Below are 57,671 nucleotides of genomic sequence, written 5' to 3'. Positions count from 1 at the left end.
AATTAATTAAAGCTATTAAAGGAAGTGATTTTAATGTATATGATGAGTATGAAAAATTTAATATGAATGAATTAATAGGTGCTGAAGTTGTAATAGAATTAAAAATTGAAATTAAAAATGGTGGAGAATATATGAATGTTACTAATGTTTATAATATCGAAGATGGTGAAATTATTATAGAACATGACAGAAAGTTAAAAGAAGAGAGATATTCAGAAATGGAGAAAAACAACATGATGAGCATGGAGTACATAAATAACAAGGTAGATTTGCTTTAATCAGAATAGAGCTTTAAAAATTAATAAAGATTTAGAAGTTATCCTATAGTGGGTAACTTCTAAATAATCTAATTCTTAAATGATATAAAAATAAAAGTTAAGTATATATTATAAATTTGATTAGAGATTAGGAGGAGTTCTATGGGATTTAAGAAATTGGTTAATGATATAAAAGTTGAGAAAAGAAGGAAATTAATTGCCATATATTGCCGGGTGAGTACTGAAGAACAATCTGAGAACGGTTACAGTATAGATGAACAAGAAAGATTACTAGAAGAATGGTGTAAGAAGATGGGATATGTAATCTATAAATGCTATTCTGATAGAGGAATAAGTGGAAAAAACATAAAAGATAGACCAGCATTAAAAGAACTTTTAAGTGATGCTAAAGCAGGAAAGTTCGATATGGTTATATCTTGGAAGATAAACCGTGTAAGTAGAAAGTTAGAAGATGTTTTAAAGATTGTAAATCTATTAGAGAAAAACAATATAACATTCAAATCTTATTCAGAACCTTTTGAAACAGATACACCAGCAGGAAGAATGCAATTTCAAATGATGGCTTTAATAGGAGAGTTTGAAAGGGGGACTATTGCACAGAATGTTAAGATGGGGATGATTGCAAAGGCAAAATCTGGAAATTGGTGCGGTGGACGAGTCTTAGGATATGACTTAGTACCTAATAATTCACCAGAAGAAGAAAAAAAGGGAAAAAATAAACTAAAAATAAATGAAAAAGAAGCTGAAATAGTAAGGTTTATTTTTAATGAATATAGCAAAGGAAAAGGATATAAAGCTATAACTAATCAAATAAATAAGTTAGGATATAAAACTAAGAAAGGAAATGATTTTTCAGTAGGAAGTATAAGAGATATACTAACTAATCCAGTATACATAGGAGAAATAAGATATAATGTAAGACAAAATTGGAGTGAAAAAAGAAGAAGAAATATAAATCCTAATCCAATAAGAGTTAAAGGAAAGCATGAAGCTATTATAGATAGAGAGCTATGGGATAAAGTTCAATTAATTTTAGAAAGCAAGAAAGGAAAGCCTTCAAGAATATATGATGGAGAATATCCATTAACAGGGATATTAAGATGTCCTAAGTGTGGAGCTGGCATGGTGATTTCTAGGACAACCAATACATTAGCAGATGGTAGTAAAAAGAGAATAGCTTATTACTGTTGTGGTAATTGGAAGAATAAAGGAACTTCAGTATGTAATAGTAATACAATAAGAGTAGATAAAGCTAATGAATATGTGTTTAAAAAGATTGAAGAATTAGTATCTAATGAAGCAATGATTAAAGCAGTTGTTAAAAATATTAATAAGGAAAGAAAAGATAAAGTTAAACCAGCTAAAAGATTGTTAGGTGACATAGATAAAGAGCTAGAAAAACTGGACAAAAGAAAACGAAAAATCTTTGAAGCATATGAGGATGACATTTTAACTAAAGAGGAGTTTCAAACTAGAAAGAATGAACTAAATGAGAAAATCAGAATTTTAGAAGAAGAAAAGAAGCCGTTACTAAACACAATTTCTGAGGAGGTAAGTGAAGAGATACCATATGAGTTCATTAAAGATATACTTATGAATTTCAGTAAGATATTAAATAGTAGTGTAAGTAGAGAGCAACAGAAAAAGTTACTACATATGATAATATCTGAAATAACGATGAATGAATCAAGAGAAATAGAATCAATAAAACTTAATATAAATGATAAGCTAGTTGAATATCTAGTAAAAGAAGGAGGAGTACCTATTAAAGGTATTCCTTCTTCTTTTATGTTAATAAATGTTGGATTGAAGGTATTGAATTTAGATGTTGTTATATAGATTATTATTCAATTAGCATTAATATAGTATAATTATATTAATACTAATTATTTTGAGGAGTGTATTGTAGAATGAAAGATGAGATGATTGAATTTTTGATAGAATCAGGTTCAGAGATAACTGGAGCAACTACTGGTGCAGTCATTGGCGGAGTTGTTGCTGGACCAGCAGGAGCTATGCTTGGGATAGCAGGAGGAAAAGCTGTAGAAAAAGTATTTTCAAAGCTAGGTTCAGAAATAAAGAATAGGGTATTATCAAAAAGAGAGAATAATAAAATAGGAGCAACAGCTACATATGCGTTAGAGAAAATAGATGAAAATATAAAAAGTGGTAAGAAGTTAAGAGATGATGGATTTTTTGAGAATGATGATACTAATAGGTCAACAGCTGATGAAATTGTAGAGGGTATAATGTTTTCAGCTCAAAGAGAACATGAAGAAAAAAAGCTAAAGTATTATGGTAATTTAGTAGCTAATATTGCATTTGATAAAACTATAAGTAGGGAACAAGCTAATCAATTAATTAATATATCAAAGAGGTTAACTTATAGACAAATAAAATTAATAAATTTATTTGCTATAAATCAGCAGTTACCAATTCAGATATTAAGAAAAGAAGACTATACGAATGGTGGAGTAAGTGGATGTACTTTGATATCTGTATTACAGGATACACTTGAATTGTATAATATTGGGCTAGTTGGTGGAAATGGTAGTGTTATTTTAGAAATGCCATATATAGCGCCAGCTGATATTAGAGTTCAAGGTATGGGAGCTATGTTATATAATTTAATGGAGTTATCAAAGATGCCGTATACAGAATTAGAAGATTTAATAGAGGTACTAAAATAGAAAAAAAACCTCACTTAATACTGATACGGAGAACCTTACCATAAATAAATGCGGTTTATAGCCTTAGGTGTTGAAATAACATACCTAAGGCTATTTTTATAAGTGAAAATACTGTATCATAAGTAATATATAAACCATCTATCTTATAGTTAATACCATTTATCATAATAATGTATTCAAGGGATAAATAACTATATATACTAATGATAGTAAGGAGGTGCAAAGTGAAAGTAAAAGTAAATATAGATAAAAAACTAGATGAGATTTTTATAGACATATATACACCAAGTGAAGATGAAAAATTAAAGTCTATATTAGATAATTTACGAATGAAAAAAACTGTACTAAATGGTTATATAGAAGAAAAAACATATTTATTAAATATTAATGATATATATTCAATTTATGCAGAAAATAAAAAAGTATATGCACACACAAAAGATAGAATATATAGAGTTAAGCATAGATTATATGAATTGGAAGAAATTCTTGATAAAAATAGATTTGTACGCATTTCTAATTCAGCTATCATAAATATTTATAAAATAGAAAATTTAGAAGCTACTATTAATGGCATGATAACGATTAATTTTAAAAATGGGAAAAAAGAATATATATCAAGAAGATATTTGAAAAAGGTAAAAAAGATATTAGATATATGAGGTGAGTTAGATGATAAAAATAATATTTAAAAAGGGATTAGTAGGTGCAATACTAAGTTTAGTTGCTATTATTAGTATGATGTTAGGAGTATTAGTTATGGCAGGAATAAACCAAATAACAATACAAATAAGTGAAATTATAAAATATACATTTATAATTATGGGAGCGGGATTTATTATTTCATCTAGTACAATAATTTTTAGTGTGAAAAATATGTCTTTATTAGCAAAAGGAGTTATACATTTAATAATTACTTTATTAATTTTAAAGGGTAGTATTATGTATTTAGGGATATTAAATGAAGATTATTTGCTACAAGCAATATTTATTTCATTATATATTATAGTTTCAGCTATTTGTTTAACTTTTATTATTAGTGAAAATAAAACAGATGTTAAAATGATAAATGAAAGGCTTAAAGTTATTCAGAAGATAAAAGATTAGAACAATATAAAAAATAGTACTTTCCAATTGCGATATGGGGTTACTATTTTTTTTAGATTTTTTCTATAAGTAACACTATAAACGTTAGTAATGCTATTAAGAATATACCTGATGTAAATAGTAACATTAAATCATCGTCATCTCCTTCATAAGAAAGGTGAGTGATACCAGTAGCACACATTCAAGTGTTAAATATCTAAGAATAATTAATGACTCAAGAAGTTTAACAAGTATATAAAATACTGGAACTACAAATGACCAATATACTAAAATATAGTTTCTGTTAGAATATCGAAGATTCTAATAGACTTATTAATAAAGTTTTATAAGAGTAGAGTTAAATCTACTCTTTTTATTTACCAAAAAAATTTGTTTATTTCAGTATAAAAAATTATTCTACAACAAATGCATTTATATTATTAAATATACTAGTATACATATTTAAATATTATTATTTATATTTTTTTATTTCATTATAATATTCTTTTGGTGTAACCCCAAATTCTTTTTTAAAAGTACGGAATAAATTATTATAGCTTCCTATTCCACAAATATGAGAAATATCTTTTATAGGCATTCCCTCTTCTATAAGTTTTTTGCATAAATCTAATTTAGTTTTTACTATGTAACGATGTAATGTTAAACCTGTAGTTTTTTTAAATTCTCTTGATATATGAAATTTGCTAACATAAAATTCTTTTTCAAGATGATCAAGAGAAATTTCTTCTGTAATGTGAGTGTTAATATATGAAAAAATATCATCAATTAAAAATGGCTTACTTTTTTTTATTTTTTGTTTTGGTTCTGCATATATACATGACCTTAGTATTAGAACTAAAACTATTGATAACATATTTTTAATATATAGGTTATTAGCAAATTCATGAACTTCTTCTTTTAAGTGCACAAGTTTTTTTAATATATTTTTTATTAGCATAGTAGTTTCTGTATTTGCATCTATTACTGTACATTTAAAAGGAACAGTATTAAAACTTCTAACTAGATCTACTTCTTCATCTGATAATTTATTTAGTAATTCTATTGTTATTGCTAGCTCATATATTATAAGTGATTGCTTTGACTTAGACTCTATATCAATATCATTATTAGGACTTATTAAAATAATATTATCAGTACTACATCTTTGATATTTGTTATCTAATTTTACATAACAATCACCTGAAAATATAAATAATATTTTATAATATTTATTTGATTTAATTTTTTTGCTTGTTATATTATTAAATTTAATTTCACTTACGAAGTAATCTTTTTTATTAATCATTAATCTCCCCTTTCATAACTTACTAGAAAATATATCAATTTTTGTTAATATTATATCAATTTATGAGTATAATTTAATTTTACAATATGAGATAATAAAAATACAAATAAATATTAAAGCTTTTATTAGAGGAATTATTATTTATTTTTATCAATATCAAGGGGTGGAATTTATGCGAAATTTTTCAATGAAAGATAAGATTGGTTATACTTTGGGGGACCTAGGGTGTTGCTGTACCGAACAATTTAGAGCTATGTTTTTAACAGTATTTTACACATTAGTTCTAAAGGTTAATCCTATTCATGTAGGAACAATAATGTTAATAACAAAATTTTGGGATGCTATTAATGACCCTATAATTGGAGCTATTATAGATTCTCGTAAAGCAAAAGCTGGTAAAAAGTTTATACCTTGGATTCGCGCATTCTCAATACCATGTGCAATATTAATGTGTATTGGCTTTTTAAACGTTTCTAATTTAGATTATGGTTTAAAGTTAGCTTATATTTTAATTACTTATGTTCTATATGAAGCTATGTATACTTGTGTAAACGTTCCATTTGGATCATTATCAAGTGTTATGACTGATGACACTAATCATCGTACAGATTTATCAAGATATAGAAGTTTAGGCGGAACTATTTTTATGACTATTATAGTTATTGTTGGTCCACTATTTTTATATAAAGATAATGTACCTGTGCCTTCAAACTTTTTATTATTAGCTATTATTTGCGCCTGTGTAAGCGTTTTCTGTCTACAGATTACATCTGTTTGGTGTAAAGAGCGTGTTGAGCTACCTCATGTAGAAAAGGAAAAATTTAATTACTTTGAAGTATTAAAAAATATCTCAAAAAATAAAGCTTTATTAGGAGTTATAATTGCTAGTTTAGTTGGTATGATATCAGCTAGTGTTGTTAATGGATTAAATACTTATTTATTTAAAGATTATTTTGGTAATGTAAAAATCATGGCTGTGTCAGGAATGCTAAGTACAGTCTATTCAATAATTACATTTGTTGGTACTAAATTTGTTGCTAATAAATTCGGAAAAAAAGAATGGTGTATGTATGGAGCTGGTTTTGCTGTAATAGTATATGGAGTTTTATTCTTCTTCCCAATAAGTAACCCTATAATGTTTATAGTGATCAATGGAGTTTGCTATATAGGGGCTTCTGGCTTCCAAATATTAATTTGGGCTATGGTAAATGACTCAATAGATTATCAAGAGTTACAAACTGGAACTCGTAATGAAAGTATAATTTATTCCACATATTCATTCTTTAGAAAGCTTGCTGCTGCTTTAAGCTCAAGTTTAAGTAGTTTTATGCTTGCATTTATAGGATATAATGTACATGCTTCTACACAAACTGCAGAAGTTGTTTCAAAGCTTTGGAAATCTTATACAGGAATTTATTCTGTAGGATATTTAATAGCAATATTAGCATTATTCTTTATATATCCTTTAGGTAAGAAAAAAACTCAAGAGATGTTAGAAGAGTTATCAATTAAAAGAAAGAATATAGAGAAGAGTTATAAAGTAAAACAAAAAATATAAAGAATACTTAATTTAGGAGAATAATAATGATTAAATTAATAGAAATAAAAAATCGTAAAAATAATACATTAAGAGGTGTAATTACCCTTCCTGATAATATAGAAAATCCTATTATAGTATTAAATCTTCATGGATTTGGAGGAAGTATGTCAGGATATAAATATGCTCATACTCATTTATCAAGAGTTCTTGATTCTAATGGATTTGGGTGTGCTAGATTTGATTTTTATGGTTGTGGTGAAAGTGATGGAGAATTTGAAGAAATGACTTTTACTGGTCTTATAGAAGATACTATTGATATATATAACTGGCTAATTGATTCTAAAATAACAACTTCTGATCGAATCATATTATCTGGTCATAGTATGGGTGGTTATGTAGCTTCATGTGTTGCTCCAAAGATACAACCAATTGCTCTAATTTTGATGAGTCCTGGTGCTGGAATGTGGTATGGCTGTAAAGAGCGTGCAGATGAGCTGAAAAATAAATCAATACAATATGCTAATATGGAAGGTTTAAAATTTAATATTGATTTTAATTATGATTTATATAACTATGAGCCATTTTCTAGTTCTATGGGTTATGACAAAGATGTTCTAATTATAAGAGGGACTGAAGATAAATTAGTTGATAATCGTACTTGTGAGGCTTATTTAAATTGTTATAACAATAATAAGACAACATATATACAAATTGAAGGTGGAGATCATAATTTTGCAAATATAAAAGCTAAAAGTGAATGTGAGGATGCAATTATTAATTTTTGCAAATCAATTAAAAACAAATAAAATTAGGGGGAATTTATATGAAACTTTTAGAATCAATCAATATAGGAAATATTACATTAAAAAATAGAGTTATGTTTCCTCCATTAACTACTGGTTATGAAGGTAGAGATGGGAGTATAACTCCGAAAAGTATTGAATTTTATGAGAGATTAGCAAAAGGTGGGGTTTCATATATAGTAATAGGTGATGTCTCTCCAATTAATGGTTTCTCTCCTACACCAAAATTATATGATGATAGCCAAATAGATGGTTTCAAAAAATTATGTGATTCAATTCATAAATATGGAGCTAAGGTTTCTGTTCAGATATTTCATCCAGAGTATGACTGTGATGAGATAAATAAGATGGTTGCAAGTGGTGATATGCAAGCTGTAAGAGCAAAACTACATCATGATATGCAGCATTTCGTTAATGAGGTTAGCGAAGAAAGTCTAAAAGATATTATAGATAAAATGTGTAATTGTGCAATTCGTGCTCAAAAAGCTGGAGTTGATATTATTCAAATACATGGTGATAGATTAGTAGGTTCATTATGCAGTACTATATTAAATAAAAGAAATGATAAATTTGGTGGTACTTTAGAAAACAGAACAAGATTTGCTCTACAACTTGTAAAAACATTAAAAGAAGCTGTTCCTGATATGCCTATTGATTATAAATTCTCAGTTGTTACACCTAAAAGAGGTAAAGGTGGAATAAGCTTAGATGAAGCACCTATATTTGCTAAATGGTTAGAAGAAGCTGGAGTTGATATGCTTCATGTAGCTCAAGCAAACCATACTGGTAATATGGCAGATACTATTCCTCCAATGGGTGTTCAGCCTTATGGATTCTTTGTTGATATTGCATCTACAATAAAAAAATCAGTAAATATTCCAGTTAGTACAGTTGGAAGAATATTTAATCCTAAAATGGCTGAAAGTATTCTAGAAGCTGATAAAGTAGATATGATTGGACTTGGTAGAATTCTACTTGCAGATCCAGATTGGGTTAATAAAGTAAAAGAGAATAAATTAGAGGATATACGTGAATGTATATGTTGTAATAAGGGATGTACAGATAATATTCAAAATCGTAAATTTTTAAGTTGTGTATTAAATGCTGAAAATGGATATGAAGGAGCTCGAAAAATCACTGAGGCTATAACCAAGAAAAAAGTTATAGTAGTAGGAGGAGGACCAGCAGGACTTGAGGCTGCACGTGTAGCGAGTTTAAAAGGTCATAATGTTACTTTATTTGATGAAAATACATCTTTAGGAGGTCAATTAAATTTAGCTTGTATTCCTCCTAGAAAAAATGAGATTCGTAGAGCTATTAGATTTTTAACTCATTCTGTAATTTCTCAAAATGTAGAATTACGACTTGGAAAAAAAGTAACTCAAGAAGATATATTAACTTTAAATCCAGATGTGGTATTAGTTGCAGTAGGAGCAAGTAATGTTATACCAAATATAGATGGTTATAATAGAAAAATGGTATGTGATTCATGGAAAATCCTGAGTGGTGAACAACAAGTATTTGGTAAGATTGCTGTTATTGGTGGAGGAATGGTAGGATGTGAAGTAGCTGAACTTTTATGTCTTCAAGAAGGAAATAAAGTTTCTATAATTGAAATGGATAATAGTATAGCTAAAGGTGAAAGCAATACAATACTTCCAACTCTAATGGAAAATTTCAAAACAAATAATGTTGAAATTTATACAAATCATAAAGTTAATAAAATAGATAAAGAATATATAATTTGCGAAAATAATAATAATAAAATTAAAATACCTTGTGATTATGTAGTAATGGCAGTTGGTGCTAGACCTAATAGTTTTGATGTTGATAAATTATTAGAAAATAATATTAAAGTTGTTAAAATCGGTGATTGTAAAGATAAAGCAGCAGATATTGAAAATGCAATTAAAACTGCTTATGATGCTGCTAATGAAATATAACCTAAATATATAATATAATCCGCTTTTTCATTAAGTTTTGACTTGCTAAATACTTTTAGCAAGGATAAGTCTGATGGGAAAGTGGATTTTGTTTTTTTAAATTCTCTATTAGTACTTTCTAGTATGTTTATTTTATTAATTTATAAATAGATGTAGTGAGTAGGAGGAATAAGTATATAAAATATTGAGATTTTATATGAAAACTATTCAAATATTGGTTAATTACAACATTTAATGCATATACTACGATTATTAAAATAAGAAATTAGGTGATTTTAATGGTATACATATATAATTGTTACGGAGGAACTCATTCATCTATTCTGGCAATTGCTTATCATTTAGAAAGGCTAGATAAAAATAGAGAGCCGACTAAGGATGAAATATTGAATTTACCTAACTTTAATAAATTAGTATATGGAAATCGTGGAGAGCTTTTTTATTATGGTAGAGATAAAGAAGGAAATGATGTCTACTCTATAGGTAGAGGTAGATCAAAGGTTTTAATTCCAGGATTATATAATTTGGTTTCCATGCTTCATAAACAAAAATTATTAAATGAGAAAATTATATTTTCTAATACATCACCAACAGTTTCATTACCAATGACTTTTGGGGGATTATTTTCTAGATGGCTAAAATTAGATTTTATAGGAGTACCATTGCTTGTAAAAGGAGCTAAAAAATCATATAAGGATATTATAAAACTTGTGGATAATACAAAAAAGGAAGCAAAAAAAGATAAGTCAAAGATTATTATTTTAGATAATAAGGAATTTAAGAAAAAATGATATAATTAAATGGAATAAATTTCAAAAATATACTAATATTAATTCAAGAAGATTTATTTTTAAGTAGTATTAATAGAATAAAAATAAGAAAATTTATATTAAATATTTTATGGGGGATATGTATTATGTCAGGGGATAATTTTAATGTTAACTTAGACTTAAGAGAAGTAGTTGAGTTATTAGATAAAGGAATAGTGAGTGGAAGTTTTACAGGAGAAAGAATAGATTATCATGCTGTAAAAGTTGATGAAGTTCATGCTATGGTTGTAATTGTTTATGAAAAACATTTCTATAGAGCAGGAAACAGACTTACTTTAACAGTATGTATAAACAATATTAATGATATTACACATGTTCATTGTATAGGTGCTGGTGGTGGTCAAGGATTATTTAGATTTGATTGGGGAGCAAGCGATACATTTACTAGTGCTCCAAGAGAGATATTAAAAAAATATATAATAAAATAAATTTAAATTATTTATAATAATTTGCTATGATTTTTATTATGAAATTTAAAGCATAAATAAAAAGATAATAGCTCATATTATCTGATATTTATCACTAATAAATATCCTAATGTATAGAATGTAGTAAAAAATTTTTTAGGAGTAATTATGATAAACAATCAGAGATATGTTATTTTATCACTTGAATTACATTTGTTTTTTTCAAGAATAATGAAGGAACACTCTTTCTTTTTAGAGGCAGGGTTTACGCCTAAAAACTCTAATTTAGCTAAAGAGGCAGAGCATTATAAAAATCAGTTTGAGAAATTACTAGCAAGAGCAGTAGATGTTAGTTATGGGACAATAAGGCCAAAAGTTTTAGATTCTGGAGAAATTATAACTGATTTTACATTAGGAACTGAGATGAAGACTCAAGACTTTACAGGTATAAAGCTAGATACAAATATAACTAAGAAAGAGTCAGAATTACGTAGTGGGGTAGATCCTAAAGTTAGTGAGGATTTGGTTGGATATGTAGGTTGGCTTAATGCAGGTGCACAAAAACTTCTTAAAGGACTTATTGACTTTAAGCAGAGAGTATTAGAAGATGTTTTATCATGCAAGATATTCACACTTAACTATCCATTGCTTATTGAGCATATATTGCGTGAAGCAAAATTATATCTTTCATTAGTAAATGATCTTGAAAATAGAGTTGACATTGATTCTAAAGATGCTAAAAAAACAGAGTTATTTTGGGATCAGATTATGATGGAACATTCACAATTTATAAGAGGATTACTTGATCCTACTGAAGAGAAATTGATTGATACTGCAGATGAATTTGCTCATGAATTTAAATTATTAATTAAAGAAGCTCAAGCTAAGACAGATGCCACAATGGATAGTGTTACTGATAAGACTTTAAATCAAACTATTAAACTTAAAAACTTTAAGCAAGCAGGTACAGTAGGAATTTATAATTGTAAAATAAGATCTATAATACTTCCACTTCTTGCAGATCATGTATTAAGAGAATCAAATCATTATATTAGATTATTAGAAACTTATGAAAAGGAATAATATAATTCAATAATATTAATAAAGATAGACTTTAAAAAGTCTATCTTTTTTTGTGAAAAATATATGGAAGGTTAAATATTATTAATTTAAAACAAAATAAATATATGGAATAAAAGTTATTTGAGAAATGGAATACTAAGCTTGAGGTGATTTTATGAAATCTGTATGGAGTGAAAATTGTAATTTCAGAAAAAGAGAAGTTTTAAATAAAGATATAGAAACAGATATTTTAGTTATTGGGGCTGGAATAGCAGGAATATTAACAGCTTATATGTTAAAGCAAAAAGGAAAAAGTGTAGTTTTAATTGATGCAGTTGGAACAGCAAGTGGAAATACAAAAAATACTACTGCAAAGATAACATCCCAGCATAACTTAATTTATCATAAATTAATATCAGAATTTGGAGAAGAGAAGGCTAGACAATATGCAAAGGCAAATGAACTTGCTATAAAAAAGTACAAAGAAATTATTGAAGAAAGAGAAATAGATTGTGACTTTGAAGAAAAGTCTGCATATGTTTATTCTTTAAATGAAACAGATATACTTAAAGAAGAAATAGAAGCAGCAAATAAAGTTGGTATTGATGCAGAATTTGTGGAAGAGGTTAATCTTCCATTCAAAATTGCTGGAGCTGTTAAATTTAATAATCAAGCACAATTTAATCCACTTAAATTTTTAAAAGAGCTTTCAAAGGATTTAGTTATTTATGAAAATACTAGAGCATTAGAAATTAAAGAAAACTTAGTAATTACCAATAGAGGTAATATAACAGCAAATAATATAGTTGTAGCAACACATTATCCAATAATGAATGTTCCAGGATATTATTTTTTGAAGATGCATCAAGAGAGGTCTTATGTTTTAGCTTTAAAAAATACAAATGATATTGATGGTATGTATATAGATATTGACGAAGAAGGTTATTCTTTTAGGACTTATAAAGATTTATTATTATTAGGTGGAGTAAAGCAAAGAACAGGAGAAAATGAAAGTGGCGGAAGCTATGATAAGTTAAGAAAAGCTGCAAAAGAATTATATCCAAAAGCAAAGGAAATATATCATTGGTCAGCTCAAGATTGTATGACTATAGATGGAATACCTTATATAGGAAGATATTCTGATGAAACCCCTAATATATATGTTGCTACAGGATTTAATAAATGGGGAATGACAAGTTCTATGGTATCAGCAATGATAATATCTGATATGATATTAGGAGAAGAAAATGATTTTTCAGAAATATTTTCTCCAAAAAGATTTGATTTGTCATTATCAATAAATAATGTTGCTAAAGATATAGCCGAAACAGCTAAAAACTTTATTGCACAAAATATATATATTCCAAGTAGTAATATAGAACATATTAAAAATGGTCATGGTGGAATTGTAGAATATAATGGAGAAAAAGTTGGAGTATATAAAAATAATGAGGGGAAAGCATTTATTGTATCAACAAAATGTGCTCATTTAGGTTGCCAACTTCATTGGAATGCAGATGAATTAACATGGGATTGTCCATGTCATGGATCAAGATTTGATTATAAGGGAAGATTAATAGGGAGTCCTGCAACTAAAGATATTGTAGAGGATTAAAAATTTTAATAAAAAAATAGTCTTAGATATTTTAAATTTATCTAAGACTATTTTTTATTATTTTGTCATAGCTAATATCTCATCTTCTGGAAGTGAAGAATCACAACGAACTTCAATTTCTCCATTTTTTCTAACAATAAATCCTGGAACAGTTACAACATTATATTTTTCTCTAAATGAGCTAATTCCATCATCTGAAAAGTCTTCACTATTTACATAGTAAATAGTTCTATTAATTTCATTAGATAATCCACTTAATTTTTTAGCAAATTTACGGCAAAATGGACAAGTCTCTCTACCAATATAAACAATAGCTACTTCTTCATTAGATAATAGGTCATCTGCTTGTGAAGAAGCTACTTTTTTAAATAAACTTACGTCTTCTCTATATGTATCATTTCCAATCATATTTTTTCCTCCTAGGTTTTTTATATATTATATCAAAGCTAAATTACTACATCAAATTGATAGTAATTTAAGCAAAAATATTGATTTAAATATATTTATATTATTAACTAAAACTTTATATCATATTAAATATTTTATTTGAATAAATGATTGGTATTAGAATTTGTAATATAGGTATTGCTTAAAATACTAACAGAATTAATTATTTTAACAACTTCTTTAGGAGATTCAGGTAAATCATTTTCTAACCAAGTTTGAATAATTGCAATACAACCTCCAACAATATACCTTATATAATAGTTTGAATAAGATTTGTTAATTTCATCTGAAGCATTATATATATGTTCAAGATCAGCTTTATTAGCAATAAATATTAGTTTATCTAAAAGTGAATTATCTCCTTGTCTGCAAATTAGTATTTTGCATAAGTCTTTATTTTCTTTAATTAATTCAAGAACTTTAAGTAGTAATGAATCATAATATTTTTCTGCTGGTGTTTCAGATATATACTTAACAATTTGAGAAAATAATTCATCTTCCATAGATTGAAGTAAATCATAAGCATCTTTATAATGTGCATAAAAAGTTCCTCTATTAATATCTGCGTTTTTACATATATCAGTAACAGTAACTTGATGAATTTCTCTAGTTTCGAGAAGTTTAATTAAACTTTCTTTAATAATTTTTTTAGTATATAAAATTCTACGATTTCCCTTTATACCTGCCATATTTAATCTCCTTCATTAAATTAGATAATTTTTATTTATATGTTATTTAGTAGACAAATTTATTTATTGTGTACAGTTAATAACAATAAGAAAATATGTGATTATTGTTTGGTAAATTTTGATAATTTATAATATTATCATATTATTAAATGAACATTTTGTCTATTTAATAACGATGAGTATGTATAAAAGATAGAGTTTATGGGGGAATAAGATGTCGTATATAAATATTAAAAATTTATATAAAAAATATAAAGTTGGAGAAACAGTAGTTGTAGCTAATAATGGTATTTCATTTTCTATTGAAAAAGGAGAATTTGTTGTTATATTAGGTCCAAGTGGAGCAGGAAAATCAACTGTCCTTAATATTCTTGGTGGAATGGATAGTTGTGATGAAGGAGAAATAATAGTTGATAACACTAATATTTCTAAATTTAATAATAAAGAACTTACTAAATATAGGAGAGATGATGTAGGATTTGTATTTCAGTTTTATAATTTAGTACAAAACTTAACGGCAAAAGAAAATGTAGAACTTGCTACTCAAATATCAAAAAATGCATTAGATGTAGATAAAACTCTTGAATTAGTAGGGCTTGATAAGAGAAAAGATAATTTTCCATCTCAATTATCAGGAGGAGAGCAACAAAGAGTATCTATTGCAAGAGCAGTAGCAAAAAATCCTAAATTATTGCTTTGTGATGAGCCAACTGGTGCTTTAGATTATAATACAGGAAAACAAGTTTTAAAGACACTTCAAGATACATGTAGAAAAATGGGAACAACGGTTATAGTTATAACTCATAACTCTGCAATATCACAAATAGCAGATAGAGTTATTAAGATTAATGATGCAAAGGTTAGAAGTATTGAAATTAATAATAATCCTCTTCCAGTAGAAAAAATTGAGTGGTAGAGGTATAGAGTTATGAGAATTAAGTCATATAACAAATTAACAATAAGAGAAATTTTATCATCAAAAGCAAGATTTGCTTCAATATTAATAATTATTCTTTTAGGAGTTGCTTTTTACTCAGGTATAAAGTCAACTGGACCAGATATGAATGAAGCTATAAATAATTTATATAATGAATATAAACTTATGGATAGTAAAATAGTATCTAATTTTGGATTAGATGATAAAGATATAGAACTAATTAAAAATGATGATAAAATATTAGACTTTTATGCTACGCACAGTTTGGATGTTAATCTTAACAATACAAGTAATATAGTGAAATTTATGGAATATAACAACAAAGATAATATAAATAATTTTATTGTTGTTGAAGGTAGGTTACCTGAAAAAAGTGGAGAAATAGCAATAGATGAAGAGGCATTAAAGATTAATAAAGATATAAAAATTGGACAAGAATATATAATTGATACTGATAAAGATACAATTAAGTCTTTTAATAAGAAAAATTTTAAGATAGTTGGGATAGTAAGAAGTCCAATGTATATAGAAAAAGGTTCTAGAGGAATAACTTCTGTTGGTAAAGGAAGTGTTGATTATTTTGCAGTACTAAATAGTTCGGATATATCAATGGACACATATACAGAGATATATGTAAGATTTAAAAATGTACAAGGACTTGATGGATATAGTAATAAATATAAAGATTTAATGAAAGAAAATAATGAATATCTTGAGAAAATATATTCTGATAGAAAAAAAGAAAAAGTAGAAGAGATAAAGAAAAAATTATCACAACAAATGCTTCAGAGTATGGATAATCCTAATCAAAAGCCTTTAGATTATCAAACAGCAAAAGTTATAGATATAGATAGTTTAGAGTATTATGTTTTTGATAGAACTGATAATCCAGGATATTTAGGATATAAAGATTCAATTGATAGTTTAGATAATATTGCTTCAGTTTTACCTGTATTTTTCTTTTTATTAGCAGTTATGATTTGTTTAACAACTATGACAAGAATGGTCGAAGACAATAGAGTTGAGATAGGTACTTTAAAAGCATTAGGATATGGAGATTTAGAAATATCTAAAAAATATATAGTATATGCTTCATTGGCGAGTATTTCAGGATGTATATTAGGGATATTAATTGGTTCTACTATACTTCCAATAATAATTAGTAATGCATATGAAAGTTTATATAGTCTACCTAAAATAGATATCTATTATTACAATTCATATATAATTCAGTCAATGATAGTATCAATTTTAAGTACTGTTGGAGCTAGTTTATTTGTTATCAGAGTTGAATTAAGAAATAAGCCATCAGATTTAATGAAGACAAAAGTTCCAAAAATAGGAAAGAAAATATTTTTAGAGAGAATAACACCTTTATGGAGAAAATTAAACTTTAATTATAAAGTTACATTTAGAAATATATTCAGGTATAAGCAGCGTATGATAATGACTGTATTAGGAATTTCGGGGTGTATGGCAATACTTGTTACAGGATTTGGACTTAAGGATTCAAATTCAGGTGTTGTTGAAAAGCAATTTGAAAAGTTATGGAATTATGATTTTATGGTAATTCAAGATGAAAATTCTACAGATAAAGAAAATAAAAAATATTATGATACTTTGAAAAATTTATCAGGTTATGAAAATAACTTGAATTTACATCAAGAATCAGTAATATTTAGTAAGGAAAATATGAATAATCAAGAAGCAACATTATATGTACCTGAATATAAACAGAATATAAGTGATTTTATAATTTTAAATGATAGAAAATCTAGTGAAGTTTATGAAATATCAGATAGTGGTATTATTATAACTGAAAAATTAGCTAAACTTTTAAATGCTTCTGTTGGAGATTTTGTTTCAATAAAAGATGACAAAAATAATGCTTATGAACTTAAGATAGATAAAATAGTTGAAAATTATATTAGACATTATATTTATATGTCACCAACTTATTATGAAAAAATATTTAAAAAGAAACCTGAATATAATACACAACTATTGAAGTTTAATAAAGACATAGATAATGAAGATGAAATATCATCAAAAATTTTAGAGAGTGAAAATATAATAAATGTTACTTCAACATCTAAGATACAAAAAGCTACTGAAGAATCTACAGCAAATATGAATTTAGTTATGATAGTAATAATTATATCAGCTGGATGTTTAGCTTTTGTAGTTTTATATAACTTAAATAATATAAATGTGTCAGAGCGTATAAGAGAATTATCTACTATAAAAGTTTTAGGATTCTTTGATAATGAAGTTACAATGTATATACTAAGAGAAAATGTTATTTTAACTTTATTAGGAATAGTTACAGGTTCAGCTTTAGGAAAAATGCTACATATATATATAATTTATACAGCAGAAACTGATAATATGATGATGTATCCTGACATTTCTATTCTAAGTTATATATTATCTGCTTTAATAACTATAATTTTTTCAATAATAGTTATGATTATAATGCATATTAAATTAAAAAATGTTAATATGATTGATGCTTTAAAATCTAATGAATAGGATATTATTATAAATTGTTATCATTTATGATAACAAGAAATAGCAACTTTGTTTTAAAAGTTGCTATTTTTTTATTCTTGAATATTAAATTAAGTTATCTAATCCATTAACAGTAGCTTGTTCATCTTCATTAACAGGAATTACTATGCATTTTTGTCCATCAATTACTTGAGATTTTATTTGAGATATTTTTTCAGGTTTTACTTTAAGTATAACGTCATATTCTTGAGAATCTGTATTATTCTCTAAGTTTTCTTCTATATCAGTTTCTGAAGTTTCTTCTAAATTTTGATTATCTTCATTAAGTTCTGTAGACAAATTAGTTTCGCTATCTATTGCAGTTTCTCTTTTAATTTGTTCAAGTCTAGACTCAAGTATTTCTACTTGCTTTTGAAGTTTTTCTTCTTTTTTTCTTTGTTCATTAGCTTTAAGAACTTTTGCATCAATTAAATTTTCAGCTAAAGGAAGATCATCACCAAAGTTTTCTACATAGGATTTCTCAATTTTAGTAGTAATTTCTTCTGGTACTCCACTTTCTATTAAAAGATTTTGTACATCATCTTTTGTTAAGCTTATAGGTTCGCAATCTGTATCATCATAGATAGCATTATATTCATCTACCATATTATTTAAGTTTTCTTGTATTTCTGAAAAAATTTTATCAGCTTTCTTTTCATCAGCACTAAAAGTATCCTTAATAATTGATTGAAATGTTTCTTTTTGAATAGTTACAGTTTGTTTTGAATAACAACCTAAAACATTTTCCATTAATTCAGGATGTGTATCTTTTGCATTTTTTGTATAGTACATAACAGAATTAACATCTGCGCTACGATCAATAAAAGCGGGAAATACAAAACCATTAGTTGGAGGATCAACCACCCAATCTCTAATACGAGCTTTTATTTTATTTTCTTCTTCAAAATATCTAAGACCAGGCCCTGAAAGAGATACAGGACATATTGCACATAATACATATTCGTATACTTCTTCAGATTCATCTATTTTTAAATTATCACGAGTTTTAGTAATAACATCATAAGCATCATGGAAAAGAAGTATTAAAAAATTCCCAGTATAATCATAATTATTTATAATGATATTATAAAAATTATCAAGAAGATTATCATCTTTTAATTGGCTATTTTTAAGCTGCATAAGAGAAATTTGTCTTTCATTTATAAGGTCTTCATTAAGTGGAAATTTAAGTTCTAAAATATTATTATCAATAGTTCCAGATAGTACTTTTTTAGCAATTTCTAAATATTTAAAGTATTCATCTTCATCTAAATTTAGAAAAGTTTCTCTAAATTTTAAAATAATATTTTTTTCTCCATTAACATAACAACCACACATTTTACTGAAGGTGCATTGATCTTTTTTAAAACGTTTTTTTAATTCTAGTATATCTTTTTTTCTCATATATAACCCCCGTAATTTAGTATTTCTATTTTAAATATGAATACATTATCTTTATTAAGTATAGTATTTTTTTTATATTAGTTAAAGTTTTTATTACATTAATTCAATAGCGAAGTTTTAATAAAAAAAATATTATATTTTATTATTTAGAATAAATAATATGTGAAATTAATTGCTTTCTCTATCATACATTAATAGTATCAAATGATTAAAAATATATGGTACAAAGGATGATGATTATGAAATTTTTTAAAGATTTATGTTTTGAAGGTGAAGTTGTAACACCTAATAACATAAATTATGAAAAAGATAGACAAGTATGGAATAGATCAATTCAAAAATATCCTATTGCAATACTGTATTGTATAAGCAGAAATGATGTTATATGTGCATTAAAATTTTGCATTAAAAAAAATATAGATTTTAGAATTAGATCTGGAGGGCATAATTATGAAGGTTATTCGATTGGCAATGATCTTATAGTAATTGATGTTAGTAGAATGAAAAAAATAGCTATAGATGAGTTTAGTAATACAGTAAAAATAGAAGCAGGTGTTCAAAATAGCCAAATGTATGAGTATTTAGGTAAAAGAGGATATCCTTTTCCAGGTGGGACTTGTCCAACTGTTGCATTGTCTGGATTTACATTAGGTGGAGGCTGGGGATTATCTTGTAGATTATTTGGATTAGGTATAGATAATATATTAGAATTTGAAGTTGTAGATTATAGAGGAAAATTAATTATTGCAAATAAAGACTGCAATAGTGATTTATTTTGGGCTCTAAGAGGTTCAGGTGGAGGAAATTTTGGAATAGTTACTTCATTAACTTTTAAATTGCCTCCAAAGTTAAATAAGGTAACAATATTTAAAATATATTATCCAAAAACTAATCTTTCAGAACAAGCTAATATTATGGATATATTTCAAAATTTATATCAAACATTAGATAGAAGAGTAAATATGAGGGCAAGTTTTTATAATTCTGAAGATGAAGGATTAGCAGTATTTTTTATAGGTTTATTTTATGGAGAACCAGAAGAGCTGAAAAGAATATTAGAACCTTTATTAGTTTTACCAAAAGCTGAAGCAGATTTTGAATATACAACTTTTTTACAAGCTATAAGAGAAGTTGAATCTATTTATCCAAGAAGTGAAAAATTCAAAACTTCTGGACGTTTTGAAGATGGAATATACTCAAAATGTGATTTATTGAGATTAGCATCTTTGATTAAAGAAAAGACTATAGGATCTGTTTATGCAGCAGTTACTTTTTATGGGTTAGGTGGAGCAGTAAAAGATAAAGGTAAACATGAAACTGCCTTTTATTATAGAGATTCTAATTATATTATAAGTATACAATCAGTATGGGAAAATCCAATTTACGCAGAAGAAAATAAATTATGGGTAGCTAATAGATTAAATTATCTAGAAATTTTAACTAGAGGTTCTTATGTTAATTTTCCATATAGTCCATTAATGAATTATGAGAAAAAATATTATGGTGGAAATGTATGTAGATTAAGATGTGTAAAAGAAAAATATGATCCATATAATATATTCAATTATCCTCAATCAATAAAAGAACAAAGTTAAAATTTTTAATTAGATTACAATGAATTTTATTAGATAAAAAAAGTAGCTAAAATTTATTTAGCTACTTTTTTATAAAATTATATTAAAATAATATAATCAATTTAGTAGTAAAGTAATATAAAAGAGCTTATTTATTCATTAGTAAGTTCTTTAAATATGCTTAAAAATTCACTTTCAACCTTATTAAAATCTACAAATTCAAAAGAAGGATTACTTTTTATTTCTGGTTCAGTATCAAACAGTTTTTCTCCTAATAATGCAATAAATTCATGATATAACATACAGTCATCAACTGAATTAACTTGAAGTTTTTCTTCTTCAGATAAATTTTCAGGTAAAAACTTTTTATATATAGCATTTTGAAGATTTTTTTCAAATCCTAAATAATGTTCAAGATGTTTTTTTACTGGTCTTGTAATATCAGCTAAATAAGCTTCGCTTCCATCATGAAGAAGACAAGCTAACTGAACTTTTTTTGAATAATTTCTTTCTTTAGCTTCTTTTGCACAATTAATAGAATGCTGAGCTACTGAAAAGAAATTTTTAATATGACCATTTGCTCTACACATAAGTGATAGAGAATGAGCAATATCATTAATATTTATACTTTCTTCTTTTGGATCAATTGGTGAAAAGTGTTCTTTAGAATAAGTTAAAATGTAATCTGACATAAATTTCTCCTTGAATTAAATATTAATTGAATATTGAAAAATAATAACATATGAATTAAATAAAGTAAAATAATTATAAGATAAGAGAAAAATATTATTTGACAATATCACTAATTAGTGATAAATTAAAAATATAAGGTATATAAAAAATAATTAAATAGATTAAAAAATTTAAACATTGAGAAGATATAAATTTTTTTCAATAAATATCACTAATTAGTTATAAATTTTAATATGCAAAATGCATAAAAGTTTAAAAGGAAGTGAAAAATACTAATGAAAAATTTTAGAAGTATAGAATATATATTTAAAGGATCAAAACCTCATATGGTTGGAGATGGATTCAGAGTTTCACAATACTTTCCAGAGATGATTAATGATGTGAGTCGTTTGTCTCCATTTTTACTATTGGATTATAATATACCACAATATTATGCTCCATCATCAACTAGATTAGGGGTTGGAGCTCATCCACATCGTGGTTTTGAAACTGTAACAATTGCTTATGAAGGAAAAGTTGAGCATCATGATAATAAAGGAAATCACGGAATTATAGGTCCGGGAGATGTACAGTGGATGACTGCTGCTTCAGGGGTTATGCATAAAGAATATCATGAAACTGAGTTTAGTAAAAATGGTGGTACATTACATATGATTCAGCTTTGGGTTAATCTTCCTAAAGATAAGAAGATGACAGAACCTAAATATCAAACTTTATTAAAAGAAAATATGGGAACTTTGAAACTTGATGATGGCAAAGGTGAAGTTAGCATTATTGCTGGTAGTTTCAATGGAATACAAGGGCCTGCTAGTACTTTTACTAAAATGAATATTTACAATGTAAATTTAAAATCTTATGGGAAAATTACTTTAAAAGAAGATAAAACTTTTAATACAGGAATACTTGTTTTAAAGGGAAAAGTTAAAGTAAATGAAGATAAGATATGTGGAGAAAAAGACTTTATTTTATTTAATAATGTAGAAGGAGATATCTTAGTTGAATCAATGGAAGAAGATTCATTATTTATTGTTCTAAGTGGAGAACCAATAAATGAACCAATTGTATCACATGGACCATTTGTAATGAATACAGTGGAAGAGATATATGAAGCATTTGAAGATTATAGAAATAATAAATTTGGAACTGAAAATTTCTAAGAAAAATTTTATAAGTAATAAAAAGGAGAAATAAATATGAGTAAAGTATTATATATTAAAGCAAATATTAAAAATGAAGGTGAATCAAGAACTTTTAAAGTATCTGATAGTTTTGTAGAAGAATATAAAAAGAATAATCCAAATGATGAGGTAATTGTATTAGATTTATATAAAGAAAATATAGATTTTTTAAGACCAGAAGATTTAGGAAAATTATTTGGACCTAAAGATGAAGAAAGTAAGAAGAATCCAATATTAAAATATGCATATCAATTTGCAGAAGCAGATAAATATATAATTGCAGCACCTATGTGGAATTTAAGTATTCCTTCAATATTAAAAGCTTATATAGATTATGTAAGTGTTACTGGAATAACATTTAAATATACTGCTGAAGGACCAGTTGGACTTTTAAATGATAAAAAAGCAGTTCATATAGTATCTAGAGGTGGAGAATATAGTGGTGCTCCATATGAAATGGGAGATAAATACTTAAGAACTATATTAGGATTTTTTGGAATTAAAGATATAGAAACTATTGCTGTAGAAGGTGTAGATGTAATGGGTGTTGATGTTCAAGCAAAAGTAGATGCTGGAATACAACAAGCTAAATCACTTGCAAAAAATTTTTAAAATTAAATAATAAAATTATTAGTAATTAAGGCTGAGTATCTTTAAAGGATATTCAGCCTTAATTAGTTGAGATATTTATAAATAAAACTAAACCCTATAACTGTTAGATTTAATTTATTTTTGAAATACATTTTTTTGGACAAGCGAATTGGCAAGCACCGCAGTCAACACATGCAAATTCATTTATTAATCTTTTCTTATCATCATCTTGAGTTATGCATCCAACTATACATACTCTTTGGCAAGTTCCACAACCAATACATTGTGATTTATCAATTCTTCTAGGCATAGGATTACTCCTTTATATTTTAAATTATTATAAAGTTTGTTTACAAGAATCAACTGTAATTTCTAGTACTCTTGTTAAAAATGAATATTTTTCTCTCATCATATTAAAGTGATCACCACTTCTTAAGAATTTTGCAGTTCCTTCAATTAAAAATCCAGTTCCCATATATCTATAACCCATTACTTCTTTACTACCTAATGTTAGATTAACTTTATTATTTTGATTTATATTTTCTTCAGTTTTAATCATTGCAGCTGCAGGGATTAGAATTTTATTTCCTTCAACAACTACTAAATAACTATTCCATGTATTAACAGCATGAACTTCATTATTTACACAAGTAGATATAGAAACTACTCCTTCATGGTTTAATACTTCAAAAAATTTTTCTGGTAACATATTTATTCCTCCAATATTATAGATATTAATTATCGTAGATAAACTTTGTCTATAATTAGTGTATAATAAATTTGTAGAGTGGTCAATAGAAAATAGTTATCTTGAATATAAAGAAATAATAAGATATCATAATAGAATATTAAAGAATGATTAAGGAGAAAAATGCAATGAAGTTTTCAGTTGGAGTAGAATATGCATTACATTGTTTATTATATATGGTAAAGCTAGAAGAAGGTAAATCCGTAGGAATAAAAGATTTAGCTACATTTCAAGGAATATCAGAAACGTACTTATCAAAAGTATATACAAAGCTAACTAAATGTGGAATTGTAAAATCTGTGCCAGGTGTAAAAGGCGGATATGCACTTGCTCGTAATCCAGAAGAAATAACATTTTTAGATGTTGTTGAAGCAATAGAAGGAAAAGAGTCTTTCTTTCAATGTGCAGAAATTAGGCAAAACACATTAATTTTAGATAAAGATAATTTACCAGAATCACATACTAAATGTCCTTGTTTAATTAAAGTGGTAATGGTAGAAGCTGAAAATGAAATGAAAAAATATTTAAAGAATAAAACTTTATTATGGCTATACAATGAAGTATATAATAAAAAGCTTCCTAAAGAGGTGGAAAAAGAGACAATTGAATGGTTTAATAAAGATAAAAAATAGTAAATAAAAGAATTATCATCTATATGATTAAAATTCGATTATTTATTATAGAGAAAAAAATATATATGTATTATATAAATAGTCTTAACCTAGTATTAGTTAGGTTAGACTATTTTTTTATATAAACATCTTAATAAAATAAATTATAAAAAATTAATTTAATTTCTTGACTTGGAGTTAATTCTAGAGTATATAGTTAAGTTATGATGCAAAATACAAAATTTACAAAATAAACAAGGTATTGCAAATTATAAAAATTTTAGGAGGAGTTATATGAGTAGGAAAATTATATTTTTTGATGCTGATGGGACAATTGTTAAAGGACATGGAATATCAAAATTAACTTTAGAGGCATTTAAAAAACTTAGAGAAAATGGGCATATCCTAGTTTTAAGCACTGGAAGAGCTTTATCTGCAATTGACGGTGTTTTAGAGGAGATGAATTTTGAAAATATTATTTGTTCTGCAGGTGGAACAGTTGTAGTAAATAATGAGATTATATATACAAATCCAATGTCAAAGGAAAGTAAAAAAGAATTATTAGATTATTTTGATAAATATAATGCTGTATATAATATGGAATCTAATGACTATATTTATATTAAAAAAGGGCAAAAAGAAAAATATATGCGTTTATTTGAGCTACCTAAAAAAGGAGAAGTTTCAGAAGAAGAGTATAATGCTATTTTACATAGGAGGGAATGTATATCTAAAAGAACAAAGGAAATTGAAGATACTTCAAATATAGATATTAATAAGATTCACTACTATGGAGCTGATATTTTATATGATGATAATAAATGTCCATTAGATTATGAAAAAGTTATACAAGATTTAGGTGATAAGTATAATTGTGTTTCACTTTCTTTTAGTAAGATGTTTTGTGGAGGAGAAATTTGTGAAAAAGGAGTTTCCAAAAAAGTTGGAATGGCTGTAATTTTAGATTATTTTAATGTAAATAGTGAAGATATATATGCAATAGGTGATGATTATAACGATATTGAAATGATTGACTTTGCTACAACAGGTATAGCAATGGGACATGCACCTGAAGAGGTTAAAAATCATGCTAATTATATTACTAAAGATATAGATAATGATGGATTTTATTACGCAATGAAGCATTTTAATTTAATATAAAAGTAGAATTTTAAGTATATTAGATATTTTAAAAATTAGATTATGATATTAATAAAGTTAAATATAAAAAAGAGAACTAATTTTAGTTCTCTTTTTTATATTTAAACCGTATTTTCATTAAAGTCTTTTAAAAGGATTTATTCTTTTAGCTTTTAATTCATTCCAAATTAAAATACAATACAATAAGTCAAAAATAAAACATAAAAATATAAAAATTCCGATAAAATACCAATTGTCAGGGTGAATTAATATGTAATATATACCTGCTGTTGGTGAAGTTCCAATAAATTTTAATAATGCGGAATAAAAAGATTGCCCATCAATTGAATAATCATATTTTTTTCTAGAATAAAATGTATTAACAAAGAGAATACTCATTATTGCATTTTGTATATAAGCAATAAATATTGCAACTTCAAAAATGCTATTTCTAAAGAAAGCAAATTTAAGTAAAAAAGGAGTTCCAATAAGCATTATTGCAAAAGAACTTAAAAAAGAACAGATACTTATAAAGAGCCAAAAACATTTTGATATATCATATTCTTGTTTTAAATATTTATAACTATATAAAAAATAAGTTATAACTATAATTAAATCTAATATAAACCAAATAGGATTAATAATAGCTGAAACACTATCGTTAGTCTTATAAATAAATGCAAAAACAAATTCCCAAGAAAAATTTAAAGATAATGCTACTAAAGGAATACCATATGACTTATCTTTAAATCCTCTATAGATTAATATTAAATATACAATTGTCCAACATATCCCACTTATAACTTTTAGCATAGCATAACCTCCTGAATATAATATTAATATTCCCAGTTAATTGACTAAATAAAATGGAATATATTATAAAATTGTAATTAATTATAGTATTATTTTAATTAAATATAGTAAATTCATATCACTTAAGATTATTAACATTTTTTAATAGATTTTCAAGCTTTTCTATAGATACAATTCTTTCATTACATTTATTGCTATCTAAACATATATGAAACCCTATTGATCTATAACAGTCTTCACCTGATTTATTTGGCTTACAGATAGGTGAAACAAATGCTACTTCATTTTCAGGACCTATGTGATTACAAAGTGTACAAACGTTAGTATTATTTGAATTAGTATTTGGTAACCTACATGCCATACCTATGAGTTTACCATCCATATTATAAGCTATAAGTAATTTTCTTATAGAGTAGTCAATCCATCCTAAATACACTTTTGGAGTATTCTGAATCTCTAAATCAGGAAATTTTAATTTTTTTTCTTTTTTAAATAATTTATTAATTTGAGTGTTTGTTATTTTAGGCATTCCATAAACATAATCATTTAACTTAGATAAATATGGATTAATATATATAGAATCAGTTATTTCGCTAATATCAAGTAAATTTTTTTGTTCTTCAGATAAATCTGAAAAAATACTTAATATTTTTTCGTTTAAATATAATTTAGTTGCTTCAACAATTTTTTTATCAACACAGTTTCTTAAAGTATTATTTAAATCAAATAAGCATTTTTTTATATAATTATAGTCCTGTTTTTTTATGAAAGAGTTCATAAAATCTAACACCTCTTTTCTAATTTTATTTTTAAGCAGTAATATATTGCTTTAGTAAATAATTAAATAAAAAATGATTATTATCACTTCAGTTGAAAGCAATAATAATCATCTAAATAAAAATATATTAAATATTCATAATCTTACTATTTATAGATATTATTTTAACTTAGATAAGCTTTCGTTTGATAGACACAATGAAAGAATAACATTATTTTAAATAATCATTCAATCTATTAAATAGTTCTATATTGATTATGAGCGTAATTTCTTTTCTTGATTTACTATTCTTCTTATACTTTTTTCAGATAAGTAGTATGTTTTAGCTAGTTCGCAAATACTAGATCCATTAAGATATTTTTTATAAATTTCATTATTTCTAATCTTAAGAATACTTTTTATACCACTTTTTTCTCCCCAAGCTTTATGTTTTCCACTTTTTCTAGGTATATAAAGATACTCTCCATCTACATAATCTTGTATTATTTTAAGAATTTCATCTGGCAACACATCATGTGCTTTTATATATTTCATTTTTTTACTCCTTTACTTTTATTGCACTGATAAAGCAAAGAGTACAAAAAGCTATGTGTTACAGAGCCTAAATCATCTATATAAGTTCAGCTAATTTTTACAGATTAGGCTCCAGACAAAGCATAGCTTACTTTGTTGTAGTCTTTGCAAGGAGCAATCTGATTTAGAGCTGAATGTACCATAGACTTTCATAAAAAACACCTCCTATATTTTATGATAATTATATTATAAACAATTTAAATTTATATATAAATAATAGTATAGTTTGGTAAATATATTATTATAAAGAACTATCAATAGAGGATTTTTAAATATAGAAGATTTATAGATTATTAAAATTAGGATTTAATAGGTCCATAAGAATCTTTATCTAATAATGTTAATGCTAGAGTTAGCTCTTCTACGTGTTCTTTTTCATCGCTTATTATTTTAGAAATAAGGGCTATAAGGTATTCGTCAGTTATATTATCTATAAAGAACTCGTAAAGTAATATAGCTTCAAGCTCTCCTTTTATAGCATCCCTTATAGACATAAGCAAATTGTGGCTTTTATCTTTAGAATAGGATAAATCACTATATTTTCCTATATTCTTAGAAGAAATATTTACTTGATCTCTAACCTCAGTTTCAAGCTCTTTTTGTTCTTCATCATATTTTCTTAGTGCATCTAAAAACATACCATAATGCTCTTTTTCTTCTTCCATAATGTGATGAAAAATGTTTATTACTTCTTTATTATTAGTAAATGATATAAAAGTACTATAGTCATTAATAGCTACTACTTCAGCAATCATACCTTCTCTTAAAAATGCTACTTTGTCTATAAGGATTCCTTGAGGTTGTCTATTAGTTGTATAACTCATAAAAACTCCTAAAAATTATTTTATAACATCATATGATTTTTTTTATATTATTGTTACTTTGAACTTAGTTATATAAAAATATATGAGGTTTCTAATTAATTGAAAAGATTAAATTAGTTAATTTATCCTAAAGTTTAAAGTATAAATTTAGAATTATAAAATAATTTATAATTCTAATTATCAATTGAAACGCAATTATTACAGTAAAACTTACCTTTAGGTAAGTCTACTAACCTAAAAGTGCCTACTTGTGATATTTTCAATTGATAAATATAATGAGGACATAGATTAAATTAGTTTTTGGAGGAATGAATTATGAAGGTAGTTGCATTTAATGGAAGTCCTAGAAAAGAAGGAAACACATATAATGCTATAAAAATTGTAGCGGAACAATTAGAAAAAGAAGGAATAGAAGTAGAGATTATACATGTTGGTAATAAAGCAGTAAGAGGATGTTTAGCTTGTGGTGGTTGTTCAAGAAACAAAAATGAAAAATGTGTTATTCAAACTGATGAGGTAAATGATTGGATTCAAAAAATGAAAGAAGCTGATGGAATTATTTTAGGTTCACCAGTGCACTACTCAGCAATTGGAGGAACAATGAAATCATTCTTAGATCGTGCATTTTATGTTGCTTCATCAAATGGTGGAATGTTTAGACATAAAGTTGGTGCAAGTGTAGTTGCAGTAAGAAGAGCAGGTGGAATTCCAACTTTCGATCAATTAAATAACTTTATAAATTACTCAGAAATGTTAATGCCAACATCAAACTATTGGAATGTAGTAAGTGGTACAGCTCCAGGAGAAATGCTTCAAGATGAAGAAGGTACACAAATCATGAGAGTATTAGGAAAGAACATGGCTTGGTTAATGAAACTTTTAGAGTACGGAAAAGATGCAGTTAAAGCACCAGAACAAGAAGAAAAGAAATATATGAACTTTATAAGATAATATATAAATAAAAATAAGTAGCACTTTTAAAAAAGGCTACTTATTTTTTATTCTACAATGATATAATTTGGTTTTATAATAATGAATAAAATTATAGATTTAATTATCTAAATTTATCAGGAAATTGCTTTATTATACCATCAACAAGTATATCAGCAAAATTAATCATATGATCTTCACCTTTATCGAAGGCTTTAATATCTGCTTTCCAATCCTTTTTTAATCTAGCAACAACTTGATCTGTAACTAATTGTAAATGCTTATGTAGCATATCTTTTAGAAGTTTATTTGAATAATTTGGGTTTGCTGAACTTAAAAAGGCAGCTATTTCATCAGCATTTTTGTACCAAAGTTTATTATATTTTTCTAAATCAGCTTTATTACCGCTTTTTGCAGCATCTACAACTTGACCTGCAAGTAATATATGTTCTCTTAAAAGAGCAGAAAGTTTTTTCCCAGCTTCTTCTCCATAATAAGGTTTAATAGAATTTCCTATATCATCTTGATTTCTAAGTAGTCTTTCTGCTACATCATTTTTATCTTCTAATGAAGCTAAATCACTTACAATAAAACTTCTAGTCCATAGAACATGGTCTATCCATAATCTTCTTTCTTCCATTCGTAAATTACAAGTAGATTTATTATATATCATATCTTTAGTTGATTTATCTTCTAGAGCATAAGCTTTAAATGGAATTATTAAAGATAATAACAAAGATACTAAAAGTAATAATGGTATTAAAATTTTTAAAGTTTTTTTCATTTATATATACTCCTTTTGATAGATTAATTTCGGTCTTAGTTTATACAAAGAAAGATATATATATGTATATAAATTATTAGTGTAAATGACTTATATAATATACTTTTAAATAATATTGGGGATGAAGATTATAAAATATAAAATGATAGATATTATTAAGAGTTATTGATAAGATTAATATATAAATTTTATTAGGAGGGGTTTTATGAAAAAAGCAATATTTTTAGATATTGATGGAACCTTAATAGATTGTTTTAATGGAATGACTGAGATTTCGCCTAAAGTAAAAACAGTAATTCGCTCATTACAATCTAAAGGGGAGTATGTTTTTATAGCAACAGGAAGACCTTATGCTTTTTTAAGCCAAGCTATATTAGAGTTTGGATTTGATGGATTTATATTAGCAAATGGAGCTCAAGTAATAATTAATAATAAAACTATTTATAGTGATTATCTTAAAAAAGATTTTTTAAAAGATTTAATTTCAAAACTTGAAAAAAATAATATTCAATACATTTTACAAAGTGATAAATATTCATATATAAAAAAAGAATTTAAAGAATTATACGATTTTTATTATAGAGTAGGGATATCAGGAAGTTTATTAAAAGATACTTACTCACTTGAGGATATAAATGTTTTTAAAATAGAGATGTTATGTCTTGATGAAAAAACATCAAATATATGCTTAGATTTAATAAGTAACAATTCAGATTATAGTCATGTTAACAGTATAGATATAAAAGCTTTTGAACTATATTCAAGTAAGAATACTAAGGCAACTGGAATATTAAAAGCATTAGAATATTTAAAAGTAGATATTAAAAACAGTTATGCTTTTGGTGATGGAAAAAATGATATAGAAATGTTATCAACTGTTGGATGTGGAATTGCTATGGGAAATGCCTGTGATGAAGTAAAAAAATATGCGAAAAAAATTACTGATACAGTGCATAATGATGGAGTAGCAGTTGGAATTGAAAAGTATGTTATTTAATGGGTATAAAGGATATAGTTTATATCTTTAAAATTTATAGTATTTTGATATAATTTAAGTTAGAAAAGCTTAGTTCGGGCAACACTAAGCTATATAAAATTAAAACAAAAGTAAATATCTTTAATTTTAATATTAAAGATAGTCGCTTTCACAACACTCTTTTGTTTTAAGTAATTTTTATAAAAGGCACTGTCTTTCTTGGCTGGAAGACGGTGCTTTTTTATAAATGAAATTTAATAGGTTATTACCTATTAAAAATATAAAATAATAATATTTTACCTATACTTAAATGTGCCTTATAATAAAATTGTAATAGAGATTACAAATTATAAAAAATAAATTTGAATTTATATTTTATTAGAATACGAGTAGATAAAGATGAGCAGAAAATTAAAAGAAGGTGCGTAGTATGATGAAATATTTTGATAAATTAGAGAATTATCCTATAGCAATAAGTGGTACGTGCTTAGCATTTATAACACTTAGCAATAGTTTAGCAATAAAAGGTATATATTTCGTAAAACCAATAGCAATAGCCTTAGCAGTAGGTATGTTAATATTAATGGTTGGAAAATTTATAAAAAATCCAAGAAAATTTTATAGTGAAATGAAAGATCCAGTTTTAGGTACATTTTTCCCAACAATAGGAATGGTAACTTGGTTAGTAGCAAATTACTTTTATCCTGTACTTCCAAGAGTTTGTACTGCTTTATGGTTAGCTGGAGTAGTATGGCATTACTTTATAGTAGTTTTATATACTTATTTAAGAATAAAGGAAAGAAATTTCAAAAATATAGTTCCTACAGCATTTATAGTTTACACAGGAATGATAACAGGAACTGTAGCAAGTAAAGGAATAGTTGGAGTTGAACCAATAGCTAAATTTATGCTTATGTTTGGGTTTGTTTTTTACACAGCATTATTACCAATGGTTTTATATATAGTATTTAGAAGTGAAAAGATGGAAGATCATAGAATACCAACTGTAGGTATAATATGTTCACCAGCTCCACTTGGAGTAGTTGGAATGTTAACTTTATACACAAATCCAAATAAAATAATGTTATGGTGGCTTATAATAACAGGATTAATATTATTACCAGTCGTTTATAGTTATATATATAAATTATTTAAATTAGGATTTAAACCAACATATGCTGCATTTACATTCCCATTAGCAATAGCAACATTATCAGGTTTTAAATTAGGAGCTTACTTTAGCAGAATGGGAGAAATGAAATTAGCATCTTTATTCACTTTCTTAGGAAATGTAGAAATTTTTATTGCAACTTATGTAGTATTATTTGTGCTAATAAATTTCTTAAAGTTATTTATAAAAGCAATAGATCCAAGATTAGAAACAAAAATAGAAAAAGATATAGAATATATAAACGAATCAATAAAAGAAGAGGTTTGTTAATTAAAATATGATACATGAAAAAACTCAAATTAAGCAAAATAAAACAGCTTAGTTTGAGTTTTTTATTTAAGAAATATATTTATTGACATTTTTGTTAAATAGAGATATTATCTTTATAATATAAGTTAGGAGGAATATTATGAAATCACTTAATATGAAAAATAATAATTTTATACATCATTGTCACTAGAGACTTGATCTGTAAAGCGGATACAAGTCTATTTGAGCAGGCTTGTATCTCTAGGTGATGATAAATTAAGTGTAATTCATAATTTATTGACCATGTAGGATACTTGCCTACATGGTTTTTTGTTATATAAAAATAAATTAGATAAGGAGAATATAAAATGGAAAAGAAAATAATAAAGCCAAGTATATTAGCGGGATTTATGGAATTATTACCAAAAGAACAAGAAATTTTTAATGATATAGTAGATAAAATTACAGGAGTTTATAAGAAGAATGGATGTTTATCTATAGACACACCAATAATTGAAAAATCAGAGGTTTTACTTGCTAAGACAGGTGGAGAAACAGAAAAGCAAGTATATAGCTTTCAAAAGGGAAAAAATAATTTAGCGTTGAGATTTGACTTAACAGTTCCTTTTGCTAGGTATGTTGCACAATATTATAATGAGTTAACATTTCCTTTTAAAAGATATCAAATAGGAAAAGTATATAGAGGTGAAAGAAATCAAAGAGGAAGATATAGAGAGTTTTATCAATGTGATGTTGATGTTATTGGAAAAGAAAATTTAAGTATAAATAATGATGCATGGGTTATAAATTTAGCAGATAAAGCATTTAAAGAAATAGGATTAGTTAATTATAAATTTCAAATTAGTAACAGAAAGATCTTAAAGGGAATATTAAATTATTTAAATATAGATAAGTCTATAGATGTAATGATTTTAATTGATAAATATGAGAAGATAGGCAAAGAAAATTTTAAATCTGAACTTAAAGAGATAATTGGTGAGGAAAAAAGTAAATATATAAATAGAATATTAGATATTAGGGGAACAAATAAAGAAATTTTAAAAGAATTATCAAAATTTAATATTGAGAATAGTGATTTTATTGAAGGGATTGAAGAATTAAAAAATGTAATAAAATTTCTAGAGGTATTAGGTGTTAATAAAGATAGATTCGAAATAAACTTAAAAATTATTAGAGGATTAGATTATTATACAGGAACTGTTTTTGAGACTATTCTTATAGGAAATGAAAATTATGGTTCTATTTGTTCAGGAGGAAGATATGATAATTTAGCAGAAAACTATACAAAAAATATATTGCCTGGAGTTGGAATTTCGATAGGAATAACAAGATTATTTTTTATATTAAAGGAAATAGGGTTTATAGAAAAATATAAAATAGAAAATAAATTAGAATATTTAATAATACCGATAGGAGATACAATAGATTATTGTGTAGAAGTATTGAGATATCTTCAACAAAAAAATTATAGCGTAAGTATATATTTTGAAAATGATTCTTTAAAGAAGAAAATGATTTATGCCAATAAGATTGGTATAGAGAATGTAATATTAATTGGGGAAGAAGAGATAAATAAAAATGAAATTAGAGTAAAAAATATGATATCAGGTGACAATATTAGTATAAATTACAGAAACTTATAATGGAGTGGATATAAAGTGCCTATTATAAAATATAGGCACTTTATTTTTATTAATTATTATGTTTTACATTTTTACTTATTAAATTCATAAAATTATCAGGAGTAACAACTCTAACTTTAGGATTGTAATTTAATTTATCAATAACATTTTTAACATTATTCATTGTATTACTCCATACATGAACATAAACAAAAGTATATGAGTTTATATCATTTTTATTTGTAAAACCTTTATTTACTCTATCATTTATGTTTTCAACTAAGGTACTTTCATCTTCTAATCCACCCCACAATAAATCACGACATGATACAACAGGTTTATTATTTGACCATACAGTTTTTCCTTTATAAGCATTATTTATATTATAGTTTAGATAAAATAAACCATCTATATTACTATGTTTAGTATATTTATCCCATAGACTAACATCATCTAAAGATTCATCATCAAGAATTAAAACATAATTTTGGTCACAGTTTTTCATATAATTATTTAGAATTCTAGTATAACTATCTAAATTATTTTTAGGAAATTTGCTTGGGAACATATATCCATTTCCAGAGGGAGGAACTAAAAAATAATCTGAGTATTTTAAAGAACTAGCATTTTCATAATATCTATTAAAAACAGTAGGAGCTAAATAATATAATGATGGACTTAAAGACCAACCTAAATTAAAATATCCTCTATGAGCAGAGCCAAACCATTTTTTATTACTATAATTACTTCCAAGTAGCCATTGTTGATTATCTCCATCAGACATAATAAATGTTACATAATGAACTCCATCTTCATTTATATAATTATTTGTTTTTTGTTTTTGTGGATTAGAAGGAAATGCACTAAGAACAGATAAATTATAAGACCAATCAGCTGCGATTACATCAACTCCATATTTAGAAGCTATTGATACATTTGTATGCTCATCAGGTCCCCAGCCTAAACAATGAGAATTTTTATCCATTGAAGAAAAAATCTTTTTTCTTAATGTATCATCTTTTACATCATCTTCATAAAAAATAAGTGATCTAGACATTATTGCATAATCTCTTAATGAAGCAGATTTTTCAGGAGAAAGCTCTATAACAATAGAATGATTAAGACCTGAATTCCATAAATTATTATATCCCCACTCTTTATCTGTATTTTTACAATCTCCAATTAAAGTTTTTATGCCATAGTCTTTAACCTTGCTTTCTAAAGTTTCATCAATAGCTATAGAGTTCTTTAGAGAAGCAAGAGAACATGCATTATTAATAGAATGAGTATTTTTCTGATTATATAAAACATATCCATTTGCATAATTACTAAACTGCTTTAAGAGTTCCCATGGATTCTTAAATTGTTTATATTTAACTTTGTAGTTATTTTTTAAATCTTTAAGCCATATATTATAATCTGGCTCATTTGAAGGTAGTATATAAATTTGTGTACTAGATTTATTTGATATTAATCCTTGAAGAGTAGATATCATTGTTCTTTCTTCTTTGGTCATATCATTTTCTGATATTACACATAAATTTTTTGGAACTATTGAATTTTTTATATATGAATTTGTAGTTTTTATAGTATCAGATAAAACATTATTAGAAGATGCTTTGAATTCATCTGATTTGCATTTATTATAAAAATTACTTAAGAAATCATAACGTCTTTTATTAAAAAAATCTTGAGCATTAGGTTCACTTATTTTAGATAGTATAACTTGGCGAGTAATAATATCATCTAAGGGAACTGTTTTACAATTTTTCAAAATATCATACATTATCATAAATGTAGTTGTTCTTCCTATACCAGCTTTACAATGAAAGTGAAGCCAACTATTTTTAGGTTGATATTTAACAAAATTAACAAAAGAATTAACCATTTCCTCAGAAGGTAATCCACCATCAGTTACTGGCATTCTAATATAAGAAATTCCTTTACTATTTACTAATTTACATTCATTTTCAACTTTTTTAGGAATAACTTGTTTTTGAATGTTTTTATGAGCATAATAATTTAAAGGTTCATCAAGTTTTATTGATTGTAATTTCTGATTCTCATCACATATAATTTCTTGTAAATTCAAACCGGCATTTGCATTATTTAATTTATTTTTCCAACTTATAGCCATTCCATTTACAAATCCATGTGATTCTTCTCTTAAATCAATATCAATAATATTATATTTTTTCCCTATTGAATCTTTAATTAATGAAAGTGTACTTTCAGTAAATTGAGAACTACCTGAAATATTCAATTCATTAAGTCCAGTTAAATTCAGATTAGGATTTTTGCTAAGGTCAACAATATCTGTACTTTTACGAAAATGCTTATTTAGCTTATCCGTAGAATTAGAATCTAGAACTAACTTTACATCATCATATGCAAATGTAGGAAGTGAAAATCCTAGCAAACATATAATGGTTAATGAAATAAGTAAAAAAGATTTTATATATTTTTTCATTAGAATTTACTCCTTTTATCAAATTTAAATATATTTTAGTTTGGCTATATAGATAAGGTTTATTCATGTATTGGAGTTAAATTTTACATAGCATGAATTTGGATTGAAGATATCTTTCAATGACAACATTATTATTAATAAAATGTGATTTTATGAGAATTTATAGAAGAAAATTTTTAATTTATAAAGTATATATAAAAGATAAATTGTACAAACTATTCTTGAGGTGATATTTATGGCTAAGAAAAAATTTAAAAAGAAACACATAAATCATAACCCACAGGTAGAAAGCGCAAAATCACTTTCAGGTGAACCTAAGTCAAATGGAACTGAAAGAGATATGACTAAATTCTCTTAAAGAGTAAAAGGTATGTATTTTTTATACATACCTTTTACTCTTTATAATAAATATAGTTATTTTTTATGAATTAAAATGAGGGTGTAAAACTTAAATTATATTTTAAATGATATAATATAGGAAAATTATAATAACTTAAGAATGATATATTAAAAGGGGATAATATTATGATAAGAAAATTGAGAAATGAAGATATAGAAAAAGTTATGAAAATATGGAAAGATATTACGATTAAAGCACATGACTTTATTAGTAAAGAATACTGGGAAAATAATTATGATGTAGTTAAAAATACATATATACCTATGTCTGAGACTTTTATATATGAAATAGAAAATAAAATAAAAGGTTTTATAAGTGTAATAAATAATGAATTTATAGGAGCCTTATTTGTAGATATTAATTGTCAAGGCTTGGGTGTAGGAAGTGAATTAATAAATTATGTAGTTAAAGAGTACAATAAATTAAGCTTAGCTGTTTACAAAGAAAACAAAAATGCTGTTGAATTTTATATTTCTAAAGGCTTTAAAATAATTAAAGAGCAAATAGATGAAGAGACTGGAGCTATAGAATATATAATGAGTATATAAATTTAGAGTTTAACTTAGATTTTAATAAAAATAAGTTTATTATATAGAACTTTTTAGATAGAAATAAATGAAAAAGCATTCTGAAACAGTTTTGCTTTTTCATTTATTTTAAAATTTCAATTAAAATAGATTTGGAGTTTTATTCTTTTTCCATGTAAATTGTAATTTTGTAAGAAGTTTTTCATCTGTAATAGTATGAAGTGTAATTACTTCTTCATTTGAAACTTCTTTTACTTCACTAGATACATGAACTGTACTTCCAATATTAGTTTCCTTTTTAAATAAGACTTTAATATTAGATAGGTCATATTCATTTAGAATATATTTAGGTAAAGTATCAATAGACATTTCCATATATTTTACGTTATTAACATGATTATTTGAATCAATATCACTGTAACTTATAGTATAGTCTTTTGAATATTCTTCATTTTCTAAAGACATTAAATCATCTAATGGTGGACATTCATCTAATTCACGTTCTAAGCCATATACTTCACATTGGTCAGGAGTTATTTTCATTGGACGTCTTTTTTCAATATCAATTATTATTGCAATAGAAGTTGCTTCAGCTATAACTTTATTTTCAGAGTTTCTAATAGTATAACCTCTATAACCATAGAATTTTTTGTAACCTAAAACACGAGTATCAACGCTTATAGTATCTCTAAATTTAGGATATTCGTATATATTTATATCGTATTTTAAAAGTACCCAAACACAATTATTATGTACAAATCCTTCTTCAGTTTCTCCTAAAGAATCAGATTGAGATATGACTATATCCCATAAATAATTTGCTAGAGTTGAAAATTTACATTGATGTCTAGCATCAACATCATAAATATTTATTTTATAATCTTTTTTAAATGCATTGTTCAAAATTTTTCCTCCTTTATAGACTTTTATTTATAAATATTAACTAAATTCTTAAATAATATTATAAACTTTAAGTTTATTATCTCAAAATTTTTTTTAGAATAAAATGTAAATTTTACGTTTCTGTAACAAAAATTAAACTTTTATATAAAATTTATGTGATATTCTTACATTATAAATAAATATGTAATTTTTTTGTTAGGGAGGCATTAAAATGAAAACAAAGGTAATAATTTCTATTGTGGCTGCATTAGTAATTGCAGGAGGAATTTCAGCTCATGCAACTACTAGTGCAGTTAACAATAAAGCTTTAACGGCAAATAAAATTAAAACTTTACAAATAGAAAATTTAGACAATAAAAATATTAAGGTAAATAACAATAGTTCAAATTCTAATGTTAAAGCAGCTGATATTACAAAATTAAGTAAGCAAGTAAGAGAAGATGAAGGAACCAAATCTATTAATAATAATATAGAAGAAGTTAATAATGTAAATGGAAAGATAGGTTATGTAACTAACATAGCTGTAAATAGTGAACCAGAATTTATAGTACCAACAGATAATGGTAATTTAAGATATGTTATAAATAATGGAGTTAAAGTTACTATTTTAGGTGAAAAAGGTGATTATTATAAAGTTAAACAAAATGGTGAATTCTATGGATATATAAATAAGAAATATATAACTTTTACTGATAATCAAAATGATATTCACCCAAATGATAATGCGATAATTTCAAAATACTTTGGAAATTGGGTAGTTGGTAAACAAATAGGAAGTACTGTAGGTGAAGTTGGAAAATATAATTCATATGAAGGACAAAAATTAATAATGACAGATAAGTTATATTCATTTATGGGAAAAGTTATTAAAAATCCTCAATACTATATTTATAATATGAGTGTAAATTCATATTTTGGAGATTCAAAATATAATAAATTAGAAAATGTTACTGGTAATAAATTTGGTGAATTACAAGTCTTAGTTGTATTACCTCAAAACGAAAAAATTACAAATAGAGTATTCAATGATAAATTCCCAGCAGATCGTGTTTTAATAGCAGGAAATAAAGTAATAACTTATGGTGGGGGATTAGGAAATTCATCTATTAATGAATGTGTTAGAGAAAATTAAAAAACATAGTAAGTAAAAAGCATTCTATTTAAAGAATGCTTTTTATTTAGCCAAAATTGATTTAATATCTGATAAACTTCTGATTATATTATATTCTCTATGTTTAATTTTATTATATAGATATGATTTATAATCTTCACATAATAGGAATGAAGTTATACCAAGTTTTTTGGCAGCATCACAATTTTTTATATTATCATCTACAAAGATTGCTTCATTAGGAGAAAGACTATATTCATCAATAGAAGAAATATGAAAAGTATTTATATTATTTATATTTTTCTGCGAAGAAGTATTTAATATTTTAAAACAATTTTTAAAACTAATCTTTTTAAAAATATTTTTTAATGATGTACAGTTATTTGAGTTTGATTCTGGGTGATAATTTTTACTCAATTCGGGAAATAGTTTGAAAGTGTCATTAAAAAATTTATAATGGTTATACACATAATCCACATTAATAGAATCTATTTTTTCAAATTTTATTTCTAATTGTGGAAAATTCTCTAGTAGTATTTTATAGTAATAATTAAATTGTTCAAAATTTTCTTTTTCATATATTATCAAAGATTCATTAGATTCGGGTTCTATGGATTTTGGGAAAGATAATTTTTTTTGATATTTCTCCTTTGAATTAAAGTTATTTCTATTAATATATTTAAAAAAATTTGGAGCTATAAACCAATGACCTGTAGGTGAAATATTTAATACCCTTCCAGGATTAAATAATATAGCTTTAATTTTATTTTTATCAAAAGTATTTGATTTACTCACTTAGTGTTCCCCCATAAAGCATTTAAAATATAAAATCTTATTAATTTTGATATTATGGTAATATAATAATATGTTTATTACAATAACTATATAGAAATATAAAATCTAATTGAAAATTATAAAATATAGACTTGAATATTATTCAAGTAATTTATTTGTATATTAATTTGGAGGTATAGCCTTGAGAAAAGAACTTAGTGAATTAAGAGAAATAAATAAAACTATTGAAAATAAATTAGAACATATAAGAAATGAAAAAGATAATTGTGATAAAAACACTATAAAGGCTTTGAAAAATGATATATTTCAAAAGACATCTAAAACTTTTATATATAATTTAAAAAAATTAATTCAGATAGAAGGTACACAAAAACATTTAGCTAGAAAGATAGGAGTATCTGAAGATTTACTTTCAAAATATAAGAGTGGAGAAGCTTTTCCCGCTATAGAAACTTTAATATATATTTGTGAAATATATAAAATAAAAATAGAAAATCTTATAAGCATTCCTCTAACTGCTATAGATGTAGAAAATTTAGAGAATAATTTAAATATTAAAGAAGATTTATTTGAAGAAAAATACTACACTTATTTCTTAGTGACTAATATAGGAAGAGAAGGTGGAATACACGAAGGTATAATTGAAATATTAAATGATAATGTTACTTTTAAAATTTTATCAAGAAGCGGAGATATAGTTAAATGTTTTAAAGGAAATTATAATACATCTGATAAACTTATTTATTTTTCATTACAAAGTGCTGAAGATGGAATTACCAATATAACTATGATTAAACCTAATGTAAATAAAAATAAATATACATGCGGATTAGCAATGCTTATGCTTCCATCTGATGCTAATAGTAAACCATGCTCTCAAAAGATATTATTTAGCAAAATAAAGTTAGATAGATCTTTGTATAATCATAAATTAAAAGAGTTTTTAAATTTTTCTGTAAGTGAAAATGAATTTGGAAATATAAAATTATCAAGAGAAGAAGATGAAAAAGTTTATAACTTTATAAGAAAACTGATTTAAATATAAAAAAGACTTATGCTATTTGAATTCTTGCATAAGTCTTTTTATATACGTAATTTATTTAATTTTATAATCCGATAATACAATTTCCAAGCCTCCATATTCTTAAAATTAAGCTTAGAATTAGCAAACTTTATCGCTATTTATGTAGTATCCAAATACTCCTGTTAAAACTGCTTCTAAAATTAATAAAAATCTATTCATTTCTTAGTCCTCCTAAATATCTTTTGTTTGTTTTCTATGATTTAATTTTACTTAGAAAAACTAAAATTACATATCGAAGTATCTTTCAGTAATCTTACAAATTTGAAATATATAAATTCAACTGAATATTTTATATGGTAAAATTTTTATAGAGTAATATTTAAATTTATATTTATTAAAAGATATTTTTAGGACTAAAAGTTTTATTTATTTGAGGTGAAGGGGTATGAACAAAAAATTGATAATTATAAATGGGGTAATGGGAGTTGGAAAAACTACAATTAGTAAAAAGTTATATAAAGAACTTGAGGACTCTTTTTGGTTAGATGGAGATAATTGTTGGATTATGAATCCATTTAAAGTAACAGAAGAAAATAAAAAAATGGTATTAGAAAATATAACATTTATATTGAATAATTTTATAAGTAACTCAAATTCAAAATATATAATATTTAATTGGGTTATACATACTGATGAAATAATGGAAGATATAATAAAAAATCTAAAAGCTGATAATGTAGAGATATATAAAATAACCCTTATGTGTTCTAAAGAAAATCTTTTAGAAAGAATATTAAAAGATATAAAATTGGGTATAAGAGATGAAGAGAATATAAAAAGAAGTTTAGATAAATATGAATTATATCAGTTAATGGATACAATAAAAATTGATACAACTAATAAAGAAGTAAATGAAATTGTTTTGAAAATAAAAGATGTAATAAGTTAAGAGATGAGGTTATAATAGTTTAATTACAAATAAGTATTTAAAATATGGATATTATAAAATTGATGTATTAGCTTGTTCTTTGACTTTTCTTACAGTACCAGATACTTTTAACATATTACCTATAATTGAAAAAACATATCCATTAGCTATTTCTATATTAGGCAAAATAGAAGCATTTGTTATTCCACTAGCTATATTCTTTTCAATTTCGTTAAGTCTTTCAAATGCAACTTCTCCTAAAATTAAACTTGAAGTCAAAGCAACATAACTAGATAAAGCAGCTAATTCTGTTGCCGTAGATGTAGGTGTAAATCCAGTTGATTCTTCAAGAATAGTAAGTCTATCTTGTTTGGCAGAAGCAATAAGAATTATATATGAAATTATTGCAATATAACACCCTTGTATTTCTTTATCTATTAATTCTAAATCTAATTCATGATTTCCTGTAAGATGTCTAGAAATATTATCTGGCATAATTTCACCTCCATATAATTAATATATTTATTTAGATATTTTATTGATACTAATTTTGATATAAGGGGAAATTTATAAGGATATTATTTCATAGCTATAAGAATTATAATTAAGATTAAGAACTAAATTAAAAATAATAGATTGGAGATAGATTTATATGCAGTTTAAGAGAATAACTTCAAAAAAAGATATTTATTTCGATAAACTAATGGAAATATATAATTATAGTTTTCCAGAGTTTGAAAGAAGGACTTTGAATGATCAGATAGAGGTTTTAAAAAATAAGAATTATAAATGCACTATAGTTTATGAAGATAATATTTTAATTGGAATAATACTTTATTGGGAATTTGAAAATTATAAATATATTGAACATTTAGCTATTAATAAAGACTTTAGAGGACAAAGCTATGGATCAAAAATTTTAAAAGATTTTTGTAGTGATAATAAAATTATTATTTTAGAGATAGATCCACCAATAGATGAGATATCAATTAAAAGACTTAATTTTTATGAAAGATTAGGATTTATTATGCAAGAATTTGATCACATACATCCACCTTATAGAAAAATATATAAGGGACATAAATTAAAGATTATGAGCTTTAAGAGAGAATTATTAAAAAAAGAATATGATAAATTTAATAAATTTTTGGAATACGAAATAATGAAGTATTCAGAATGTAACAATTAGGAGAGAGAAATGATATTTAGAAAAACAACTAAAAAAGATATAAAAAATGTAATGGATATTATAAATGCAAGTAAGGAATATTTTAAGAAAAACAGTATAAATCAATGGCAAAATGGATATCCAAATGAAGAGGTTATTTTAAATGATATAAAAAATGGAGAGGCATTTGTTCTTTTAGATGATGAAAACACTATTATTGGAACTGTAGCGATATCATTTAGAGGAGAATCTACATATGATAAAATTTATGAAGGAAAATGGCTTACTGATAGTGAATATGCAGTTATCCATAGGATTGCTATTAAAGATGATTTAAAAGGAAGAGGAATATCAAGAGATATATTAAAAGAGGCAGAAAGGATATGTTTAAATAAAAATATAAATAGTATAAAAATTGATACTCATGAAGAAAATTTGTCTATGCAAAGATTTTTAGAGAAATCAGGTTTTAAATATTGTGGAATAATTTATTTAAATAGTGGGCTAGAATATGGAGAAAAGAGAATAGCTTTTGAAAAATTAATATAATAAAAAAATAGTATGTACTGAGTATAAATATCAATTACATACTATTTTTTATCTGTTAAATTTTCAGCTATAAGCCCTTTTTCTGGGTTATAACCAACAATATATTCAGGAGATGATGGTGAATTTATTTTAAATTTATTAGAGTCTTTATTTAATACAATAAATTCGCCTTCAGGTTCAGGTATAAATACATCTTGAATTTGAGTTAAAGAAACGTTTAAAAGAATAGAAAACTCATTAAAGAAACCATTTTTTTCTTTTTTAATAATATCTTTTTCAATTTTTATGTAATTTAATTCGCAAGATATAGGATTAGGTTTCTTATGATAGTAAAATTTAAAGTCAATAGTATCTAAAATAGGTGAATGATTTAATTTTATTTCCAAACACTCATTAATAGGAATATTTAGAGTTAGTGATTTTATAGAATTTGCAATACTATCAGTTGTATACCTTAATGTCTTACTAATTAATCCATTAATTATTAAATAAGAATCTCCATTTAAATTTAAAGGGTTTAATGAGATTTTATTTATATTTTCTAATATATCAATGTAAGTAGAATCAAAAGGAATATTTGTAATTTTAGATAATTTTACAGAGATTGTTCCTAATACTACAGGAGCTTTAATAACTAATGATCCGGGTTTACCTAATGTTACAAAGTACTCACAAGTAGCAGTAGATTTGTTTTTAGCGCTCATATATAACTCCTATAAAATATAAATTATTATAAATATATTCAAAAGAAAGAAATTAAATAACAACTAATTAAAAAGAGATATAAAATAAAAAAAGGAGTGTCGAAAATTCAACACTCTTTTTATCTAAAATTATAAATTACTAGCAAATATTTTCAACTGCAAGAGCTGAAATTTGAGCTCTAACTATTAAACCAGGGGATGTTAAAGTAGCATTTGTTATTTGAACTGTATAAGTTTCACATCCGCAACAATTTGAGCAATCACAAACTTGGAAAGAGAATGATTGACTTGAAAGTTCATCAAGAGTAGCTGAGAAAGTGAATGATTCACCTACAGGTTGAGTACATCCATCACAGCATTTGAAAACTGTAAATGTCAAAGTAGCTTCTATATCTTGTTCATGTTGATCATGACCACCACCACCAGGAGCAGGAGCTGCATCTTTATGATGTCTACCGCCTCCACATTTAGAAGGATTAGTTATTATAGCATTAAAGTTAAGAAGAACTGTAGGATTACATAATTCTCTAGTATCTATAGTAATGCTACCTACAGGAATAGGGTTTGGTAAAAGGGTATCTATTTCAGGTAATGGTCCAGCTGATCCAGTAGAACATCTTAATAAAGCTTTTCCTGGTGTTGGAGCACAACTACAAGGTCTTTTAACTATAAAACATTCTTCAAAGCAATGTTTTCTATTAGGTCTTCTACAATCAAAATCATCATGGCAGTGTTTTCTTTCATGTTCGTCACAATCGCAATCGTGTAAATAATTTTTATTTTCGTCTATCATTTTCATAAATTCCTCCATAAATTTAAAAATTTTTGTTCGACAAGAAATTGTTTTTTTCTTATAGTACATTGTATGAATTAGTAAAAAAAATGTGATATATTAAATACTTTTATTCAACAAAGTTTTTAATTCTTAATGGTATATTTTATGAATTAATACAGAAATATGCTATATTAAATAAGAAAATGAAATAAATAAAGTATAAAGTTGAAAATATGAATTAATACCATATTCTATAGTTTATTTGATGAAAGTTATTACTTCTTTTTTATGAATTTTTATTTTCTTCTTTCTTTATAAAAAATTATATTTATGATGGGATTATTCTGTGGTATTTTTAATAAAACAGGAATTACTGTTTTATTATGTATATAATAAGTATTTTTATTGTTATATTATTTTTATAATTGTTTATAGAGTGTATTTTATAAAAATTTTTATTAGTTTATAAATTTTAATATGTTCTAGTTTCTATAGAATTTCAATAACCAAAGTGTTTTAAAATAATCTATATTAGAAATAAATTTTAAAGAGTTATATTTTGAATATAACTTAATATTAATCATATTTAAATTCTAAGATATAATATTTAATAAAATAAAAAACCTATAGATTAATCTATAGGTTTTTTGTGTGTATTTGGTATTTAGTATTTAGTCTATCGTTTTAGTTGATATTATATCAGATCCTGTTCCTAAAACATTTTTAATGATTACATCTCCAACTTTTATAGGAAGTGTAATAGAAACAGAATTGATTTCCTTCATTACATCAAATATCATTCCTTTAGGAATTGGGATATTTGTTTTAACTGGTATAACCATATTAGAACAGTTATCTATTTTAACTGTTGAAGTAACGATTCTTGTTGGATTTTTAACTTCATTTAATCCATAAACTTCTCCTCTTTTACAGGTATTTCCTTTTACTGTTTCTTTCTCTGTATCTACAGTAAGATGACATCCTCTAGGACAAACTATACAAATTAATTCTTTTTCCATGATTATTCACCATCCTCTAATGAAATTGTTAAAGCACCTTTTGCATTCATAAGGTTATTTTTTAGGATTGATATTCTTTCCATTTCAGCAGGAGCAACATGTTGCTTTTTAAAGCTTTGAATTATATTACCTTCTGAATCTCTAACAACTATGACTTTATTTTTAAATACATTACGAACTCTCATGAATACTCCAAGATTTCCATCAAGAGATTCAATTTCAAATTTTTGAGGTACTGTATAACTTATATTTTCTCCATTTTTAATTTCTACAAATTTATTTAATCTTTTTTTACCTTGAATATATTTTGCTGCATTTTTACCGGCATTTTTTGATTCTTCAGTAACAAAGTCAACTAAGTCATGAACATGTACAACATTTCCGCAAGCAAATATACCTTCTTTATTTGTTTCCATACTTTCTGAAACTATAAGTCCATTAGTTCTCATATCTAATTCTACACCTGTACTTTTAGAAAGTTCATTTTCAGGAATTAATCCAACAGAAAGTAATAATGTATCTACATCAAAATCTATTTCGGTTCCTTTTATAGGATTTTTATTTTCATCTACTTTAGCTATAGATACTTTTTCGAGTCTTCCATCTCCTTTAACATCTACAACTGTATGAGAAAGATATAACGGAATATTATAATCTTCTAAACATTGAACTATATTTCTTGTTAATCCATTTGAGTATGGCATAAGTTCTACAACAGCTTTAACTTCAGCTCCTTCAAGAGTCATTCTTCTAGCCATTATAAGTCCAATATCTCCAGAGCCAAGGATAAGCACTTTTTTACCAACCATATATCCTTCCATATTTATAAATCTTTGAGCAGCACCAGCAGTAAATATTCCAGAAGGTCTATCACCAGGAATACTTATAGCTCCTCTTGTTCTTTCACGGCAACCCATAGCAAGTACAATTGCTTCAGCTTCAAGAGTTAGATATCCTTTTTCAGAATTTATTGCATGAACGGTTTTATTTTGAATCATTAAAACCATAGTATCTAGCATAACTTCAATTTCAGTTTCTTTAACTAAATCTATAAATCTTCCGGCATATTCAGGGCCAGTAAGTTCTTCTTTAAAAGTATGAAGTCCAAATCCGTTATGAATACATTGGTTCAATATACCTCCAAGTTCTTTATCTCTTTCGATAATTAATATATTTTTAACACCATTTTTATAAGCCTCATGTGCAGCAGCTAAACCAGCTGGACCTCCACCTACAACTATTAAATCATATTTCATAACTGATACCTCCTACTTTGTTTTTCCAACGATTATATATGAATTGTTTTTATCTAAAAGAACATCTTCTATATTCATTCCAGTTTCACGAGCTATTATTTCTTGAACTCTAGGTCCACAGAATCCACCTTGACATCTTCCACATCCAGGTCTACATCTTCTTTTAACACCATCAATTGTTCTAGCTCCAAGTGTTCTATTAATGCTATCTACTATCTCACCTTCAGTTATATATTCACATCTACAAATAATTCTTCCATATCTATTATCTTTCTTAATTAATTCAGCTTTTTCACTTTGAGAAAGATTAATGAAATGTATTTGCTCTCTAGTTTCCTTAAAATTATCTTTTGGATTTAATTTAAGTCCTGCTTGTCCCATCATTTTTACAACATCAACTGCTATTGCTGGAGCAGATGTTAGACCAGGAGATTTAATACCTGCAACATCAAAGAAACCTTTAACATCTTTTGCTTCTTCAACTATAAAATCAGGATTATCTGCTACAGCACGAAGCCCAGCAAAATTTCTTATATTTTCTCTAAAATTGATTTTATTAGTAGTTCTTATTGAAGTTTCTCTAATTTTATTTAATCCTTCTGATTCCGTAGAAACTGAGTCTTTATCATCTATATCAATAGCATTTGGACCAACTAAAAGATTTCCATGGACAGTAGGAGTAACTAGAACTCCTTTTCCTAATTCAGATGGACATTGAAAAATAGTTTTTTCTACTAAAGATCCTTGACTTTTATCTAAAAGGAAGTATTCACCTTTTCTTGGAGTAATTTTATAAGCCTCATTGCAGATTAAATTGTGAATATTATCAGCATGAACTCCTGCAGCATTAACTATAAATTTAGATTCTACTATATCACCATTTTCAAGTGTAATTTTAAAGTGATTATCTTTAGTTATTTTAACTACTTTAGAATTTAATCTTAATTCACCGCCGTTATCAATAGCATTTTCAGATAAAGCTATAGTAAGTTCATATGCCCCAACTATTCCTCCAGTAGGGCAGAATAGAGCTGCTTTAATATCAGGATTGATATTTGGTTCCATCTCTAAGACTTCTTCTTTATTTAGCATTTTTATTCCTTCAACTTTGTTAGCTAATCCTCTTTTATATAAAATATCTAATTCTTTCATATCTTCTTCATTAAAGCCTATAATAAGTGAACCATTTCTTTTAAAAGGAACAGATAAATCTTTACAAAGCTTACCAAACATTTTATTTCCTTCAACATTATATTTTGCCATTAATGTACCTGGTTCTGGGTCATATCCAGAGTGAACAATTGCCGAATTTGCTTTCGATGTTCCCATAGCAACATCATTTTCTTTTTCAAGTGTAACTACATTTAGATTATATTTAGTAAGCTCTCTAAAAATTGAACCTCCTATAATTCCTGAACCAATAATTGCAACATCATAAATCATTTATATCGCTCCTTCGTATTAAAATAAAAAGAGCCAACTCAAAAAAGACATAACAATGCCCTTCTTGTGTTTAGCTCTAATCTTCTCTTCTACACAAAAATAAAATTTTCTTATTAACTTACGTTAATTATAACACATATCTGAAAACATTTCCATAAATTTTTTAAATTAGTCATCTAAAGCCCAATCTTTAGATCTTTCAACTGCTTTTTTCCATTTACTATAATATCTATTACGGTCTTCTTCATTAACTTTTGGCTCAAATTCTTCACTAGCAAACCAAAGTTTAGAGATTTCTTCTTTATCTTTCCAATATCCAACTGCTAAACCAGCAAGATATGCTGCACCAAGTGCTGTAGTTTCAGTTATTATAGGTTTTATAACTTTTTTACCAACAAGGTCAGATTGGAATTGCATTAAGAATAAGTTTTGGCTTGCACCTCCATCTACTTTAATACAGTTAATATCATATCCAACATCATCAATCATAGCCTCTAAAACATCTCTAGTTTGATAGGCAATTGATTCAAGGGCTGCTCTTATTAAATGATTTCTATTAGCACCACGAGTTAATCCAACTATTGTACCACGTGCATACATATCCCAATGAGGCGCACCAAGTCCAACAAAAGCAGGAACTATATAAACTCCCCCATTATCTTTAACTTTTGTAGCAAAATATGCAGTGTCACTAGAATCACTTATAATTCTGAGTTCATCTCTAAGCCATTGAATAACAGCTCCTCCTACAAATACAGATCCTTCTAGTGCGTATTGAACTTTTCCATTTAATCCAATTGCAATAGTTGTTAAAAGTCCATTTTTACTTTGAACTAAATTTTCTCCAGTATTCATTAATAGAAAACATCCAGTTCCATAGGTATTTTTAACATCTCCTTTGTTAAAGGCAGCTTGTCCAAATAAAGCAGCTTGTTGGTCTCCAGCAATACCTGAAATAGGAACTCTTATTCCACCTTTAGAACCTAAGTTAGCATATCCATATATACATGAAGAATCTTTAACTTCAGGAAGCATTTGTTTAGGAATATCTAAAATTTCAAGTAGCTTATCATCCCATTGTAAAGTCTTTATATTAAAAAGCATAGTTCTAGATGCATTAGTATAATCTGTTACGTGAACTTTTCCATTAGTAAGTTTCCAAACAAGCCATGTGTCAACTGTACCGAATAATAAATCACCTTTTTCAGCTTTTTCTCTAGCACCTTCTACATGGTCAAGAATCCATTTAATTTTTGTTCCTGAGAAATAAGCATCTAAAACTAATCCAGTATTTTCTTTTATATATTCTTCATATCCATCAGATTTTAATTTATCACAAATATCAGCAGTTCTTCTGCATTGCCAAACAATTGCATTATAAACAGGTACTCCAGTATTCTTGTCCCAAACAATAGTAGTTTCTCTTTGATTTGTTATACCTATAGCTGCAATATTTTCTTGAGTTATATTTGATTTTGCCATAACTTCTTGTAAAACACTATATTGGGTTGCCCAAATTTCCATAGGATCATGTTCTACCCAACCTTCTTTTGGATAAATTTGATTAAACTCTTTTTGACTAACTCCAAGAATATTTTGTTCATTATCAAATATTATTGCTCTTGAACTTGTTGTACCTTGATCTAATGCCACTACATATTTTTTCATATTAATCACCTCATAAGATTTTTTTACATGTACCAAATAGCTTCTTTTGTTGTAGATATACAAGTTGCTCCAGATTTTAGAGCACTCATAACATCTTCTTTATCAGATATTAAACCACCAACAATTAGTGGTTTATTTATAGTTTTAGAAAGTTGATCTATTATTTTAAATAATAGACCAGGTAGCATTTCAACTGCATCACACTCATCTACTAAATGATTTTGTATACCTTGAAAAGAAAGGCTATCTAAAATAAATACTCTCTGAATTGCTATAAGTCCTAGTTTTTTTGCTGATCTTATTGTCTGAGGCTTTGTACTTATGATGCCATTAAAACTTGTTTTTTCTTTTAAATATTGTAAAGCTATTTCTCTATTTGTTAAACCATCTACTAAATCAATGTGTAATATTCCTATTTTATTATGAGCGGATATTTTTTTTGAAATAGATACAATATCTAATATATTACCGAAAAGAACAAAAATTACATTAACATCAGTTTCTAATGCCTTATCCAATTGTTCATTGTTTTTTACAGCAGCTACTACTGGATTTTCTTCAAGTACTCTTCTAAAATTAATCATTAAAATAGCCTCCTTTAGACTGTGAATATATTGTTTTTATAATTATTTAAATATTACTGTGAATAAAACTGTTCCTACAATTCCTCCAAGTATTGGAGCTATAATTGGAATCCAAGAATAAGCCCAATCAGAGTCACGTTTATTTTTTATTGGAAGTAAGAAATGAGCAAGTCTAGGACCAAAGTCTCTAGCAGGATTAATTGCATATCCAGTAGGGCCTCCTAATGAAAGTCCAATTACCCAAATTAAAAGTCCTATAGCTATTGGTGAAATACCAGCAGCCATTTTAGAAGCTCCTATTCCCATAATTCCAAACATTAAAATGAATGTTCCTATAAACTCTGTTATAAAGTTCCACTTATAATCTCTTATAGCTGGCATTGTGCAGAAAATTCCTAGTTTTGAATCTTTATCTTCAGTTTCTTCAAAATGCTTGTAATAAGTTAAGAATACCAAAACAGCACCTAAAAATGCACCTATAACTTGTGCAATTATATAAAAAGGTACTTCAGACCAAGGCATGTCTCCTATTACAGCTAAAGAAATAGTTACAGCAGGATTAAATTGGGCACCACTTATAGCAGCAAATATAAATACTGGTATTGCAACAGCAAAAGCCCAACCTGTAGTAATAACAATTAAACCTGAATTATTCCCCTTAGTTTTCTTTAGTAAAACATTGGCTACAACCCCATCTCCTAATAGTATTAGAATCATTGTTCCAATCATTTCTGCTAAAAATTTTTCCACCATAAACATCCACCATCCGATATATTAAATTTTGTTTAGAAATAATTTATAAAAATTAAAAGAGCTAAACAAAATGGAGCAATAAAAAGACTCCCTCGTGTTTAACTCTAAATAATCTCTACACAAGTTAAATATATATCAATATATAAATAATTTACATTTAAAATTATAACAGTTCATGTAATTGTTTTCAATACAAAAGGTTAAATTTTCTAATTCTATTTTAAGAACCACTGATTAGAGAAACTTATTAAGAAGTGGTTCTTTATAAAAAGATATTACGAACATATAATAAATCATGTCAAAATAATAAAAAGGAAAGTGATTAGAAATGAGAATTGGAGTATTAATGGGAGGAATATCGACAGAGAGAGAAATCTCATTAAAATCAGGGGAAGAAATATTAAAAAATATAAATAAAGATAAATATAAGGAAATAGTTCCAATCATAATAAATAAAGAAAGTGATGTAATAGAAAAGGCTAAAGATATAGATTTTGCACTTCTTGCACTTCACGGAAAATTTGGAGAAGATGGAACAGTACAATCTATATTAGAAGGAATGGGTATACCTTATAGTGGTTGTGATGTAAAAACAAGTGCAATATGTATGAATAAAGCACTAACTAAGAAATATATAAAAAGACATGGAATAAATACAGCAGATTGGATAGTTGTAAAATCAGTTGAAGAAATAGATTATGATATGATTGAAAAAATGACATATCCAGTATTCATAAAGCCAAATAACGGAGGCTCAAGTGTGGCAACATTCTTTGTTAAGAGTGAAAGTGAAGTAGAAAATGCTGTTAGAGAAGGTCTTAAATGTGATAAAGAAGTAATAATAGAAAAGTTTATAGAAGGTGAAGAAATAGCGAGCTTTGTTTTAAATGGGAAAGTTTATCCTACAATTTCAATAAAAGCAAACAAAGGCAAGTTTTTTGATTATGCTTCAAAATATGAAGAAGGTGGAGCAGTTGAAGAAGTGATAAAAATTGATCCTTTTGTTCAAGAAAAAATAAATAAAATTTCAGAAAAAACTTGGGATGCATTAGGTTGCAAGAGCTATTCAAGAATTGATATGATAGTAAGTGATGGAGAACCATACGTACTAGAAGTCAATACTTTACCAGGAATGACAAAGTCAAGCCTTATTCCTAAAAGTGCCAAAGCTAGTGGTATGGAATATAGTGAGTTGATAGATAATATAATCAGATATTCACTTAATTAGGAGTTGAAATGATTTGATTTTTTCTAGCTTAGAGTTTAATAATGAAGAACCAATATATAAACAAATAGAGAAATATATAAAAAATATGATAGACAATAAGCTAATAGCAGGTAATGGAAAGTTACCAGCTACTAGAGAACTTGGACGTATTCTAGGAGTTAGTAGGAATTCGGTAATAACAGCCTATGAAAATCTAGAATCAGAAGGAGTTATATATACAATTAAGGGAAAAGGAACCTTTGTAACTCCAATAGAAATTAATGAAGAAGAAAAATGGAATATCCCATGGAATGATAAATTAAATGAATATGGTAGGTTAGCAAATGAATTAGATATCGTGAAAAGTGAAATACCATGGGAAAAAGGAATAATATCCTTTAAAAGCATATCACCAGATGGAGAATTATTTAATATAGATGATTTTAAAAAATCATTTTTAAATAGAATATCTATAGAAGAACACAAAATTTTAAATTATGGATATGCAAAAGGATATAAGCCATTAATAGATTATCTATTAAAATATATGCAAAATAAAGGCATAGATACAAAAGGAAAAGATATATTAATAACAAATGGGTTTACTGAAGCATTAGAAATGATGCTTTCAGCATTTACAAAACCAGGAGATAGCATAATATGTGAAAATCCAACTCATAATACAGCTGTAAAAATAATGAAGGCTCAAGGATTAAACATTATTGGAGTTAGTATGAATGAGGATGGACTATGTCTAGAAGAACTAAAAGAAAAGCTCAAATTAGAAAAAGTTAAATTTGGATATCTTATACCTTCATATCATAATCCCACAGGGCTCGTCATGAAAGGGGAAAAAAGACATGAAGTGTATAGGTTGTTTAAGGAAAGTAATGTTCCAATTATAGAAGATGGTTTTAATGAAGAATTACTTTATAATAGTACACATCTATCTCCTATAGCATCTTTTGATACTGGAGGAAGTGGTGTAGTATATTTATCAAGTTTTTCTAAAATTCTTTTTCCGGGAATGAGAATAGGTTGGATACTTGGGGAAAAGAATTTAATTGATTTATTACAAAGTGTTAAAAGGTGTAAAAATATTCATACATCATTTTTAGATCAAGGGATACTTTATGAGTATCTAAGCGAAGGTTATTTTGATAAGAATATGAAAAAAGTAAAAAAGATATATAAGGAAAAATATAAGTTTGCTTTAAAATGCATAAAAAAATATATTAATCCTAAAATATTGTGGGGAGAGGGTGGTCTTCACATATATGTAGGATTAGATAATATAAATAGCAGAAAATTGTTAGAAAGATGCTATAAAAAGAAAGTTATATTTATGCCCGGAGATATATTTTCAATAGATAATGCATCTGATAATGCATTTAGATTAGGATTATCTAGAGTGAATTTAGAAGAAATAGAAAAAGGTATAAAAATAATAGGTGAAACAATAACTGAAATGAAAATAGAAAATGAAATAGCATTAGAATAATAGTTATATGCTATAATAAAATATATTTTTTAGTGCAGGAGGTGAATTTGTTGTAAAATATGATATTTTACAACAAAATTAATATGTTTACTCATGAAGAATTAATGGTAATAAAAGAAGCAGTTAAAATTGCTGATGCAGAATATATAAGATTAATAGAATTAAATAAAAAAGATAAAAATAGATTAGTAGCTACTAACAGAAAACAAAAGAAATTATGGCTATTAGAAAATAAGCTAAACAAATTAATAGAAGAAACAAAATAATAGACTAATAAAGAGCTTTCTTAATTTTAAGGAAGCTCTTTATTTATTTTAATAAGAATTATTTATGTTTATTTTATATATAAAATAAGCATACTAAATTTATAAAATGAGAAGAGGTGTGTTTATGAAAATATTATATATAATAGCTAATTCAAAGAGTGAAGAGGAATCATCAAGTAGAAAAGTATCTAGGGAGTTAATTAATATGTTAATGAAATTTCATCCTGAATCTAAATTAGAGGAATTGAATTTATATGAAAATAAAATACCTAGATTAGAGGCAAGATATTTTGAAAGTAGAAACTGCATAGTTCAAAGAAAAGATTCATTAACACAAGAAGAAAATGATAATGTAGATAGAATTAATGAATTAGTAAATCAGTTCATAAGTGCAGATGTGTATATAATAGCAGCTCCACTTTGGAATATGTCTTTTCCATCTCCTTTAAAAGAATATTTAGATTGCATAATTCAACAAGGAAAAACTATTGATATTTCTGAAAAAGGAGTAAAAGGTCTATTAGGTGATAAAGAAAGAAGAATGATTTATGTTCAATCATCTGGAGGACATTTACCTATTATATTAAAAAATAAAATGAGCCAAGGAATAAAATATGTAGAGGACTTAATGAATATTATAGGTATTAAGAAGTTTGAAGAATTATTAGTAGATGGAACTGGATTTACAGTTGAAAGTAAAAGAGAGGCAGAAGAGAAAGCAATAGCAAAAATTTTGCCTTTATTAAAAAGTTTTAGAAAGTAATTAAACGGTATTTATAATATTAGAAACTTAATAATCTAAGTAAAATAAATTTATATAAATAGCCTAAAAGAGAATTAACAATATAATTCAAATTCATAACTAAAAGTTTTATAATAATAAATAAAAAGCTAAAAAATAGTAAGGTGATGAAATGGAATTATATAAAGTTTATGTAAGCTACAAAGAATTAAATAAGGAATATGTAGAATATTTAGAAGGTATACTTGATAAAAAGATACAAGACAATAGTGATATTAAAATTACTGAGAAGTTAAACAAATTTAAAAATGCTTTTGAAGAATTAAAAGTAAAGAGTGATGAGATAGATATAGATGAAAAAGATAAAGAAAATTTAAAGGATTTACAATATTTAATAGTAGATGCTATTTTTATTTCATATGATTTGATAAATTTCTATACTAATAATCATATTGAAAGATTTAAAATGAGAATAACAAATTATATAAATAAAATTAGAAGAATAGAGAATAATTTAATATAACTTAAATTTATTATTTTAAAATTTTATGGGTATAATAAAATTGATTAGATTCTTTATTGTGTCCTTTAAATATTTCGGGAGGATTTTAGCTTGATTAAAATATAGCCTAAAATCCTCTTTTATATATACTAAAAACTTTTTTAAAATTAGAAATTTAAATATATTTTTAAAGACACTTTTCCTAGTGTATCAATATATAAAATTTAAAGTAAATAAGAGAAAATTAAAGAAAAATAAAAATAATTAGTTTATATACATATAGATAAATGAAAAATGTCGAATGATATGAGTATAATAAATCGTGTCGGAAGCGAGGAAACAACTTCCGAAGCAAACAAATCGCCAAAAGCGATGAGAAAAAATGGTCTTTGAAAATTGAACAGAATAATATATAAGCAAACTTAAACCAGCAATTCTTTTATAAGTAAGTTTTAAGAGCTGAAAGATTAAACTTTTTATTGAGAGTTTGATCCTGGCTCAGGACGAACGCTG

At 25.8% G+C, this 57,671-nt stretch carries 60 protein-coding genes (1 of these 60 running past the window's edge); 35 read left to right on the top strand and 25 right to left on the bottom strand.

The features are described 5' to 3' along the window. The 5 genes from CLTHE_RS16090 to CLTHE_RS16070 all read left to right on the top strand — a co-directional run. Positions 1 to 278: the 3' portion of a hypothetical protein gene (locus CLTHE_RS16090; protein WP_004455709.1), read on the top strand. Its footprint begins 205 nt before the window's first position; the window shows 278 of its 483 coding nt (coding positions 206–483); its start codon lies off the left edge, out of view; its stop codon occupies positions 276 to 278. 141 nt (positions 279 to 419) lie between these two features. Continuing rightward, positions 420 to 2,117 (top strand): recombinase family protein, encoded by a 1,698-nt coding sequence (locus tag CLTHE_RS16085; protein WP_004455693.1) that lies wholly within the window; start codon positions 420 to 422, stop codon positions 2,115 to 2,117. 71 nt (positions 2,118 to 2,188) lie between these two features. Beyond that, a complete protein-coding gene (locus CLTHE_RS16080; RefSeq protein ID WP_004455718.1) occupies positions 2,189 to 2,968 on the top strand; it encodes a hypothetical protein in 780 nt (259 codons plus the stop codon). A gap of 224 nt (positions 2,969 to 3,192) precedes the next feature. Next, positions 3,193 to 3,630: a LytTR family DNA-binding domain-containing protein gene (locus CLTHE_RS16075; RefSeq protein ID WP_158082756.1), complete on the top strand. Its 438-nt coding sequence runs from the start codon at positions 3,193 to 3,195 to the stop codon at positions 3,628 to 3,630. A gap of 10 nt (positions 3,631 to 3,640) precedes the next feature. Beyond that, complete coding sequence (locus CLTHE_RS16070; protein WP_080024279.1) at positions 3,641 to 4,075, top strand: DUF3021 family protein; 435 nt, start codon at positions 3,641 to 3,643, stop codon at positions 4,073 to 4,075. A 52-nt stretch (positions 4,076 to 4,127) separates the two neighbouring features. On the opposite strand, the gene CLTHE_RS17200 is transcribed toward CLTHE_RS16070, so the two are convergent. Next, positions 4,128 to 4,202: a putative holin-like toxin gene (locus CLTHE_RS17200; protein ID WP_341456371.1), complete on the bottom strand. Its 75-nt coding sequence runs from the start codon at positions 4,200 to 4,202 to the stop codon at positions 4,128 to 4,130. A gap of 324 nt (positions 4,203 to 4,526) precedes the next feature. Then, positions 4,527 to 5,360, bottom strand: coding sequence for a helix-turn-helix domain-containing protein (locus CLTHE_RS16065; protein WP_080024278.1), 834 nt, complete (start codon positions 5,358 to 5,360; stop codon positions 4,527 to 4,529). Positions 5,361 to 5,532: 172 nt separating this feature from the next. Here CLTHE_RS16065 and CLTHE_RS16060 point away from each other — a divergent pair, with 172 nt between their 5' ends. From CLTHE_RS16060 to CLTHE_RS16030, 7 genes are all read left to right on the top strand, one after another. After that, positions 5,533 to 6,918, top strand: coding sequence for an MFS transporter (locus CLTHE_RS16060; protein ID WP_002599191.1), 1,386 nt, complete (start codon positions 5,533 to 5,535; stop codon positions 6,916 to 6,918). Between the two features lie 26 nt (positions 6,919 to 6,944). Further along, positions 6,945 to 7,706, top strand: coding sequence for an alpha/beta hydrolase (locus CLTHE_RS16055; protein ID WP_002599192.1), 762 nt, complete (start codon positions 6,945 to 6,947; stop codon positions 7,704 to 7,706). Between the two features lie 17 nt (positions 7,707 to 7,723). Continuing rightward, positions 7,724 to 9,646, top strand: coding sequence for a bilirubin reductase, long form (gene bilR, locus CLTHE_RS16050; RefSeq protein ID WP_080024277.1), 1,923 nt, complete (start codon positions 7,724 to 7,726; stop codon positions 9,644 to 9,646). Between the two features lie 278 nt (positions 9,647 to 9,924). Then, complete coding sequence (locus CLTHE_RS16045) at positions 9,925 to 10,437, top strand: DUF3189 family protein (RefSeq protein ID WP_080024276.1); 513 nt, start codon at positions 9,925 to 9,927, stop codon at positions 10,435 to 10,437. A 125-nt stretch (positions 10,438 to 10,562) separates the two neighbouring features. Next, positions 10,563 to 10,904, top strand: coding sequence for a DUF6054 family protein (locus CLTHE_RS16040; protein ID WP_080024275.1), 342 nt, complete (start codon positions 10,563 to 10,565; stop codon positions 10,902 to 10,904). Between the two features lie 147 nt (positions 10,905 to 11,051). Next, a complete protein-coding gene (locus CLTHE_RS16035; RefSeq protein WP_080024274.1) occupies positions 11,052 to 11,966 on the top strand; it encodes a DUF2935 domain-containing protein in 915 nt (304 codons plus the stop codon). A gap of 154 nt (positions 11,967 to 12,120) precedes the next feature. Beyond that, complete coding sequence (locus tag CLTHE_RS16030) at positions 12,121 to 13,560, top strand: FAD-dependent oxidoreductase (RefSeq protein ID WP_080024273.1); 1,440 nt, start codon at positions 12,121 to 12,123, stop codon at positions 13,558 to 13,560. A 57-nt stretch (positions 13,561 to 13,617) separates the two neighbouring features. Here the strand turns inward: CLTHE_RS16030 and CLTHE_RS16025 are convergent, their stop codons facing one another. Beyond that, positions 13,618 to 13,968, bottom strand: a complete 351-nt coding sequence (locus CLTHE_RS16025) for a DUF6568 family protein (protein WP_080024272.1) — start codon at positions 13,966 to 13,968, stop codon at positions 13,618 to 13,620. 134 nt (positions 13,969 to 14,102) lie between these two features. After that, positions 14,103 to 14,696: a TetR/AcrR family transcriptional regulator gene (locus tag CLTHE_RS16020; protein WP_080024271.1), complete on the bottom strand. Its 594-nt coding sequence runs from the start codon at positions 14,694 to 14,696 to the stop codon at positions 14,103 to 14,105. A 214-nt stretch (positions 14,697 to 14,910) separates the two neighbouring features. Between CLTHE_RS16020 and CLTHE_RS16015 the strand changes: the two genes are divergently transcribed. Together CLTHE_RS16015 and CLTHE_RS16010 are read left to right on the top strand one after the other, a co-directional pair. After that, positions 14,911 to 15,612: an ABC transporter ATP-binding protein gene (locus CLTHE_RS16015; protein WP_080024270.1), complete on the top strand. Its 702-nt coding sequence runs from the start codon at positions 14,911 to 14,913 to the stop codon at positions 15,610 to 15,612. Positions 15,613 to 15,624: 12 nt separating this feature from the next. Next, on the top strand, positions 15,625 to 18,165 hold the full coding sequence (locus CLTHE_RS16010; protein ID WP_423237267.1) for an ABC transporter permease: 2,541 nt from the start codon (positions 15,625 to 15,627) through the stop codon (positions 18,163 to 18,165). Positions 18,166 to 18,249: 84 nt separating this feature from the next. Here the strand turns inward: CLTHE_RS16010 and CLTHE_RS16005 are convergent, their stop codons facing one another. Continuing rightward, a complete protein-coding gene (locus tag CLTHE_RS16005) occupies positions 18,250 to 19,587 on the bottom strand; it encodes a DUF4317 domain-containing protein (RefSeq protein ID WP_080024269.1) in 1,338 nt (445 codons plus the stop codon). A gap of 239 nt (positions 19,588 to 19,826) precedes the next feature. On the opposite strand from CLTHE_RS16005, the gene CLTHE_RS16000 reads away from it, so the two are divergent. Further along, on the top strand, positions 19,827 to 21,182 hold the full coding sequence (locus CLTHE_RS16000; protein WP_080024268.1) for an FAD-binding oxidoreductase: 1,356 nt from the start codon (positions 19,827 to 19,829) through the stop codon (positions 21,180 to 21,182). 131 nt (positions 21,183 to 21,313) lie between these two features. Here CLTHE_RS16000 and CLTHE_RS15995 read toward each other — a convergent pair whose 3' ends face one another. Next, a complete protein-coding gene (locus CLTHE_RS15995) occupies positions 21,314 to 21,853 on the bottom strand; it encodes a phosphohydrolase (RefSeq protein WP_080024267.1) in 540 nt (179 codons plus the stop codon). Between the two features lie 276 nt (positions 21,854 to 22,129). Here CLTHE_RS15995 and CLTHE_RS15990 point away from each other — a divergent pair, with 276 nt between their 5' ends. Beyond that, the gene (locus tag CLTHE_RS15990; RefSeq protein ID WP_080024266.1) at positions 22,130 to 23,011 is read left to right on the top strand and encodes a pirin family protein; all 882 of its coding nucleotides are present in this window, start codon (positions 22,130 to 22,132) and stop codon (positions 23,009 to 23,011) included. A 36-nt stretch (positions 23,012 to 23,047) separates the two neighbouring features. Next, a complete protein-coding gene (locus CLTHE_RS15985; RefSeq protein WP_080024265.1) occupies positions 23,048 to 23,644 on the top strand; it encodes an FMN-dependent NADH-azoreductase in 597 nt (198 codons plus the stop codon). A 109-nt stretch (positions 23,645 to 23,753) separates the two neighbouring features. Here the strand turns inward: CLTHE_RS15985 and CLTHE_RS15980 are convergent, their stop codons facing one another. Both CLTHE_RS15980 and CLTHE_RS15975 read right to left on the bottom strand, forming a co-directional pair. Further along, entirely contained in the window at positions 23,754 to 23,933 is a 180-nt protein-coding gene (locus tag CLTHE_RS15980) for a 4Fe-4S binding protein (RefSeq protein ID WP_080024264.1), read from the bottom strand. 27 nt (positions 23,934 to 23,960) lie between these two features. Continuing rightward, a complete protein-coding gene (locus CLTHE_RS15975; RefSeq protein ID WP_080024263.1) occupies positions 23,961 to 24,332 on the bottom strand; it encodes a pyridoxamine 5'-phosphate oxidase family protein in 372 nt (123 codons plus the stop codon). Positions 24,333 to 24,499: 167 nt separating this feature from the next. Here CLTHE_RS15975 and CLTHE_RS15970 point away from each other — a divergent pair, with 167 nt between their 5' ends. Continuing rightward, on the top strand, positions 24,500 to 25,003 hold the full coding sequence (locus tag CLTHE_RS15970) for an Rrf2 family transcriptional regulator (protein WP_080024262.1): 504 nt from the start codon (positions 24,500 to 24,502) through the stop codon (positions 25,001 to 25,003). Positions 25,004 to 25,276: 273 nt separating this feature from the next. Then, positions 25,277 to 26,143, top strand: coding sequence for a Cof-type HAD-IIB family hydrolase (locus tag CLTHE_RS15965; RefSeq protein WP_080024261.1), 867 nt, complete (start codon positions 25,277 to 25,279; stop codon positions 26,141 to 26,143). A gap of 117 nt (positions 26,144 to 26,260) precedes the next feature. Here CLTHE_RS15965 and CLTHE_RS15960 read toward each other — a convergent pair whose 3' ends face one another. The 4 genes from CLTHE_RS15960 to CLTHE_RS15945 all read right to left on the bottom strand — a co-directional run bounded on the left by CLTHE_RS15960 (position 26,261) and on the right by CLTHE_RS15945 (position 29,110). Beyond that, on the bottom strand, positions 26,261 to 26,935 hold the full coding sequence (locus tag CLTHE_RS15960; protein ID WP_080024260.1) for a transmembrane-type terpene cyclase: 675 nt from the start codon (positions 26,933 to 26,935) through the stop codon (positions 26,261 to 26,263). 118 nt (positions 26,936 to 27,053) lie between these two features. Then, positions 27,054 to 27,713 carry a FusB/FusC family EF-G-binding protein gene (locus CLTHE_RS15955; protein ID WP_080024259.1) on the bottom strand — a complete coding sequence of 220 codons (660 nt, stop codon included), beginning with the start codon at positions 27,711 to 27,713 and terminating at the stop codon, positions 27,054 to 27,056. A gap of 255 nt (positions 27,714 to 27,968) precedes the next feature. After that, positions 27,969 to 28,247, bottom strand: a complete 279-nt coding sequence (locus CLTHE_RS15950; protein WP_080024258.1) for a CD3324 family protein — start codon at positions 28,245 to 28,247, stop codon at positions 27,969 to 27,971. 338 nt (positions 28,248 to 28,585) lie between these two features. After that, positions 28,586 to 29,110, bottom strand: a complete 525-nt coding sequence (locus CLTHE_RS15945) for a ferritin family protein (protein ID WP_080024257.1) — start codon at positions 29,108 to 29,110, stop codon at positions 28,586 to 28,588. A 315-nt stretch (positions 29,111 to 29,425) separates the two neighbouring features. Here CLTHE_RS15945 and CLTHE_RS15940 point away from each other — a divergent pair, with 315 nt between their 5' ends. Next, complete coding sequence (locus CLTHE_RS15940; RefSeq protein ID WP_080024256.1) at positions 29,426 to 30,061, top strand: flavodoxin family protein; 636 nt, start codon at positions 29,426 to 29,428, stop codon at positions 30,059 to 30,061. A 103-nt stretch (positions 30,062 to 30,164) separates the two neighbouring features. Here CLTHE_RS15940 and CLTHE_RS15935 read toward each other — a convergent pair whose 3' ends face one another. Further along, positions 30,165 to 30,824 carry a glycosyltransferase gene (locus tag CLTHE_RS15935; protein ID WP_080024255.1) on the bottom strand — a complete coding sequence of 220 codons (660 nt, stop codon included), beginning with the start codon at positions 30,822 to 30,824 and terminating at the stop codon, positions 30,165 to 30,167. A 205-nt stretch (positions 30,825 to 31,029) separates the two neighbouring features. On the opposite strand from CLTHE_RS15935, the gene CLTHE_RS15930 reads away from it, so the two are divergent. From CLTHE_RS15930 to hisS, 3 genes are all read left to right on the top strand, one after another. Next, positions 31,030 to 31,821 carry a Cof-type HAD-IIB family hydrolase gene (locus CLTHE_RS15930; RefSeq protein ID WP_080024254.1) on the top strand — a complete coding sequence of 264 codons (792 nt, stop codon included), beginning with the start codon at positions 31,030 to 31,032 and terminating at the stop codon, positions 31,819 to 31,821. A 409-nt stretch (positions 31,822 to 32,230) separates the two neighbouring features. Then, positions 32,231 to 33,241, top strand: coding sequence for a TDT family transporter (locus tag CLTHE_RS15925; RefSeq protein WP_080024253.1), 1,011 nt, complete (start codon positions 32,231 to 32,233; stop codon positions 33,239 to 33,241). 347 nt (positions 33,242 to 33,588) lie between these two features. Beyond that, positions 33,589 to 34,884, top strand: coding sequence for a histidine--tRNA ligase (hisS, locus tag CLTHE_RS15920; protein WP_080024252.1), 1,296 nt, complete (start codon positions 33,589 to 33,591; stop codon positions 34,882 to 34,884). A gap of 49 nt (positions 34,885 to 34,933) precedes the next feature. Here hisS and CLTHE_RS15915 read toward each other — a convergent pair whose 3' ends face one another. Next, the gene (locus CLTHE_RS15915; protein ID WP_080024251.1) at positions 34,934 to 37,333 is read right to left on the bottom strand and encodes a GxGYxYP domain-containing protein; all 2,400 of its coding nucleotides are present in this window, start codon (positions 37,331 to 37,333) and stop codon (positions 34,934 to 34,936) included. A 235-nt stretch (positions 37,334 to 37,568) separates the two neighbouring features. On the opposite strand from CLTHE_RS15915, the gene CLTHE_RS17170 reads away from it, so the two are divergent. Together CLTHE_RS17170 and CLTHE_RS15910 are read left to right on the top strand one after the other, a co-directional pair. After that, complete coding sequence (locus tag CLTHE_RS17170) at positions 37,569 to 37,691, top strand: CPC_1213 family protein (RefSeq protein WP_002599219.1); 123 nt, start codon at positions 37,569 to 37,571, stop codon at positions 37,689 to 37,691. A 167-nt stretch (positions 37,692 to 37,858) separates the two neighbouring features. Then, entirely contained in the window at positions 37,859 to 38,281 is a 423-nt protein-coding gene (locus CLTHE_RS15910; protein WP_080024250.1) for an N-acetyltransferase, read from the top strand. Between the two features lie 120 nt (positions 38,282 to 38,401). Here the strand turns inward: CLTHE_RS15910 and CLTHE_RS15905 are convergent, their stop codons facing one another. Beyond that, a complete protein-coding gene (locus tag CLTHE_RS15905; protein ID WP_080024249.1) occupies positions 38,402 to 39,163 on the bottom strand; it encodes an acyl-[acyl-carrier-protein] thioesterase in 762 nt (253 codons plus the stop codon). A gap of 211 nt (positions 39,164 to 39,374) precedes the next feature. On the opposite strand from CLTHE_RS15905, the gene CLTHE_RS15900 reads away from it, so the two are divergent. After that, on the top strand, positions 39,375 to 40,295 hold the full coding sequence (locus CLTHE_RS15900; RefSeq protein WP_080024248.1) for an SH3 domain-containing protein: 921 nt from the start codon (positions 39,375 to 39,377) through the stop codon (positions 40,293 to 40,295). 42 nt (positions 40,296 to 40,337) lie between these two features. Here the strand turns inward: CLTHE_RS15900 and CLTHE_RS15895 are convergent, their stop codons facing one another. Continuing rightward, a complete protein-coding gene (locus CLTHE_RS15895) occupies positions 40,338 to 41,069 on the bottom strand; it encodes an HAD hydrolase-like protein (RefSeq protein WP_080024247.1) in 732 nt (243 codons plus the stop codon). Between the two features lie 181 nt (positions 41,070 to 41,250). On the opposite strand from CLTHE_RS15895, the gene CLTHE_RS15890 reads away from it, so the two are divergent. Both CLTHE_RS15890 and CLTHE_RS15885 read left to right on the top strand, forming a co-directional pair. After that, positions 41,251 to 42,108, top strand: a complete 858-nt coding sequence (locus tag CLTHE_RS15890; protein ID WP_080024246.1) for a helix-turn-helix domain-containing protein — start codon at positions 41,251 to 41,253, stop codon at positions 42,106 to 42,108. Positions 42,109 to 42,538: 430 nt separating this feature from the next. Further along, positions 42,539 to 43,042 carry an AAA family ATPase gene (locus CLTHE_RS15885; protein WP_080024245.1) on the top strand — a complete coding sequence of 168 codons (504 nt, stop codon included), beginning with the start codon at positions 42,539 to 42,541 and terminating at the stop codon, positions 43,040 to 43,042. Positions 43,043 to 43,093: 51 nt separating this feature from the next. On the opposite strand, the gene CLTHE_RS15880 is transcribed toward CLTHE_RS15885, so the two are convergent. Beyond that, a complete protein-coding gene (locus tag CLTHE_RS15880; protein ID WP_080024244.1) occupies positions 43,094 to 43,516 on the bottom strand; it encodes a hypothetical protein in 423 nt (140 codons plus the stop codon). Between the two features lie 157 nt (positions 43,517 to 43,673). Here CLTHE_RS15880 and CLTHE_RS15875 point away from each other — a divergent pair, with 157 nt between their 5' ends. Beyond that, entirely contained in the window at positions 43,674 to 44,210 is a 537-nt protein-coding gene (locus tag CLTHE_RS15875; protein WP_080024243.1) for a GNAT family N-acetyltransferase, read from the top strand. A gap of 9 nt (positions 44,211 to 44,219) precedes the next feature. Then, positions 44,220 to 44,738, top strand: a complete 519-nt coding sequence (locus tag CLTHE_RS15870) for a GNAT family N-acetyltransferase (RefSeq protein ID WP_080024242.1) — start codon at positions 44,220 to 44,222, stop codon at positions 44,736 to 44,738. Between the two features lie 41 nt (positions 44,739 to 44,779). On the opposite strand, the gene CLTHE_RS15865 is transcribed toward CLTHE_RS15870, so the two are convergent. From CLTHE_RS15865 to CLTHE_RS15830, 8 genes are all read right to left on the bottom strand, one after another. Continuing rightward, a complete protein-coding gene (locus tag CLTHE_RS15865; protein WP_080024241.1) occupies positions 44,780 to 45,442 on the bottom strand; it encodes a hypothetical protein in 663 nt (220 codons plus the stop codon). A 139-nt stretch (positions 45,443 to 45,581) separates the two neighbouring features. Then, positions 45,582 to 46,241, bottom strand: coding sequence for a DUF4489 domain-containing protein (locus tag CLTHE_RS15860; RefSeq protein WP_242945665.1), 660 nt, complete (start codon positions 46,239 to 46,241; stop codon positions 45,582 to 45,584). Positions 46,242 to 46,888: 647 nt separating this feature from the next. Then, positions 46,889 to 47,236 (bottom strand): DUF1667 domain-containing protein, encoded by a 348-nt coding sequence (locus CLTHE_RS15855; protein WP_080024240.1) that lies wholly within the window; start codon positions 47,234 to 47,236, stop codon positions 46,889 to 46,891. Between the two features lie 2 nt (positions 47,237 to 47,238). Continuing rightward, positions 47,239 to 48,492: an NAD(P)/FAD-dependent oxidoreductase gene (locus CLTHE_RS15850; protein ID WP_080024239.1), complete on the bottom strand. Its 1,254-nt coding sequence runs from the start codon at positions 48,490 to 48,492 to the stop codon at positions 47,239 to 47,241. A 12-nt stretch (positions 48,493 to 48,504) separates the two neighbouring features. Then, on the bottom strand, positions 48,505 to 49,935 hold the full coding sequence (locus CLTHE_RS15845; RefSeq protein WP_080024238.1) for an NAD(P)/FAD-dependent oxidoreductase: 1,431 nt from the start codon (positions 49,933 to 49,935) through the stop codon (positions 48,505 to 48,507). Positions 49,936 to 50,103: 168 nt separating this feature from the next. Further along, a complete protein-coding gene (gene glpK / locus CLTHE_RS15840; RefSeq protein WP_002599235.1) occupies positions 50,104 to 51,603 on the bottom strand; it encodes a glycerol kinase GlpK in 1,500 nt (499 codons plus the stop codon). 23 nt (positions 51,604 to 51,626) lie between these two features. Continuing rightward, positions 51,627 to 52,187, bottom strand: coding sequence for a glycerol-3-phosphate responsive antiterminator (locus CLTHE_RS15835; protein ID WP_080024237.1), 561 nt, complete (start codon positions 52,185 to 52,187; stop codon positions 51,627 to 51,629). A gap of 42 nt (positions 52,188 to 52,229) precedes the next feature. Then, positions 52,230 to 52,940, bottom strand: coding sequence for an MIP/aquaporin family protein (locus tag CLTHE_RS15830; protein WP_080024236.1), 711 nt, complete (start codon positions 52,938 to 52,940; stop codon positions 52,230 to 52,232). A 328-nt stretch (positions 52,941 to 53,268) separates the two neighbouring features. On the opposite strand from CLTHE_RS15830, the gene CLTHE_RS15825 reads away from it, so the two are divergent. From CLTHE_RS15825 to CLTHE_RS15805, 5 genes are all read left to right on the top strand, one after another. Then, on the top strand, positions 53,269 to 54,168 hold the full coding sequence (locus CLTHE_RS15825) for a D-alanine--D-alanine ligase (protein WP_080024235.1): 900 nt from the start codon (positions 53,269 to 53,271) through the stop codon (positions 54,166 to 54,168). 16 nt (positions 54,169 to 54,184) lie between these two features. After that, positions 54,185 to 55,648: an aminotransferase-like domain-containing protein gene (locus CLTHE_RS15820; RefSeq protein ID WP_423237268.1), complete on the top strand. Its 1,464-nt coding sequence runs from the start codon at positions 54,185 to 54,187 to the stop codon at positions 55,646 to 55,648. 83 nt (positions 55,649 to 55,731) lie between these two features. Continuing rightward, positions 55,732 to 55,914, top strand: a complete 183-nt coding sequence (locus CLTHE_RS15815; protein ID WP_002599240.1) for a hypothetical protein — start codon at positions 55,732 to 55,734, stop codon at positions 55,912 to 55,914. A 124-nt stretch (positions 55,915 to 56,038) separates the two neighbouring features. Continuing rightward, positions 56,039 to 56,677, top strand: a complete 639-nt coding sequence (locus CLTHE_RS15810) for an FMN-dependent NADH-azoreductase (RefSeq protein WP_002599241.1) — start codon at positions 56,039 to 56,041, stop codon at positions 56,675 to 56,677. Positions 56,678 to 56,828: 151 nt separating this feature from the next. Continuing rightward, positions 56,829 to 57,179: a hypothetical protein gene (locus CLTHE_RS15805; protein ID WP_080024233.1), complete on the top strand. Its 351-nt coding sequence runs from the start codon at positions 56,829 to 56,831 to the stop codon at positions 57,177 to 57,179. The last annotated feature ends 492 nt before the right edge of the window (positions 57,180 to 57,671 follow it).

This window comes from Clostridium thermobutyricum DSM 4928 (assembly GCF_002050515.1).
In the GTDB taxonomy this organism is placed as follows: Bacteria; Bacillota; Clostridia; order Clostridiales; family Clostridiaceae; genus Clostridium; species Clostridium thermobutyricum.
The sequence above is the reverse complement of the archived record's forward strand: the minus strand, read 5'-3'. Positions and strand labels throughout refer to the sequence as shown.

Excerpts from the sequence above, each read along its gene's own strand:
- CLTHE_RS16085 (WP_004455693.1), top strand. The coding sequence starts at position 420 with ATGGGATTTAAGAAATTGGTTAATGATATAAAAGTTGAGAAAAGAAGG.
- CLTHE_RS16080 (WP_004455718.1), top strand. The coding sequence starts at position 2,189 with ATGAAAGATGAGATGATTGAATTTTTGATAGAATCAGGTTCAGAGATA.
- CLTHE_RS16070 (WP_080024279.1), top strand. The coding sequence starts at position 3,641 with ATGATAAAAATAATATTTAAAAAGGGATTAGTAGGTGCAATACTAAGT.
- CLTHE_RS16065 (WP_080024278.1), bottom strand. The coding sequence starts at position 5,360 with ATGATTAATAAAAAAGATTACTTCGTAAGTGAAATTAAATTTAATAAT.
- CLTHE_RS16060 (WP_002599191.1), top strand. The coding sequence starts at position 5,533 with ATGCGAAATTTTTCAATGAAAGATAAGATTGGTTATACTTTGGGGGAC.
- CLTHE_RS16055 (WP_002599192.1), top strand. The coding sequence starts at position 6,945 with ATGATTAAATTAATAGAAATAAAAAATCGTAAAAATAATACATTAAGA.
- bilR (WP_080024277.1), top strand. The coding sequence starts at position 7,724 with ATGAAACTTTTAGAATCAATCAATATAGGAAATATTACATTAAAAAAT.
- CLTHE_RS16045 (WP_080024276.1), top strand. The coding sequence starts at position 9,925 with ATGGTATACATATATAATTGTTACGGAGGAACTCATTCATCTATTCTG.
- CLTHE_RS16040 (WP_080024275.1), top strand. The coding sequence starts at position 10,563 with ATGTCAGGGGATAATTTTAATGTTAACTTAGACTTAAGAGAAGTAGTT.
- CLTHE_RS16035 (WP_080024274.1), top strand. The coding sequence starts at position 11,052 with ATGATAAACAATCAGAGATATGTTATTTTATCACTTGAATTACATTTG.
- CLTHE_RS16030 (WP_080024273.1), top strand. The coding sequence starts at position 12,121 with ATGAAATCTGTATGGAGTGAAAATTGTAATTTCAGAAAAAGAGAAGTT.
- CLTHE_RS16025 (WP_080024272.1), bottom strand. The coding sequence starts at position 13,968 with ATGATTGGAAATGATACATATAGAGAAGACGTAAGTTTATTTAAAAAA.
- CLTHE_RS16020 (WP_080024271.1), bottom strand. The coding sequence starts at position 14,696 with ATGGCAGGTATAAAGGGAAATCGTAGAATTTTATATACTAAAAAAATT.
- CLTHE_RS16015 (WP_080024270.1), top strand. The coding sequence starts at position 14,911 with ATGTCGTATATAAATATTAAAAATTTATATAAAAAATATAAAGTTGGA.
- CLTHE_RS16010 (WP_423237267.1), top strand. The coding sequence starts at position 15,625 with ATGAGAATTAAGTCATATAACAAATTAACAATAAGAGAAATTTTATCA.
- CLTHE_RS16005 (WP_080024269.1), bottom strand. The coding sequence starts at position 19,587 with ATGAGAAAAAAAGATATACTAGAATTAAAAAAACGTTTTAAAAAAGAT.
- CLTHE_RS16000 (WP_080024268.1), top strand. The coding sequence starts at position 19,827 with ATGAAATTTTTTAAAGATTTATGTTTTGAAGGTGAAGTTGTAACACCT.
- CLTHE_RS15995 (WP_080024267.1), bottom strand. The coding sequence starts at position 21,853 with ATGTCAGATTACATTTTAACTTATTCTAAAGAACACTTTTCACCAATT.
- CLTHE_RS15990 (WP_080024266.1), top strand. The coding sequence starts at position 22,130 with ATGAAAAATTTTAGAAGTATAGAATATATATTTAAAGGATCAAAACCT.
- CLTHE_RS15985 (WP_080024265.1), top strand. The coding sequence starts at position 23,048 with ATGAGTAAAGTATTATATATTAAAGCAAATATTAAAAATGAAGGTGAA.
- CLTHE_RS15980 (WP_080024264.1), bottom strand. The coding sequence starts at position 23,933 with ATGCCTAGAAGAATTGATAAATCACAATGTATTGGTTGTGGAACTTGC.
- CLTHE_RS15975 (WP_080024263.1), bottom strand. The coding sequence starts at position 24,332 with ATGTTACCAGAAAAATTTTTTGAAGTATTAAACCATGAAGGAGTAGTT.
- CLTHE_RS15970 (WP_080024262.1), top strand. The coding sequence starts at position 24,500 with ATGAAGTTTTCAGTTGGAGTAGAATATGCATTACATTGTTTATTATAT.
- CLTHE_RS15965 (WP_080024261.1), top strand. The coding sequence starts at position 25,277 with ATGAGTAGGAAAATTATATTTTTTGATGCTGATGGGACAATTGTTAAA.
- CLTHE_RS15960 (WP_080024260.1), bottom strand. The coding sequence starts at position 26,935 with ATGCTAAAAGTTATAAGTGGGATATGTTGGACAATTGTATATTTAATA.
- CLTHE_RS15955 (WP_080024259.1), bottom strand. The coding sequence starts at position 27,713 with ATGAACTCTTTCATAAAAAAACAGGACTATAATTATATAAAAAAATGC.
- CLTHE_RS15950 (WP_080024258.1), bottom strand. The coding sequence starts at position 28,247 with ATGAAATATATAAAAGCACATGATGTGTTGCCAGATGAAATTCTTAAA.
- CLTHE_RS15945 (WP_080024257.1), bottom strand. The coding sequence starts at position 29,110 with ATGAGTTATACAACTAATAGACAACCTCAAGGAATCCTTATAGACAAA.
- CLTHE_RS15940 (WP_080024256.1), top strand. The coding sequence starts at position 29,426 with ATGAAGGTAGTTGCATTTAATGGAAGTCCTAGAAAAGAAGGAAACACA.
- CLTHE_RS15935 (WP_080024255.1), bottom strand. The coding sequence starts at position 30,824 with ATGAAAAAAACTTTAAAAATTTTAATACCATTATTACTTTTAGTATCT.
- CLTHE_RS15930 (WP_080024254.1), top strand. The coding sequence starts at position 31,030 with ATGAAAAAAGCAATATTTTTAGATATTGATGGAACCTTAATAGATTGT.
- CLTHE_RS15925 (WP_080024253.1), top strand. The coding sequence starts at position 32,231 with ATGATGAAATATTTTGATAAATTAGAGAATTATCCTATAGCAATAAGT.
- hisS (WP_080024252.1), top strand. The coding sequence starts at position 33,589 with ATGGAAAAGAAAATAATAAAGCCAAGTATATTAGCGGGATTTATGGAA.
- CLTHE_RS15915 (WP_080024251.1), bottom strand. The coding sequence starts at position 37,333 with ATGAAAAAATATATAAAATCTTTTTTACTTATTTCATTAACCATTATA.
- CLTHE_RS17170 (WP_002599219.1), top strand. The coding sequence starts at position 37,569 with ATGGCTAAGAAAAAATTTAAAAAGAAACACATAAATCATAACCCACAG.
- CLTHE_RS15910 (WP_080024250.1), top strand. The coding sequence starts at position 37,859 with ATGATAAGAAAATTGAGAAATGAAGATATAGAAAAAGTTATGAAAATA.
- CLTHE_RS15900 (WP_080024248.1), top strand. The coding sequence starts at position 39,375 with ATGAAAACAAAGGTAATAATTTCTATTGTGGCTGCATTAGTAATTGCA.
- CLTHE_RS15885 (WP_080024245.1), top strand. The coding sequence starts at position 42,539 with ATGAACAAAAAATTGATAATTATAAATGGGGTAATGGGAGTTGGAAAA.
- CLTHE_RS15880 (WP_080024244.1), bottom strand. The coding sequence starts at position 43,516 with ATGCCAGATAATATTTCTAGACATCTTACAGGAAATCATGAATTAGAT.
- CLTHE_RS15875 (WP_080024243.1), top strand. The coding sequence starts at position 43,674 with ATGCAGTTTAAGAGAATAACTTCAAAAAAAGATATTTATTTCGATAAA.
- CLTHE_RS15870 (WP_080024242.1), top strand. The coding sequence starts at position 44,220 with ATGATATTTAGAAAAACAACTAAAAAAGATATAAAAAATGTAATGGAT.
- CLTHE_RS15865 (WP_080024241.1), bottom strand. The coding sequence starts at position 45,442 with ATGAGCGCTAAAAACAAATCTACTGCTACTTGTGAGTACTTTGTAACA.
- CLTHE_RS15860 (WP_242945665.1), bottom strand. The coding sequence starts at position 46,241 with ATGAAAATGATAGACGAAAATAAAAATTATTTACACGATTGCGATTGT.
- CLTHE_RS15855 (WP_080024240.1), bottom strand. The coding sequence starts at position 47,236 with ATGGAAAAAGAATTAATTTGTATAGTTTGTCCTAGAGGATGTCATCTT.
- CLTHE_RS15850 (WP_080024239.1), bottom strand. The coding sequence starts at position 48,492 with ATGAAATATGATTTAATAGTTGTAGGTGGAGGTCCAGCTGGTTTAGCT.
- CLTHE_RS15845 (WP_080024238.1), bottom strand. The coding sequence starts at position 49,935 with ATGATTTATGATGTTGCAATTATTGGTTCAGGAATTATAGGAGGTTCA.
- glpK (WP_002599235.1), bottom strand. The coding sequence starts at position 51,603 with ATGAAAAAATATGTAGTGGCATTAGATCAAGGTACAACAAGTTCAAGA.
- CLTHE_RS15835 (WP_080024237.1), bottom strand. The coding sequence starts at position 52,187 with ATGATTAATTTTAGAAGAGTACTTGAAGAAAATCCAGTAGTAGCTGCT.
- CLTHE_RS15830 (WP_080024236.1), bottom strand. The coding sequence starts at position 52,940 with ATGGTGGAAAAATTTTTAGCAGAAATGATTGGAACAATGATTCTAATA.
- CLTHE_RS15825 (WP_080024235.1), top strand. The coding sequence starts at position 53,269 with ATGAGAATTGGAGTATTAATGGGAGGAATATCGACAGAGAGAGAAATC.
- CLTHE_RS15815 (WP_002599240.1), top strand. The coding sequence starts at position 55,732 with ATGTTTACTCATGAAGAATTAATGGTAATAAAAGAAGCAGTTAAAATT.
- CLTHE_RS15810 (WP_002599241.1), top strand. The coding sequence starts at position 56,039 with ATGAAAATATTATATATAATAGCTAATTCAAAGAGTGAAGAGGAATCA.
- CLTHE_RS15805 (WP_080024233.1), top strand. The coding sequence starts at position 56,829 with ATGGAATTATATAAAGTTTATGTAAGCTACAAAGAATTAAATAAGGAA.